Source organism: Streptomyces malachitofuscus, assembly GCF_055571035.1.
In genome coordinates this window covers 170780-226358 of record NZ_JBVIGA010000014.1, presented here as the reverse complement: position 1 = coordinate 226358, position 55579 = coordinate 170780, and the positions used below count along the sequence as shown (strand labels likewise).

Annotated in this window: 43 protein-coding genes, 9 tRNA genes and 1 riboswitch (1 of these 53 only partly in view); of the genes, 24 read left to right on the top strand and 28 right to left on the bottom strand. The window is 71.8% G+C overall.

Going from position 1 to position 55579, the window contains the following annotated elements:
* Window positions 1-379: 379 nt before the first annotated feature.
* Window positions 380-928 carry a MarR family winged helix-turn-helix transcriptional regulator gene (locus ACZ44S_RS21860; RefSeq protein WP_466931485.1) on the bottom strand — a complete coding sequence of 183 codons (549 nt, stop codon included), beginning with the start codon at window positions 926-928 and terminating at the stop codon, window positions 380-382.
* 134 nt (window positions 929-1062) lie between these two features.
* Here ACZ44S_RS21860 and ACZ44S_RS21855 point away from each other — a divergent pair, with 134 nt between their 5' ends.
* Window positions 1063-2325 carry an MFS transporter gene (locus ACZ44S_RS21855; protein ID WP_466931483.1) on the top strand — a complete coding sequence of 421 codons (1263 nt, stop codon included), beginning with the start codon at window positions 1063-1065 and terminating at the stop codon, window positions 2323-2325.
* 22 nt (window positions 2326-2347) lie between these two features.
* Here the strand turns inward: ACZ44S_RS21855 and ACZ44S_RS21850 are convergent, their stop codons facing one another.
* Both ACZ44S_RS21850 and ACZ44S_RS21845 read right to left on the bottom strand, forming a co-directional pair.
* Entirely contained in the window at window positions 2348-4021 is a 1674-nt protein-coding gene (locus ACZ44S_RS21850; RefSeq protein WP_466931481.1) for an ATP-binding SpoIIE family protein phosphatase, read from the bottom strand.
* A gap of 173 nt (window positions 4022-4194) precedes the next feature.
* Window positions 4195-5574 carry an NAD(P)/FAD-dependent oxidoreductase gene (locus tag ACZ44S_RS21845; RefSeq protein WP_466931480.1) on the bottom strand — a complete coding sequence of 460 codons (1380 nt, stop codon included), beginning with the start codon at window positions 5572-5574 and terminating at the stop codon, window positions 4195-4197.
* 374 nt (window positions 5575-5948) lie between these two features.
* Here ACZ44S_RS21845 and ACZ44S_RS21840 point away from each other — a divergent pair, with 374 nt between their 5' ends.
* Window positions 5949-6698: a TetR/AcrR family transcriptional regulator gene (locus ACZ44S_RS21840; RefSeq protein WP_466931478.1), complete on the top strand. Its 750-nt coding sequence runs from the start codon at window positions 5949-5951 to the stop codon at window positions 6696-6698.
* Window positions 6699-7166: 468 nt separating this feature from the next.
* Here the strand turns inward: ACZ44S_RS21840 and ACZ44S_RS21835 are convergent, their stop codons facing one another.
* Window positions 7167-9290, bottom strand: a complete 2124-nt coding sequence (locus ACZ44S_RS21835; RefSeq protein ID WP_466931476.1) for an asparagine synthase-related protein — start codon at window positions 9288-9290, stop codon at window positions 7167-7169.
* A gap of 735 nt (window positions 9291-10025) precedes the next feature.
* Here ACZ44S_RS21835 and ACZ44S_RS21830 point away from each other — a divergent pair.
* The 4 genes from ACZ44S_RS21830 to ACZ44S_RS21815 all read left to right on the top strand — a co-directional run bounded on the left by ACZ44S_RS21830 (window position 10026) and on the right by ACZ44S_RS21815 (window position 15062).
* The gene (locus ACZ44S_RS21830) at window positions 10026-11450 is read left to right on the top strand and encodes an MFS transporter (RefSeq protein WP_466931474.1); all 1425 of its coding nucleotides are present in this window, start codon (window positions 10026-10028) and stop codon (window positions 11448-11450) included.
* A gap of 70 nt (window positions 11451-11520) precedes the next feature.
* A complete protein-coding gene (gene lhgO, locus ACZ44S_RS21825) occupies window positions 11521-12762 on the top strand; it encodes an L-2-hydroxyglutarate oxidase (RefSeq protein ID WP_466931472.1) in 1242 nt (413 codons plus the stop codon).
* 44 nt (window positions 12763-12806) lie between these two features.
* The gene (gene trmB / locus ACZ44S_RS21820) at window positions 12807-13649 is read left to right on the top strand and encodes a tRNA (guanosine(46)-N7)-methyltransferase TrmB (protein WP_466931471.1); all 843 of its coding nucleotides are present in this window, start codon (window positions 12807-12809) and stop codon (window positions 13647-13649) included.
* Window positions 13650-13709: 60 nt separating this feature from the next.
* Complete coding sequence (locus tag ACZ44S_RS21815; RefSeq protein ID WP_466931469.1) at window positions 13710-15062, top strand: PrsW family intramembrane metalloprotease; 1353 nt, start codon at window positions 13710-13712, stop codon at window positions 15060-15062.
* A 118-nt stretch (window positions 15063-15180) separates the two neighbouring features.
* Here the strand turns inward: ACZ44S_RS21815 and ACZ44S_RS21810 are convergent, their stop codons facing one another.
* The 5 genes from ACZ44S_RS21810 to ACZ44S_RS21790 form a co-directional block, all read right to left on the bottom strand.
* Window positions 15181-16200: a M23 family metallopeptidase gene (locus ACZ44S_RS21810; RefSeq protein WP_190167231.1), complete on the bottom strand. Its 1020-nt coding sequence runs from the start codon at window positions 16198-16200 to the stop codon at window positions 15181-15183.
* Between the two features lie 11 nt (window positions 16201-16211).
* A riboswitch (cyclic di-AMP (ydaO/yuaA leader) is annotated at window positions 16212-16369 on the bottom strand.
* Window positions 16370-16664: 295 nt separating this feature from the next.
* Window positions 16665-16738: transfer RNA gene (locus ACZ44S_RS21805), tRNA-Met, on the bottom strand.
* Window positions 16739-16801: 63 nt separating this feature from the next.
* Window positions 16802-17935, bottom strand: a complete 1134-nt coding sequence (locus ACZ44S_RS21800; protein WP_466931467.1) for a dihydrofolate reductase family protein — start codon at window positions 17933-17935, stop codon at window positions 16802-16804.
* A 114-nt stretch (window positions 17936-18049) separates the two neighbouring features.
* Window positions 18050-18709 carry a response regulator gene (locus ACZ44S_RS21795; RefSeq protein ID WP_466931465.1) on the bottom strand — a complete coding sequence of 220 codons (660 nt, stop codon included), beginning with the start codon at window positions 18707-18709 and terminating at the stop codon, window positions 18050-18052.
* Window positions 18710-18737: 28 nt separating this feature from the next.
* Entirely contained in the window at window positions 18738-19745 is a 1008-nt protein-coding gene (locus ACZ44S_RS21790; protein WP_466931464.1) for a HAMP domain-containing sensor histidine kinase, read from the bottom strand.
* 418 nt (window positions 19746-20163) lie between these two features.
* Here ACZ44S_RS21790 and ACZ44S_RS21785 point away from each other — a divergent pair, with 418 nt between their 5' ends.
* Window positions 20164-20448, top strand: coding sequence for a DUF3040 domain-containing protein (locus ACZ44S_RS21785; protein WP_466931462.1), 285 nt, complete (start codon window positions 20164-20166; stop codon window positions 20446-20448).
* 20 nt (window positions 20449-20468) lie between these two features.
* Here ACZ44S_RS21785 and ACZ44S_RS21780 read toward each other — a convergent pair whose 3' ends face one another.
* The 5 genes from ACZ44S_RS21780 to ACZ44S_RS21760 form a co-directional block, all read right to left on the bottom strand.
* Window positions 20469-20819: a hypothetical protein gene (locus ACZ44S_RS21780; RefSeq protein WP_466931460.1), complete on the bottom strand. Its 351-nt coding sequence runs from the start codon at window positions 20817-20819 to the stop codon at window positions 20469-20471.
* Window positions 20820-21009: 190 nt separating this feature from the next.
* A tRNA-Lys gene (locus ACZ44S_RS21775) sits at window positions 21010-21082 on the bottom strand.
* 153 nt (window positions 21083-21235) lie between these two features.
* A complete protein-coding gene (locus ACZ44S_RS21770) occupies window positions 21236-23380 on the bottom strand; it encodes a DEAD/DEAH box helicase (RefSeq protein WP_466931459.1) in 2145 nt (714 codons plus the stop codon).
* 249 nt (window positions 23381-23629) lie between these two features.
* On the bottom strand, window positions 23630-24175 hold the full coding sequence (locus tag ACZ44S_RS21765) for a hypothetical protein (RefSeq protein ID WP_466931457.1): 546 nt from the start codon (window positions 24173-24175) through the stop codon (window positions 23630-23632).
* Between the two features lie 73 nt (window positions 24176-24248).
* On the bottom strand, window positions 24249-24599 hold the full coding sequence (locus ACZ44S_RS21760; RefSeq protein WP_190167223.1) for a metallopeptidase family protein: 351 nt from the start codon (window positions 24597-24599) through the stop codon (window positions 24249-24251).
* Between the two features lie 84 nt (window positions 24600-24683).
* Here ACZ44S_RS21760 and ACZ44S_RS21755 point away from each other — a divergent pair, with 84 nt between their 5' ends.
* The 7 genes from ACZ44S_RS21755 (at window position 24684) to ACZ44S_RS21725 (ending at window position 31319) form a co-directional block, all read left to right on the top strand.
* Window positions 24684-26294, top strand: a complete 1611-nt coding sequence (locus tag ACZ44S_RS21755) for a metallophosphoesterase family protein (protein WP_466931455.1) — start codon at window positions 24684-24686, stop codon at window positions 26292-26294.
* 80 nt (window positions 26295-26374) lie between these two features.
* Window positions 26375-26447 (top strand) — tRNA-Glu (locus ACZ44S_RS21750).
* A gap of 37 nt (window positions 26448-26484) precedes the next feature.
* A tRNA-Asp gene (locus ACZ44S_RS21745) sits at window positions 26485-26559 on the top strand.
* Between the two features lie 24 nt (window positions 26560-26583).
* Window positions 26584-26657, top strand: a tRNA-Phe gene (locus tag ACZ44S_RS21740).
* A gap of 94 nt (window positions 26658-26751) precedes the next feature.
* Window positions 26752-30732 (top strand): ATP-dependent RNA helicase HrpA, encoded by a 3981-nt coding sequence (hrpA, locus tag ACZ44S_RS21735; RefSeq protein ID WP_466931453.1) that lies wholly within the window; start codon window positions 26752-26754, stop codon window positions 30730-30732.
* 93 nt (window positions 30733-30825) lie between these two features.
* Window positions 30826-30900, top strand: a tRNA-Asp gene (locus tag ACZ44S_RS21730).
* 230 nt (window positions 30901-31130) lie between these two features.
* Entirely contained in the window at window positions 31131-31319 is a 189-nt protein-coding gene (locus ACZ44S_RS21725; protein WP_190167220.1) for a DUF6274 family protein, read from the top strand.
* A 438-nt stretch (window positions 31320-31757) separates the two neighbouring features.
* Here ACZ44S_RS21725 and bldC read toward each other — a convergent pair whose 3' ends face one another.
* Window positions 31758-31964 carry a developmental transcriptional regulator BldC gene (gene bldC / locus ACZ44S_RS21720; RefSeq protein ID WP_003949541.1) on the bottom strand — a complete coding sequence of 69 codons (207 nt, stop codon included), beginning with the start codon at window positions 31962-31964 and terminating at the stop codon, window positions 31758-31760.
* A 539-nt stretch (window positions 31965-32503) separates the two neighbouring features.
* Complete coding sequence (locus tag ACZ44S_RS21715) at window positions 32504-33346, bottom strand: DUF8083 family protein (protein WP_466931451.1); 843 nt, start codon at window positions 33344-33346, stop codon at window positions 32504-32506.
* A gap of 245 nt (window positions 33347-33591) precedes the next feature.
* On the opposite strand from ACZ44S_RS21715, the gene ACZ44S_RS21710 reads away from it, so the two are divergent.
* Both ACZ44S_RS21710 and ACZ44S_RS21705 read left to right on the top strand, forming a co-directional pair.
* On the top strand, window positions 33592-34680 hold the full coding sequence (locus ACZ44S_RS21710) for a Leu/Phe/Val dehydrogenase (protein WP_466931449.1): 1089 nt from the start codon (window positions 33592-33594) through the stop codon (window positions 34678-34680).
* Between the two features lie 317 nt (window positions 34681-34997).
* Window positions 34998-35246, top strand: coding sequence for a DUF3073 domain-containing protein (locus ACZ44S_RS21705; protein ID WP_466931447.1), 249 nt, complete (start codon window positions 34998-35000; stop codon window positions 35244-35246).
* 132 nt (window positions 35247-35378) lie between these two features.
* Here the strand turns inward: ACZ44S_RS21705 and purM are convergent, their stop codons facing one another.
* From purM to purS, 7 genes are all read right to left on the bottom strand, one after another.
* Window positions 35379-36446, bottom strand: coding sequence for a phosphoribosylformylglycinamidine cyclo-ligase (gene purM / locus ACZ44S_RS21700; RefSeq protein WP_466931445.1), 1068 nt, complete (start codon window positions 36444-36446; stop codon window positions 35379-35381).
* Between the two features lie 33 nt (window positions 36447-36479).
* Entirely contained in the window at window positions 36480-38006 is a 1527-nt protein-coding gene (gene purF / locus ACZ44S_RS21695; RefSeq protein WP_466931443.1) for an amidophosphoribosyltransferase, read from the bottom strand.
* Between the two features lie 62 nt (window positions 38007-38068).
* Complete coding sequence (locus ACZ44S_RS21690) at window positions 38069-38854, bottom strand: META domain-containing protein (RefSeq protein WP_466931441.1); 786 nt, start codon at window positions 38852-38854, stop codon at window positions 38069-38071.
* Window positions 38855-38901: 47 nt separating this feature from the next.
* Window positions 38902-39699, bottom strand: a complete 798-nt coding sequence (locus ACZ44S_RS21685) for a maleylpyruvate isomerase family mycothiol-dependent enzyme (protein WP_466931439.1) — start codon at window positions 39697-39699, stop codon at window positions 38902-38904.
* Window positions 39700-39999: 300 nt separating this feature from the next.
* Window positions 40000-42258, bottom strand: coding sequence for a phosphoribosylformylglycinamidine synthase subunit PurL (purL, locus tag ACZ44S_RS21680; RefSeq protein WP_190167212.1), 2259 nt, complete (start codon window positions 42256-42258; stop codon window positions 40000-40002).
* Window positions 42255-42935 (bottom strand): phosphoribosylformylglycinamidine synthase subunit PurQ, encoded by a 681-nt coding sequence (purQ, locus tag ACZ44S_RS21675; protein ID WP_466931437.1) that lies wholly within the window; start codon window positions 42933-42935, stop codon window positions 42255-42257. The genes purL and purQ overlap by 4 nt, the downstream gene beginning before the upstream one ends.
* Window positions 42932-43195, bottom strand: a complete 264-nt coding sequence (gene purS / locus ACZ44S_RS21670) for a phosphoribosylformylglycinamidine synthase subunit PurS (protein WP_006133353.1) — start codon at window positions 43193-43195, stop codon at window positions 42932-42934. The genes purQ and purS overlap by 4 nt, the downstream gene beginning before the upstream one ends.
* 354 nt (window positions 43196-43549) lie before the next feature.
* Between purS and ACZ44S_RS21665 the strand changes: the two genes are divergently transcribed.
* The 8 genes from ACZ44S_RS21665 to ACZ44S_RS21630 all read left to right on the top strand — a co-directional run bounded on the left by ACZ44S_RS21665 (window position 43550) and on the right by ACZ44S_RS21630 (window position 48149).
* Window positions 43550-43867 (top strand): histone-like nucleoid-structuring protein Lsr2, encoded by a 318-nt coding sequence (locus ACZ44S_RS21665; RefSeq protein ID WP_190167210.1) that lies wholly within the window; start codon window positions 43550-43552, stop codon window positions 43865-43867.
* 160 nt (window positions 43868-44027) lie between these two features.
* Window positions 44028-44099: transfer RNA gene (locus ACZ44S_RS21660), tRNA-Gly, on the top strand.
* Between the two features lie 80 nt (window positions 44100-44179).
* Window positions 44180-44252 (top strand) — tRNA-Gly (locus ACZ44S_RS21655).
* Between the two features lie 128 nt (window positions 44253-44380).
* Window positions 44381-45343, top strand: a complete 963-nt coding sequence (locus ACZ44S_RS21650) for an ABC transporter ATP-binding protein (RefSeq protein WP_466931435.1) — start codon at window positions 44381-44383, stop codon at window positions 45341-45343.
* On the top strand, window positions 45340-46116 hold the full coding sequence (locus tag ACZ44S_RS21645) for an ABC transporter permease (protein ID WP_466931433.1): 777 nt from the start codon (window positions 45340-45342) through the stop codon (window positions 46114-46116). The genes ACZ44S_RS21650 and ACZ44S_RS21645 overlap by 4 nt, the downstream gene beginning before the upstream one ends.
* A gap of 28 nt (window positions 46117-46144) precedes the next feature.
* A complete protein-coding gene (locus ACZ44S_RS21640) occupies window positions 46145-47437 on the top strand; it encodes a sensor histidine kinase (protein ID WP_466931431.1) in 1293 nt (430 codons plus the stop codon).
* Window positions 47434-48054: a response regulator gene (locus ACZ44S_RS21635; RefSeq protein ID WP_466931429.1), complete on the top strand. Its 621-nt coding sequence runs from the start codon at window positions 47434-47436 to the stop codon at window positions 48052-48054. The genes ACZ44S_RS21640 and ACZ44S_RS21635 overlap by 4 nt, the downstream gene beginning before the upstream one ends.
* A 22-nt stretch (window positions 48055-48076) precedes the next feature.
* Window positions 48077-48149: transfer RNA gene (locus tag ACZ44S_RS21630), tRNA-Gly, on the top strand.
* 100 nt (window positions 48150-48249) lie between these two features.
* Here the strand turns inward: ACZ44S_RS21630 and ACZ44S_RS21625 are convergent.
* The 5 genes from ACZ44S_RS21625 to ACZ44S_RS21605 form a co-directional block, all read right to left on the bottom strand.
* The gene (locus tag ACZ44S_RS21625; protein ID WP_466931427.1) at window positions 48250-49149 is read right to left on the bottom strand and encodes a phosphoribosylaminoimidazolesuccinocarboxamide synthase; all 900 of its coding nucleotides are present in this window, start codon (window positions 49147-49149) and stop codon (window positions 48250-48252) included.
* A gap of 69 nt (window positions 49150-49218) precedes the next feature.
* A complete protein-coding gene (locus ACZ44S_RS21620; RefSeq protein ID WP_466931425.1) occupies window positions 49219-50754 on the bottom strand; it encodes a N,N-dimethylformamidase beta subunit family domain-containing protein in 1536 nt (511 codons plus the stop codon).
* Between the two features lie 232 nt (window positions 50755-50986).
* Window positions 50987-52978: a M48 family metalloprotease gene (locus ACZ44S_RS21615; RefSeq protein ID WP_466931423.1), complete on the bottom strand. Its 1992-nt coding sequence runs from the start codon at window positions 52976-52978 to the stop codon at window positions 50987-50989.
* A 289-nt stretch (window positions 52979-53267) separates the two neighbouring features.
* Window positions 53268-54521, bottom strand: a complete 1254-nt coding sequence (gene purD / locus ACZ44S_RS21610; protein WP_466931421.1) for a phosphoribosylamine--glycine ligase — start codon at window positions 54519-54521, stop codon at window positions 53268-53270.
* 90 nt (window positions 54522-54611) lie between these two features.
* A protein-coding gene (locus ACZ44S_RS21605; protein ID WP_466931419.1) for a DNA polymerase III subunit gamma and tau crosses the window boundary here: on the bottom strand, window positions 54612-55579 show its final stretch. The gene runs 1291 nt beyond the window's last position; 968 of the gene's 2259 nt are visible here — the last part of the coding sequence; its start codon lies off the right edge, out of view; the stop codon is at window positions 54612-54614.

Sequence of the window (55579 nt, the reverse complement as noted above, 5' to 3'; positions counted from 1 at the left end):
AGTTCTCAAGGAACGGACGCTTCCTTCGTACTCACCCTCTCGGGCTTTCCTCCGGGCGCTTCCCTTCGGTGTTTCCGACTCTATCAGATCCTTTTCTCGACCTGACCCCCAGTCAGCGGGGTTTGCCTTCCCGGCCGTTGGGCCGTTCCGACGTCTCAAACCTTAGCGGCTCTCTCCGTGTTTCCCAAATCGGGGCTGTGAAATCGAATTCGGGCATGCCGAAATCGTTCCCACTGGGAGGTCGTGCTGGGGTTTTGAGTGCCGCATTCGCGGCGGGAGGTGCTGCCGCAGAACCGTTACGGCCCCGTGGCAACCCGAAGAACTCTACGGATCGGCAAGACGACTGTCAACCGCCCCCGGCGAAGTTCTTCAAGATCTTTCAGTCCAGGTCAGTGAGGCGTCCACCGGCGTCCGGCTGGGCGTCCTCCACCCGGCGCAGCAGCCGGGTGAGGATCTCGCCGAGGGTCGCCCTCTCGTCCGGGTCGAGATCTTGAAGGAGGTCCCCCTCGAAGACGGTGGCCAGGCGCATGGCCTCCTGCCACTTCTCCCGGCCGGCCGGGGTGAGCTCAACGATCACGCGGACCCGGTTGGTCTCGTCCCTTTCTCTGGTGACCAGCCCCTCGGCGACCATGCGGTCGATCCGGTGGGTCATGGCGGCCGGAGTGAGGCCCAGCCGCTTGGCGAGGTCACTGGGACCCATGCGATACGGGGCGCCGGAGAGGACGAGGGCCTTGAGAACCTCCCAGTCGGCGTTGCTGATGCCGAGCTCGGCGGTCTGACGGCCGTAGGCGACGTTCATCCGGCGGTTCAGCCGTGACAGCGCGTTGACGATCTTCTCGACCTGGGGGTCGAGGTCCTGGAACTCGCGCTGGTACGCGGCGATCTGCTCTTCGAGTGTCGGCTCGCCGAGGCCGGAGGTGTCGCCCATGCCCGCAGTATGGCATGACTCTTCTTTGCCTTGAAGTCCTTCTCTGTGTACTCTTTAGCCTCGAACTTTAGCTTCTAAGTCTTCACGTCTAACTAGTGAGAGAGGTGAACGTGACCAGGGCGAGGGGCGCAGCGATGCGCCGGATCCACGTGGGTAACGCACTCAGCGCTTTCGGGCTGGGCTTCACGGTTCCGTATCTGTACGTCTATGTGGCGCAGGTGCGAGGGCTGGGGGCCATGACGGCGGGTCTCGTGCTCGCCGTCTTCGCCGTGGCCGCGCTGATCGTGCTTCCCTTCGCCGGGCGGGCGATCGTCCGGCGGGGTCCGCTGCCGGTGCTGCTCGCCGCCCTCGTCACGGCCGCGGTCGGCGCGCTGAGCCTGGGGCTGTCGAACGGTGCGACGGCGGTGCTGCTGTCGGCGTCGGCGCTCGGTGCCGGGCAGGCCGTGATGCAGCCGGCGCTCGCGACGATGATCGTGGACTGTTCCACCACGGAGACCCGGTCCCGGGCGTTCGCCATGCAGTTCTTCCTGCAGAACCTCGGGCTCGGCGTCGGCGGACTCATCGGCGGTCATCTCGTGGACCCGACGAAAGCCGGCTCCTTCACTCTCCTGTTCTCCCTCGAGGCGGCGATCTTCCTGCTGCTGGTCGTGGTGATGGCGACCGTGCGGATGCCGCACTCGCCGCGCATCACGGACGCACCGCAGCAGTCGGCCAAGGCGGGCTGGAAGCAGCTGCTGGGCAACCGGGCCATGGTGCAGCTCTGTGTGCTGGGCTTCGTGCTGTTCTTCGCCTGCTACGGACAGTTCGAGTCCGGGCTGGCCGCGTACGGCGTCGAGGCCGCCGGCATCTCGACCTCCGCGCTGGGGACGGCGCTCGCCGCGAACACGCTGGTGATCGTGGTGGCGCAGTTCGCGGTGCTGCGGTTCGTGGAGCGGCGCAAGCGGTCGCGCGTGATCGCGTCCGTGGGTCTGATCTGGGCCGTGGCGTGGGCCGTGGCCGGATACGCGGGGCTGGGGAACGGGAGCCAGACGATGGCGACCGCCGCGTTCGTCTCGACGTACGCGTTGTTCGGGCTCGGGGAGGCGATGCTGTCGCCGACGCTCGCGCCCCTGGTGGCCGATCTCTCGCCGACCGGAATGGCCGGACAGTACAACTCCGCCTTCGCTCTGGTGAAGCAGCTCGCGCTGGCCGTGGGGCCGGCGGTGGGCGGTCCGCTGGGTGCCTCGCTGCACGCGCCGTACATCGTGGTCTTCCTGCTGTTCTCGCTCGGCATCACCGTGCTGGCCGTGCGGCTGGGCAGGCAGCTCACGGACGTGCAGAACCACCCCTCGGCGGCACGCAGCCGCGTGGTGGCACAGGGCGGCGCCGCGGCGGGGCAGGCTCCGGCCCACGCCTGAGTCCGCGCGCCACAGTGACGTCCTACGAGCCGGAGCCGAGCGCCCTCTGCGCCTTCGACGGCTTCGGCAGCAGGAACTCGCACCAGACGGCCTTGCCGCCGCCCGGGGTGCGTCTGCTGCCCCAGCCGGAGGCGATCGTGGCGACGATCGCGATGCCCCGGCCGGACTCGTCCCCGGGTTCCGCGCGGCGGCGCCTCGGCAGGTGGTCGTCGCCGTCGGTGACCTCGATGATCAGCCGGCGGTCGGTGCGGCGCAGCCGCAGGCGCATGGGAGGCGTGCCGTGCTGCAGGGAGTTGGCGACGAGTTCGCTGGTCGCCAGCACTCCCAGGTCGTGCAGTTCGGCGGGGAAGCGCCAGCTGGTCAGCACGCCCGAGGCGAAGGCACGCGCGCGTGGCGCCGCTTCGACTCCGCCGAGCAGTTCCAGCGCGGCGTTGCGGAAGAGCTCGCCCTCGGCTCCGCCCCGGGCGGGATGCTGGAGGACCAGGACGGCGACGTCGTCGTCGTGATCCGGCGTCACACCGGCCGAGCGGACCAGCCGGTCGCAGACGACCTGGGGGCTGCCGGTGGCTCCGGCCAGGGCACGCTCCAGGGCGGCGATGCCCTCGTCCAGGTCCTCGTTCCGCCGTTCGACCAGGCCGTCCGTGTAGAGGACGGCGGTGGAGCCGGGGCCGAGGGGGACCGAGCCGGACGCGTGCATCCAGCCGCCGGTGCCGAGCGGAGGGCCGGTCGGTTCGTCGGCGCGCCGGACGGTGCCGTTCTCGTCGCGGACCAGGATGGGCAGGTGGCCGGCGGAGGCGTACACCAGGCGGCCCTCGTTGGGATCGTGGATGGCGTAGGTGCAGGTGGCGATCTGGTTGGCGTCGATCTCCATGGCGAGGCCGTCGAGCAGTTGGAGGACTTCGTGCGGCGGGAGGTCGAGCCGCGCGTAGGCCCGTACGGCCGTACGGAGCTGTCCCATGACCGCCGCCGCCCGCACCCCTCGGCCCATGACGTCGCCGATGACCAGGGCGGTGCGGCCGCCGCCCAGGGTGATCACGTCGTACCAGTCGCCGCCGACGGCGGCCTCGGTGCCGCCGGGGTGGTAGGTGGCGGCGATGCGCAGGTCGTCGGGCTCCTCGAGCTCCTGCGGCAGGAGGGAGCGCTGGAGGGTGACGGCGGTCTCGCGCTGCCGGCGCTCGCTGGCGCGCAGGCGTTCGGCGGCCTCGGCGTGGTCGGTGACGTCGGTGGCGAAGATGAGCACCCCCCTGCCGTCGCCCTCGGCGACCGGGGTGCAGGTGAAGGTGTAGGAGCGGCCGTCGGGGGCCTTGCGGGACTTCACCGTGCGGGGCTTGCCACTGCGCAGGACCTGGTCGAGCAGGGGCAGCAGGCCGAGTTCGTCGAGTTCGGGGAGTGCTCCGCGCGCGGGGGCGCCGAGCGGACGGATGCCGAAGGCCGCCGTGTAGGCGTCGTTGACGTAGGCGATGCGGTGGTCGGGGCCGTGGACCAGGGCGACGAGGGAGGGGACGCGGTCCAGGACCTCGCGCACTCCGAGCTCGTCGACGGCGGGCACGGTCCGGGCGTCATCGGTGAGTTGTTCGGCGCGGGCCGCGGGCACGGAGCCCTCTCCCCGCCGGTCCGGGGAGACCGTCTGCTCGGTCCGCGCTGCGGCGCGGCGCTGCGTTCCGGGGAGCCGGGCGCTCCAGCGCGTGAAGTTCACGAATCCTTGCCTCGTGTAGTTGTCGGCGGCCGGAAACCGGGACCGGCCGGGGCCCCGGGGGCCGCACCGGGGTGAGCGGTGGCCCGCCCACGGTGGTGGACCAGTCTGGCAGGGTGCCGACCGGGCCGACATCCGTCAGACGCCGGGCCTGCCGCTGGAGTTCCTGCGTCCGGTCAGGACGACCCCTTCGAGTTGCGCGGGGGGTCTTGAGAAGGCTTTCCACCGGCCGCCAGTTCGAACTCCGCCCGGGGGTGTTCGAGTGATCCCAGGGAGACGATCTCCCGTTTGAAGAGCCCAGCGAGGGTCCACTCGGCAGCCACCCGTGCCTTCCGGTTGAAGGTCGGGACCCGGCTGAGGTGGTAGGTCCGGTGCATGAGCCAGGCGGGGTAGCCCTTGAGCTTGCGCCCGTACACCTGGGCGACGCCCTTGTGCAGTCCCAGGGAGGCGACGGAACCGGCGTACTTGTGGGCGTACGTCTCCAGGGGTTCGCCCCGCAGGGAGTGGACGACGTTGTCCCCGAGGACCCGCGCCTGGCGGAGCGCGTGCTGCGCGTTGGGAGCGCACTCCCGCCCCGCCTCCCGCGCGGTGACGTCGGGAACGGCGGCGGCGTCCCCGGCGGCCCACGCGTGCGCGGCCCCGTCCACGGCCAGCTCGGCGGTGCACTTCAGCCGCCCTCGCCCGTTCAGTGGCAGATCGGTGGCGGCGAGGACGGGATGCGGCTTGACGCCGGCGGTCCACACGACCGTGCGCGTGGGAAAGCGTGACCCGTCGCTGAGGACGGCGACGCGGTCGGCACAGGACTCCAGTCGCGTCTCGAGGCGGACGTCGATGTTGCGCCGGCGCAGTTCGGTGACGGTGTACCGCCCCATCTCCTCCCCGACCTCGGGCAGGATCCGCCCGGACGCCTCGACGAGGATCCACTTCATGTCCTCGGGCCGGATGTTGTGGTAGTACCGCGCGGCGTAGCGGGCCATGTCCTCCAGCTCACCGAGCGCCTCGACCCCCGCGTAACCGCCGCCCACGAAGACGAACGTCAGGGCGGCGTCCCGAAGGCCGGGGTCACGCGTGGAGGAGGCGATGTCCATCTGCTCCAGCACGTGGTTGCGCAGGCCGATGGCCTCTTCGACGGTCTTGAAGCCGACGGCGTGTTCCGCGAGCCCCGGAACGGGCAGCGTGCGCGCCACGGAACCGGGGGCGAGCACCAGCTCGTCGTAGACGAGCTGCCGCCCTCCCGTCCCCTCCTCCTCGGTGGCGAGGGTGCTGATGGTGGCGGTGCGCTTCGCGTGGTCGATTCCGGTGGCCTCGCCGATGATGATGCGGCACCGGTCGAGAACACGACGCAGCGGTACGACGACATGGCGAGGAGAAATCGCACCGGCGGCCGCTTCGGGCAGAAAGGGCTGGTACGTCATGTACGGGTCCGGGGTGACGACCGTGATCTCGGCCTCGCCCCGCCCGAGTTCCCGTTTCAGCTTCCGCTGGAGACGCAGGGCCGTGTACATCCCGACGTAGCCGCCGCCGACAACGAGAATGCGCGCACGTTCCTTCACCATCCCATGACGCACCCGCCGCTTGCGTTTGTCCACAGCCTCGACGAATTGTGTGACCGGACGTCCCCGTCCCCGGGGTTGGCCGATTCTCCGACATCACCCACATACGCGCAGGTCAACCGGCATGGAACCGCATTCACCCCGGGGTACATTCAGGACGTATACGACTCGTGCTCCGATCGAGGGGCGCTCCGTGCGGAACCTGCCCCTTCTGAATTGACCCCCTCTCAACTATGTTCGTGTGTCGACGGGGTGCAGGAGACGAGCTCACCGGATCCGTGACGGGCGGAACCGACCACCAGAGCCGGTTCCACACCCCGGGCATCAATGGCGGGGAGAAGTCTCCGGGGGGAGACGTCATTACCGGGGGAATACATATGCATGTTCAGGACTCTCATTGGTCTTCCACTGTCGCGGCCGGCGGCACGCTGAGCGCACCCGCGGGCAGCACGCGCGCGGACGGCGCGCGCACGACGCCGCTGCGCGTGGACGCCCAGCGCAATCTGGAGCACGTGCTGCGCGCGGCGCGTGAGGTGTTCGGCGAGCTGGGCTACGGAGCGCCGATGGAGGACGTGGCACGCCGGGCACGGGTCGGTGTGGGCACGGTGTACCGGCGCTTCCCGAGCAAGGACGTCCTGGTCCGGCGGATCGCCGAGGAGGAGACCTCCCGGCTGACCGAGCAGGCACGCGCGGCGCTGGGCCAGGAGGACGAGCCGTGGTCGGCGCTGTCCCGCTTCCTGCGCACCTCGGTCGCCTCCGGAGCGGGCCGGCTGCTGCCGCCGCAGGTGCTGCGGGTGGGTGTCGCCGAGGAGCGCGGTCTGCCGGAGCACGCGCGGCTTCCGCAGCAGCGGACGCAGACGACGGGTGAGCTGCGGCTGGTGCCGGAGCAGCCGGTGAGCGCGGCGGCGGAGGACGACGCGGGGGCCGCGCAGCTGCTGGATGTCGTGGGGCAGCTGGTGGAGCGGGCCCGTGCGGCGGGGGAGCTGCGGCCGGACGTGTCCGTGTCGGACGTGCTGCTGGTGATAGCCACGGCGGCACCGTCCTTGCCGGATGCGGCGCAGCAGGCGGCGGCGTCGGCGCGGTTGCTGGACATCCTGCTGGAGGGTCTGCGCTCACGCCCGGCGTGAACGTCGGTTCGGCAACCCGGGATGCCGGCCGGGGGTGAGTTGCGCAGCCGCGTCCTCGCAGGAGCGCTGCGCTGGCGTGGGCCGGGGCCTCTGGACGAACCCGGCGCCTGAGAACTGCCCGCGTGGGTGTGGGCCGGGGGTGTCTGCGCAGCCCGGCGCCGACGGGGTGCCTCCCAGGCCCTTAAGGCACTGGGGGAGGCACGACTGCCCGCGGATCGCGGCGGTGGCCGCGGAACGGCGGCAGGCCGCAGCCGCGTACGACGCGCAGCGCGGACCATGGTGGGCGCAGGTATGCCGCCGACGGCGAGGAGGGGACGGGACGGGGGTGTCCGCCCGCAGTGGCTGGCGCGTCAGCACCCCGCACCCCCACCAGAAAACCCCATCGCGCCAGTCCGAGGACGGACACCCCCGGCCCGGCCCCGCACCACCCACCCACCGTGGGCGCTACGCGCACCCCCACCGGAGGTGTCAGCGCGTGCCCGCCGCCCCCGCGCCCAACGCGCCCCGCTGAGGGGCGATACCCCCCGGCACCGCCCGCTGCCGCGCAGGCGTGCCCGTCCAGCAGGTCCCCCGGCGAGCCAGCAACCGCCGCAGCCACACCTCCAGGGCGACCAGATCCGCAAGCCCGTCCAACGGCAGCGGCTCACCCTCCGCAGCCCCCCGCAGCGCCTTCCGCACCACCCGCGCCTCGACCAGCCCCGCCTCCGCCAGCAACGGCGTGTCGAACAGCGACATCAGCGAACCCGCCGCCACCCGCAACCCCGTCCGCGCCGCGGCCGCCGAGGTCGCCGCGCCCGGCGCCCCCCACCCCGCCGGCAGCTCCCGCACCCCCGCCCCCTCCAGCACCGACCGCAGGATCGACGCCCGCGCCCCCGGCTGCACCCGCAGCGCCTCCGGCAGCGCCCGGCACGCCCGCACCACCTGGTTGTCGAGGAACGGCGCATGCAACCGCTGGGAGCGGATCTCCGCCGCCTGCTCCAGCACCCGCAGATCCGCCGCGTGCCGAGCCAGCGCCGCCCGCGCCCGGAAGTCCCCCGGCCGTTGCCCCGGCCCCACGTCCGACCGCCGCGTCGACGCCTGGAGGCGAACCGATACTTCAGCCAGCGCCTCACCGGTCAGCCACCGCGCCGCCGGCCCGGGTCTCCCCCAGGTCAGCGCGGCCAGCGAGGCATCCGCCGCGCCCGGCCCGTCGTCGTCCAGCCGCCGGTGCAGCAGCCGCTCCGCGAGGCTCTCGAGACCCGCCCGGTACGGCGTGCGCGCGAGCCGCCGCGCCGCCGCATACACCCGCGCCGGCACCATCACGGACCCGTCGGCCTTCGCCAGCGCGGCGACCGGCCGCACGAGGTGTCGCCGTTTGCGGTCCATCAGCAGATCGGCGAGCCGCGCAGGGTGCGCGTCCAGCACCTGCTTCGCCCCGTACCCCGTGAAGTGGTCCGCGCTCCCCGCCGCCAGCCGCGCCCGGTGCCGCGCCGCGGTCACCAGGGAGGGCCCGGGCTCGTCCGTCAGCGGCCCGTCGAGCTCGACGTACGGAAGCGTCGACTCCTCACCGGCCACGACCACATGGTGCAGCCGCGGATTGGCGGCCAGCGCCCCCGCCCGCTCCAACTCGCCCTCGTCGCGCCCCCCTGCGGCCCCGCCCACCGCGAGATCGTTGAAGGTGACGGCGAGCAGCCGCTCCCCGGCCCCCGTGCCGTGCCCCAGCACGGTCCCCGGCATCCCCGGCAGCCCCGCCGCCAGCAGCGCCAGCGCCCCGGACGCCGGCCCGCCGGACAGATCCGCCCCGATCCCCGGCACCGGAGTCCCCCGGGCCGCGCGCCGCTCGGCGGGCCCCATCCCCGGCACGGGCCCGGGATCGATGTCGGCGCCCGGAACGTGCCGAGGAGCGGCGAGCCGGGTCCGTACGGCCTCGACCAGTGCGTCGCGCACGGCGTCCACGGCCCGGTCGGGATCGGCGGTCGGCGCGGCGACGGCGAGCGAGGCGACGGGTTCGTACCCGGCGATCTCGCGCGCCCCCGCGCGGAGGATCAGCGCATGCCCCGGCGGGATGCGCTTCACGCCGTCGTACGGCGTGGAGTCGTGCAGTGCGGCGGGTACGTCGGGCGCGGCGAGCAGCGCCGCGAGGTGCCCGAAGTCGAGGTTGGCCTCGATGAGGTCGGCGAGCGGCAGCGCGGCGGTGGCGTAGGCCGTCCCGCCCGCCCAGGGGGTGTGGAAGACCGGCCGGGCTCCGGCGAGATCGCCGCAGACGGTGACCCGGCGCCCCACCTGGACCACGGCCGTGTAGCTCCCCGCCCAGGCGGTCAGGTGCCGCAGCGCCCCGCCCCGCGCGGCGAACAGCGCGACGCGCAGCTGCTCGTCGGAGGCCCCGCAGGTGCCGAGGACGGCGATTCGGGTCTGATCGTCGGCCTTGACCACCCGGACCTCGTCGGGGCGCCAGTCGCCGACCGCCCACAGCGGGTCGGGGTCGCCCCACAGCAGCTGGGATCCCACCGGGTGGACGGTCTCCCCGTCGGTTCCGGTGGCGCCGGCGGAGCCGGTGGGGCCGAACCCCATGGCTCCCGCGGCGGTGCTGCTCCATCCCACCAACCACCGCATCGCCGCCTCCACAGGCTGTGGACAACCAGTGCACCGTACGAACCGGTTCCCCATGCTGCCACGAAGGAGGCGCTCAGGAAGGGTGCCGGAGCCGTATGTGCTCCGTCGAATGCGCCCCGGCGGATACACCCACCCTCGCGCGCCGCCGCACCCCGACCCGAACAGCTGCCCGACGCAAGGAGAGTGCGGCGCCGTCACCACGCAACGCGCCACACCGCTGCGACGCGAATGCGCCCCCGGAGCGCGCCCCCAAAACTCCCAACGCGCCGTCAACTAGCAGGGTAGAAGCGCTGATACACCCAAAGGAGTGGGATCGTTTTTCGGCCAAATCGGAGCGGTGAGGCCAGACTCGAACACGCTCCGTGCATGCTCTGCGCACCGCTGGGCGGTCGCGCAGTCCGGGAGACGGAGCACGCCTCCCGGACCGTTCCGCCGCCCGCGGGGATGAAGGCGGCGGTGTCCCCCAGCCCACTGGATCCAGTACAGCGGGCCGACCCACGCAGGAACCATGGAACCGCTCCCGAGATGGCCGGAGAAGAGCGCACGCACGGGCGCACGGCCACACAACGGGAGCACGCCGCAACTGCGCGTATCGGACCCGTACTTCAGTACGGACCACAATCCCGCCATCCGGAAGAATGCCCCTTAACGCTTGGGATGCGGCGAACTACGCTGGGTTTACGAATGCCGCGTGGTTATGCCAGCGCGGCAGCCGTCTGTGTCGAGGGGTGGCGCATGTCCAGGGAGCAACGCGGGCCGAACGAAAAGCTCGGCGCCGTTCTCGCCCTCGCGGGAATCTCCAACGCAGGCCTCGCGCGGCGCGTCAACGACCTTGGCGCACAGCGAGGACTGACACTTCGCTACGACAAGACGTCGGTGGCGCGCTGGGTGTCGAAGGGCATGGTGCCGCAGGGTGCGGCTCCGCACCTGATCGCCGCCGCCATCGGCCAGAAGCTGGGCCGTCCGGTGCCGCTCCACGAGATCGGCCTGGCGGACGCGGATCCCGCACCCGAGGTGGGCCTCGCCTTCCCCCGTGACGTGGGACAGGCGGTGCGCTCCGCGACGGAGCTGTACCGGCTGGACCTCGCGGGCCGCAGAGCCGGCTCCGGCGGCATCTGGCAGTCTCTCGCCGGTTCGTTCGCAGTGAGCGCATACGCAACGCCCGCCTCGCGTTGGCTGATAACCCCGGCCGACAGCTCGGTCGCGCGGGAGGTGAGCCCCGCCGACGGCTCCGGCGCACCGCTCAAAGTCGGCCACAGCGATGTGCAGAAGCTGCGGGAGGCCGCCGAGGACGCCCGGCGCTGGGACTCCAAGTACGGCGGCGGCGACTGGCGTTCGTCGATGGTCCCCGAATGTCTCAGGGTCGAGGCGGCTCCGCTGCTGCTCGGCTCCTACTCCGACGACGTCGGCCGCTCGCTCTTCGGCGCCGCGGCCGAACTGACCCGTCTGGCCGGCTGGATGGCCTTCGACACCGGCCAGCAGGAGGCGGCCCAGCGGTACTACATCCAGGCGCTGCGCCTGGCCCGCGCGGCGGCCGACGTCCCCCTGGGCGGCTACGTACTCGCATCGATGTCCCTCCAGGCGACCTACCGTGGCTTCGGCGACGAGGGCGTGGACCTCGCCCAGGCCGCGCTGGAGCGCAACCGGGGACTGGCCACCGCCCGCACCCTGAGCTTCTTCCGGCTCGTCGAGGCGCGCGCACACGCGCGCGCGGGGGACGCGCAGGCCGCCGGGGCGGCCCTGAAGTCGGCGGAGAGCTGGCTGGAGCGCTCCCGCCCCGGCGACAGCGACCCGACCTGGCTCGGCTTCTACTCCTACGACCGCTTCGCCGCCGACGCGGCGGAGTGCTACCGCGATCTGAAGGCACCCCGCCAGGTCCGCCGCTTCACCGAGCAGGCGCTGTCCAGGCCGACGGAGGAGTTCGTGCGCTCGCACGGACTGCGTCTCGTCGTCTCGGCGGTCGCCGAACTGGAGTCGGGCAACCTGGACGCGGCCTGTGAGCAGGGCGTCCGCGCGGTGGAGGTGGCAGGCCGGATCTCGTCCGCCCGCACCACCGAGTACGTCAAGGACCTGCTGCACCGTCTCGAGCCGTACGGCGACGAACCCCGCGTGGTGGAACTGCGCGAACGCGCCCGCCCGCTGCTGATGACGACGGCCTGACCCCACCGGAGGTGCGGCCGTTGTCAGGCGCAGGCAGTGCGCTGTTGTCAGTGGCGCAGTGCACTATCGGATGCGGGAGGTGGTGCAGGTGACGCAGGTGGTGGCGCGCTCGTACGACTGTGACGTGCTGGTGGTCGGCGGCGGGATCGTCGGCCTGTCGACGGCGTACGCGATCGGCCGCGCGGCCCCGGGCACGCGGGTGACGGTGCTGGAGAAGGAGCCGGGCCCGGCCCGGCACCAGACGGGCCGCAACAGCGGCGTCATCCACAGCGGCATCTACTACCGCCCCGGCTCGCTGAAGGCGCGCTACGCGGTGCAGGGCGCCGCGGAGATGGTCAAGTTCTGCGCCGAGTACGACATCCCGCACGCCGTGACGGGCAAGCTGATCGTCGCCACGGCCCGCGAAGAGCTCCCCCGCCTGCACGCCCTGGCCCAGCGCGGCAGGGAGAACGGCATCGCGGTGCGCGAACTGTGCGGCGCGCAGATCGCGGAGTACGAGCCGGAGGCCGACGGCCTGGCCGCCCTCCACGTCGGCACCACCGGCATCTGCGACTTCGCCGCGGTCGCCCGCCGGCTCGCGGAGACGTCCGGCGCGGAGATCCGCTACGGGGCACGGGTCGTCCGCGTCGACCGCCGTCCCGGCCGGGGAGTCGCCGTCCTGACAGCCGGCGGCGACATCGTCCGCGGCCGGGTGCTGGTGAACTGCGCTGGTCTGCACTGCGACGAGATCGCACGGCGCACCGGTGACGAGCCCGGTGCCCGGATCGTGCCGTTCCGCGGCGAGTACTACGAGCTGGCCAGACCGGAGCTGGTGCGCGGCCTGGTCTACCCGGTCCCCGACCCGGCGTTCCCCTTTCTCGGTGTCCACCTCACCCGGGGCGTCGACGGCGGTGTCCACGTCGGCCCCAACGCGGTACCGGCGCTCGCCCGCGAGGGATACGACTGGCGCACGGTGCGCCCGCGCGAGCTGGGGGCGACCCTCTCCTGGCCGGGCTCCTGGCAGCTGGCCCGCCGCCACTGGCGGTACGGCACCGGGGAACTGCACCGGTCGCTGTCCAAAGCGGCCTTCGCCCGGGCGGTGCGCCGGCTGCTGCCCGCCGTGCGGGAGGACGACCTCGTGCCGACGGCGGCCGGGGTGAGAGCGCAGGCGGTCCTGCGGGACGGCACCCTCGCCGACGACTTCCTCATCCAGGAGGCCCCCCACGCGGTGCACGTGCTGAACGCGCCCTCTCCCGCGGCGACGGCGTCCCTGCCGATCGGACGGGAGATCGCGCGGCGGGCGATGGCGCAGCTCACGCCGGACGGGCGGTGAGAGCACGACGTCCGCCCGCCGCGCCCCCGTAAAATCGAAGCACTGTGTCTGACTCCGTGAGCACCCCCGAAGCACCGCACTCCGCACCCACGCCCGGTGTGTCGATCCGCCGTACCCGGGCCAAGGGCGAGCCGCGGTTCCCGGACGGGCCGAAGGCCGACCCGGCCGGGTCGCATTTCGAGCGGCGGATCCGCAGTTTCCAGCCGCGCCGCAGCCGTGTCACCGCCGGACAGGCGGACGCCCTGCAGCGGCTGTGGCCCCGGTGGGGTTTCGACATCGACGGCAGCGGCCCGCTGGACCTCGCCGCGTTCTTCGGCAACGGCAATCCGGTCGTCCTGGAGATCGGCTTCGGCATGGGCGAGGCCACCGCGGCGATGGCCGCCGCCGATCCGGCCACCAACATCCTCGCCGTGGACGTCCACACCCCCGGCCAGGGCAATCTCCTGAACCTCGCCGACCAGCAGGGGCTGACCAACGTCCGGGTCGGCAACGGCGACGCGATCATCCTGCTGCGCGAGATGCTGGCCCCGGACTCCCTGGACGGGCTGCGCGTCTACTTCCCCGACCCGTGGCCCAAGAAGCGGCACCACAAGCGCCGGCTGATCCAGCCGGAGTTCCTCACCCTCGCCGCGACCCGGCTGCAGCCGGGGGCGGTCGTGCACTGCGCCACCGACTGGGAGCCCTACGCGGAGCAGATGCTCGAGGTGCTCACCGCGCACCCCGCCTTCGAGAACACGCAGGCGGACGGCGGTTTCGCGTCACGTCCCGAGTTCCGTCCGCGCACCCGTTTCGAGGGCCAGGGACTGGACAAGGGTCATGTCGTGAACGACTTGCTCTTCCGCCGCGTACCGCACGAGGAGCGGACCGGGCACCAGGCTCAGGAGTAGTCCCGAGGCCGGACCCGAGCCCGCACGCAGTCCTGCCCCTCCCTCGTTAGGGTCGATCCCGTGGCCACCAGCCCTCCGTACCCGACGCACCCCGGCGAAGCCTCCGGCGGAACGCTGGGGCCCGCACACTGGTGGCAGCGGCCCTGGGTGCGGTACGGCGCACTGACCACCCTGCTCACACTGTCCGGTCTGGTGATCCTCGCCCTGGTCCGCGAGCAGACGGGAACCCAGGGATTCCTGGTCGGACTGGGTCTCGCCGTCCTCCCCGTGCCGCTGCTCATGGCCGCCTTCCGCTGGCTGGACCGGGTGGAGCCGGGCCCCTGGCGGAACCTGCTGTTCTCCTTCGCCTGGGGTGCGTGTGCGGCGGCACTGATAGCGATCGTGGCGAACAGTTTCGCCACGCAGTGGATAGCGACGGCGACCGCCGACCCGACCGGCGCCGACACGCTGGGGGCGACCGTCATAGCCCCGGTCGTGGAGGAGTCCGCGAAGGCCGCGGCCGTCCTCCTGGTCTTCCTGTTCCGCAGACGCGACTTCACCGGGATTCTCGACGGCGTGGTGATAGCCGGGGTCACCGCCACCGGCTTCGCCTTCACCGAGAACATCCTCTATCTCGGCACCGCCTTCGGCACCGACCAGCTCACCGGCGACAGCGGCATGGCCTCGGTCACCGCGGCGACCTTCTTCGTGCGGATCGTCATGTCACCGTTCGCGCACCCCCTGTTCACCGTGCTCACCGGGATCGGCTTCGGCATCGCCGCGCTGTCCACGGACCGGCAGCGGGTCCGGCGCGCGCTGCTCCCGTGGTGCGGTCTGCTCCTCGCGATGGGCATGCACGCCCTGTGGAACGGCTCGACCACCCTGGGCCAGTACGGTTTCATCGCGGTGTATGCGGCGTTCATGGTGCCGGCGTTCGGGCTGCTGACCTGGCTGGTGGTGTGGACGCGGCAGCGTGAGCTGCGGACCGTCCGGACGGAGCTGCCCGCGTACGCGGTGGCCGGCTGGCTCACCCCGGCGGAGCCGTTCGCCCTGGGCTCGATGCGGGCGCGGCGCCTCGCCCGGCAGTACGCGCGCCGGTACGGCGGGAAGCCGGCGGCGCGGGCGGTCGCGCAGTACGAGGCGTACGCCACCTCGCTGGCGTTCCTGCGGCACCGCGGCCGGCTGGGGCGGGCCGGGGCGGACTTCGTCACCCGGGAACGGGAGCTGCTGCTGGAGCTGTGGCACCGGCGGGGTGCGGCGCGTCCGGCCCTGGACCACGCGGCCCGTCTCACCGCACCGCCGGTTCCGGTCGCTCCCGCTCCGTGGCCGGTGCACGGGGCGTACGGGCATCCGCCGTACGGGCATCCCGCGCACGGAAGCCCGCCCTACGGGCATCCCTATCCCGCCTACGGCTCCGACGCCCACCGCTTCTGACGGATCCGAACGAAGGGCGAAGGGCCCCGGAAACACCTGACCGGCAGCCCTGACGTCGGGGGGTCGTCGTCGGGACTGCCGGGGTTCAGGAGCGGCAGGGTTCAGGGGGTGGCGGAGATCAGGGGGTGAGGCCCTTGCTCTGCAGCCACGCCATCGGGTCGATGCCGGAGGAGGAGCCGCCGGCGTGGACCTCGAGGTGGAGGTGGGCACCGGTGGAGTTGCCGGTGGAGCCGACGCGGCCGATCACATCGCCGGTGTTGACCTTCTGGCCGACGCTGACGCTGATGGAGGACTGGTGGGCGTACCAGATCTCGGTGCCGTCCTCGAGGGTCAGCACGGTCTTGTAGCCGTAGGAGCCGTCCCAGCCGGCGGAGGTGATCGTGCCGGTGTGGACCGCCTTGATCAGCGTGCCCGTGGGGGCGGCGAAGTCGAGGCCGGTGTGCTGGCCGGAGGACCAGTAGGCGCCGGCCTGGCCGAACGTGGAGGAGATGGTGTACGACGAGGTCGGCAGCGTGTACTGCTTGGCCAGCTGGGCGAGACGCTCGGCCTCGGCCTTCTTCGCGGCCTCCTCCTCCGCCTTCTTCTTGGCGGCCTCGGCCTTGGCCTTGGCCTCCTTCTCCGCCTTGGCGGCGGCCTCGGCGGCCTGCTTCTCGGCGGCGGCGACGGCCTCGGCGGCGGCCTTGGTCTCGGCCTGGCTCTGCTGCTGCTCGACCTGGGCCATGATCCGGGTGCGCAGCGCCTCGCCGGCGCCCTCGGTGCCCTGCTCGGCTTCGGCGGTGGTCATGCCGAGGCTGCTGAGGGGGGTGGCCGAACCCTCGGGCGTTTCCTCGTCGGAGATGAGGGAACCCACATTGGGGAGGTCGGGCATGGAGATGGAGACCGGCGGCTTGCCGGTCTGGGCGCTGGCCATACCGCCGGCGCCGACCGCCGCTATGACGCCGACGCCGAGAACGGTGGAGCTGCGGGCGAGCCCTCCCCCGCGCTGCTTGGAGACGCGGTGCCGGCCACGTACCGGGCGAATGGACTCCGCGGTGGGGTTCCACTCCTCGAAGGGGCCCTCGTCGGTGCGGACACCGCCGTAGACGAAGGTGTCGCTCGGCTTGAACGGGGCCTCGGGGGCAGGCGGGTTGGACGCCACGTGGGCGCGCTCCTTTCCTTCCTTCTCGCCTACCGGGTTAGCTGACGGGTTCGGAGCAGGAAGGTCTCCTACGCGCGTATACGAGCCGTGTTGCCACGGCTGCATCCACACGATTCACCCCATGGTGGTGGTTCCCCGGTTCCCTTGCGGGATTCGGCGCGTGCGCACGGAGCCGACTTCTGTGACGGCTGGGACGACCGCGCTGCGTTATCGAACGTTAATAGACGCGAGGGCCGGATTCCAAGCCGTTCCTCTTGATCGTTAACGAATTTCGCGTGGACTTACCTGCCACGAGCGGGCAAAAACGGGCGAGTTGACCTCAACTCAGCCGCGGGACGGCTACTGACGGTGTGTCAGTTGTTATGCGCTGCGGGACGGTTCGCTCACCTTGAGTGATGGAGAGGGAGACGACGGGAAACACCGAGGGCCGGAACCCTTGTCGGATTCCGGCCCTCGGCCTTCAGTAGCGGGGACAGGATTTGAACCTGCGACCTCTGGGTTATGAGCCCAGCGAGCTACCGAGCTGCTCCACCCCGCGTCGTTGAGACCAGTGTACGCCATCCGCGGGACATGCCGCACACCCATTACCCGCGGCCCCGTCTCAGCGGCCGGTCAAGTGGCCGTTCGGCGCCTTCGCACGGTCCTCGAACTCCGGCAGGACGACCACGGTGGCGCCCCCGTCCGCCAGTACCGCGCTGCCGTCGGCACCGGCCACGAACGTGTCCGGCTCCCGCCAGGCCGTGACCACCCGCCGTACCCCCGCGTCCAGGATCAGCCCCGCGCAGGGCGCCGGCCGCGACGCGCGCCGGGCGCACGGCTCCAGGCTCGAGTACACGGTGGCACCGGCGAGCCGGGGGTCCGTGGGATCGGTCTTGGCGAGCGCGGCCTCCTCCGCGTGCACCACCGGGTCACCGCCCTCCCGGGAGTGGCCCCGCGCCAGCTCCGTGCCGTCCGCGGCCACCACCACCGCGCCCACACTGAACGCCGTCTCCGAGGGCGGACACTGCGCGGCCAGCTCGCAGGCGAGGGCCAGCCAGTGGTGGTCGGCGGCGACGGGCAGCGCGCCGGTGCCGGGCGCCGTGGGCTCGTAGCGCATCAGGACCACATCGCCTATCGGGCGGGTCTCCACCAGCCGCAGCCGGCCGCCCTGGTAGGAGCCGGGCCCGAACAGACGGGGGGCGTCCGCGTCACCGACGAACAGCGGGGCGAGGACCAGCTGGAGCTCGTCGGCGAGGCCCTCGGTGAGCAGCTGGGTGTGGACACGGCCGCCGCCCTCCACCATCAGCCGCCGCACCCCGCGCACGGCGCCCAGATGCTCCAGCAGGCGTCGCCAGTCGAGCTCCGGGCCGAGCGGGACCACATCGGCGGCGAGGCCGAGGGCGCGGGCGCGCTCGGCGCCCTTGTCGGTGGTGTAGAGGACCTTCTCGCCACCGGTGTGCCAGAACTGCGCCGCCGGGTCCAGCTCCCCGGACCCGCTCACGGTCACCTTGAGCGGATACTCGGGCCTGCCCTCGGCGAGACGGGCGGCGCGGCGCTCGGGCGAGTTGACCAGCAGCCGGGGGTTGTCGGCGCGGATCGTGCCGGCGCCGACCAGGATGGCGTCCACGGATGCCCGCACCTCGTCGACCCGGTCGAAGTCGGCCGGGCCGGACAGCAGCAGCCGCTCGGGACCGGTGTCGTCCAGGTAGCCGTCGAGGGAGACGGCGGCGGACAGCAGGACGTACGGACGGGGCATCGGCGCACTCCGGGAGGGATCGGCGGCTGGCGGGACCGCTGCGCGGCCCGGGTCAAGTCTGACAACCCGCCCGGCGGTGCGCCGCCCGCGCCCCCGGCCGGCCCGGACGACGGTTCAGGGTTCGATCAGGCCGACGCGGATGGCGTACCGGGTGAGCTCCAGGCGGTCCTTCAGACCGAGCTTGGCCAGCAGGTTGGCGCGGTGTCGCTCCACCGTCTTAGGGCTGATCACCAGAAGACTGGCGATCTGCTGCGAGGTGTGCCCCTCGGCGACGAGCTTGAGGATCTGCTCCTCGCGGTCGGTGATGGCCTTGGCCGGCAGGGTCCGGCCCTCCCGCGCGAGATCCAGGTAGTTGTGGATGAGGGCGTTGACGGCTCCCGGGTAGAGGAACGGCTCGCCGCGCATGGTGGCGTGGCAGGCCTCGACGAGGTCCTGGTCGGCGACGGACTTCAGGACGTAGCCCGAGGCACCGGCGGCGAGCGCCTCGAAGAAGAACTGCTCGTTGTCGTACATGGTCAGGATGAGGATCCGTGTCTCCGGCGAGGTGCGGGAGAGCTCACGGGCCGCCTGGAGACCGGTCAGACGGGGCATGCCGATGTCGAGGATGGCCAGGTCGGGGCGGTGCTCACGGGCCTGTTCGAGGGCTTCGACGCCGTCGGCGGCCTCGGCCACGACGGTCAGATCCGGTTCGCCGTTCAGGATGAGGCGAACCCCCCGGCGGACCAGTACATGGTCGTCGGCGAGAAGAATGCGGGTGGGGGCCTGCTCGGTCATGTTCAGCGTTTCCGGTCGGGTGCGTCGGTCACGGAGGCGGAGGAGCGTGCGCGGGCATCGACGGCCCTCCGACGGGGATGAGGGCGTGCGCGGGGAAGCGGGCGGGGACGGGCACGGCCAGACGCACCTCGGTGCCACCGCCGGGTCCGGGCTCCACGGCCAGGCCGGCGCCGACGAGCAGGGCGCGTTCCCGCATGCCGCGGATTCCGGCGCCCTCCGCCGCGCCGACGATGCCCCGGCCGTCGTCACGGACGCGCAGCAGGACACCGTCGGGCGTACGGGACAGGGCGAGCTCCGCCCGGCGTGCTCGGGAGTGGCGGACGATGTTGGTGAGGCCTTCCTGGGCGACCCGGTAGATGACCAGCTCGGTCTCCCGGTCCAGCGCGGGCAGGTCCCCTGCGAGGCTGTGCTGGACGCTCAGACCGGAGCCGCCGAACTCGGTGGCGAGGGCCTTGAGGGCGCTGGCCAGGCCCAGCTCGTCCAGTACGCCGGGGCGCAGTCGGCGGGCGATCCGCCGGATCTCCTCCAGACTCGCGCGGGTGGTCTCCTGGACCTGGCGCAGTTCGTCGCCCAGCTCCGGCGGGGCGTGGTCGGCGGCCCGCTTGAGCTGGAGCAGTACGGCGGTCAGGGACTGGCCGACCTCGTCGTGCAGCTCCTGGGCGATACGGCGGCGCTCCCCCTCCTGCGCCGACAGGGCGCGGGCGCTGCTCGTGGCGCGCTCGTCCTCGAGCCGGTCGAGCATGGTGTTGAACGTGGTGATCAGCTCGGCGATCTCACCGCGCCCGCCGACCTCGGGACGGTGCCCCGGGCGGAGCAGGTCGGCGGTGGTCATGGCACGGGTCAGGCGCTGCAGCGGCGCCAGCCCGAAGCGGAGCAGCAGCGCGTTGGCGACCAGCATGGCGGCCAGGCCCACGGTGAGCACCGCGGCCTCGGTGAGCAGCACAGGGGTGGAGACGGTGACGGGTCCCAGCAGAAGGGCCGTGGCGACGACGAGCACGACGGCGTTCAGCATGAAGATCCGCCAGAACAGAGGCACCCCGTACCGCCTCCTCGCCATGACCGCTCCGACGGGGGAGGCTCCCGGTGCGGCGGGAGCCAGGACGGGCTCGCGGACCGGGGGCGCGGCGCGGGCCGTCACCATCCAGCCTGTGCCCTGAGCAGGCTGCGCGCCATCGGTGACAACCCCCATTTTCGCGCAGGCACCCCCGTGCGGCGGCGGCCCGTATGGGCACCGTCGCCCGTGAGGATGGGGAGTGCGACCGATGGCCCCGGCCGGCGCCGACGGGAGACCCTGGAGTCTCCGTACCGGACGGGTGACCATGTCGGCGCACGGGCAAGCTCCCTTGTACCGGCCCGAGTTCGCGACAGGCCGACGGATCCCCTTCACACGTCCGGTGTTCCGGAACGCGGCCGTCGGCATGGCGCCGTGCGGCCATCCCTCGGAAGGAGGAGCCGTGCCCCCGTCCAGCGACGACCGCCTCGTCGGCCTCGCGGCCCGACTCGAGCACGAGGATCCCCGTTTCGTCCGTTCGCTGTCCGCCGGACAGCCGACCCGCCCGCGCGAGTACCGGCGCACGGGCGCCTGGTGGGCGCTGGTCATCGGGGTGGCGATGCTGATCGCGGGGGTGATCGTCCCCGACGGACTGCTCATCGCGGCGGGGCTGGTCCTCTCCGGGATCGCCGTGCAGCTCCTCGACCCGGAGCGCCGCTCGCGGCCCCGCCGCCCCCGGCGCTGCTGACACGGCGCGGCCGGGCGGGCTCAGTGCTCCCCGGCCGCCGGGCCGTCGTCGGTCCGCGGGGCCCCCAGCGCCTCGTCGGCCGCGACGACCTCCTTGAACCACTGGCGGTGCACCTTGTACGTACGGTCGAGTTCGAACTTGTGGTAGATCCCGGACGGCTTGCCGAACCGGACCTCGCGCGGGAGGCGCTGCGCCCCGTCCCGGCCCACGACGAGGATCGCGCGGTCGGTGACCACGATCGTCTCCGCCGGCGCGGTGATGATCCCCGAACCGGTCACCGTCATGAACCCCGTCTGGATCTGCTCCCCGGGCTCCAGATACGGCGCCACCCGGCCGGCGATCATCTCGACCCGTCGCTCCCTGTACCCCATGGCTTGCCCTCCTCCTGGGACCGACCCACGTCCGGGCGGCGTCGCCGGCCCGTCCGATCCAAAGGCAGAACCTACGGGACGGGTCCCGCCGGAAGAGCTCACTCACGAAACGAAGCAGCGCCCGACCCGGCCGAAGCCGCATCAGGCGCTGCACAGCGGGTCAGAGGGTGTCCCTCTCCCCCGCCACCGGTAGGCCCTGTGGGACTCGAACCCACAACCAATGGATTAAAAGTCCACTGCTCTGCCAATTGAGCTAAGGGCCCCTGGCGATGTTGCCTCCCCGAGCATAGCCGGACGTGGCCGAGTCTCCGATCGGGTATCGGGGAGGCGGGTCGGGCCGTGTCCCGAGGGGCACGCGGAAGGGCCCGCGCGACGGGTGTCGTGCGGGCCCTTCCGGTCAGCTCGGTGAGACAGCGTCAGCCGTTGCGCTTCCAGCGCGGCTTGTCCTCGCGGCGGCCGAAGGAGCCCCCGCCGCGGTGGTCGTCACGACGGCCGTACGGGCGGTCGTGGCCGCCGGAGCGGAAGCCCGGGCGGTCGCCCTGGCGGTCGCGGTTGAACGGCCGGTCGCTGCCGCGGTGGCCGCTCCGGTCGTCACGGCGGAAGCCGCCGCGGTCACGGTCACGATCGCGGTTGAAGCCGCCCCGGTCGTCACGACGCTCGAACGAACGACCGCCACGCTCACCCCGGTCGTCGCGACGGAAACCGCCACGGTCGCCCCGGTCGCCCCGGTCGTCACGGCGGAAGCCACCGCGGTCGTCACGGTCGTCGCGACGGAAGCCGCCGCGGTCACGGTCACGATCGCGGTTGAAACCACCGCGGTCGTCACGACGCTCGAACGAACGACCACCACGCTCACCCCGGTCGTCACGGCGGAAGCCACCGCGGTCACGGTCACGATCGCGGTTGAAACCACCGCGGTCGTCACGACGCTCGAACGAACGACCGCCACGCTCACCCCGGTCGTCGCGACGGAAACCGCCACGGTCGCCCCGGTCGTCACGGCGCTCGCGCCGCTCGTACGGCGCCGGAGCCTCCGTGCGCTCGACGCGCTCGGTCCGCTCGACGTCCCGGGCGGTCGGCTGCTCCGGCAGAGACGCCTCGGCCTCGACCGACGCCACGGCGGCCGCCTCGGCCACCGCCGCCGCGGGGTCCTCGCCGCGCTCCCGCGCGACCCGGGCCACCAGCCGGTCGGCCTCGTCGCGCAGCTCCGACGCGCGGCGCTGCGCCCGCTCCAGCTCCTTGGTGAGCTGGGCGACCTCACGCTCGGCCTGCTGCGCCGCGTTACCCGCCGACTCGGCCTGCACCTCGGTCATCGACCGGGCACCGGTGATCTCGGCGACCTCCGGGTCGAAGGCCGCGCCGCCCTGGATGATGTGGCGCGTGGCGTCGACGCCCGCGTCCTCCATCAGCCGGAAGATCTGGCGCCGCTGGTGCGGCAGGGACAGGGAGACGACGGTGCCGGTGCGGCCGGCACGCGCCGTGCGGCCCGCGCGGTGCAGGTAGTCCTTGTGATCGCCTGCCGGGTCCACGTTCAGGACCAGGTCGATGCCGTCGACGTGGATACCGCGCGCGGCGACGTCGGTGGCGACCAGGACGTTGACGTAACCGTCCTTGAAGTCCGCCAGCGTCCGCGTGCGGGCGCCCTGCGTCATGCCGCCGTGCAGCGCGTCGGCCTTCACCCCGGCGTCCCGCAGCTGCTCGGCGACGCGGTCGGCGCCCAGCTGGGTGCGGACGAAGATGATGGTGCGGCCCTTGCGGGAGGCGATGGCCGCGGTGACCGGCGCCTTGTCCTTGGGCTTCACGACGAGGATGTGGTGCGACATGGTCGTCACCGCGCCCTGCGCCGCGTCCACCTCGTGGGTCGCCGGGGAGTTCAGGTAGCGGTCGACGAGGGTCTTGATCTCGTTCTCCATGGTCGCGGAGAACAGCATCCGCTGGCCGCCCGCCGGGACCTGGTCGAGGAGCTCGGTGACCTCGGGCAGGAAGCCCAGGTCGGACATCTGGTCGGCCTCGTCGAGAACGGTGATCTGCACGTTCTCCAGGGAGCAGGCGCCGCGGTTGATGATGTCGCGGAGGCGGCCGGGGGTGGCGACGAGGATGTCGACGCCGCGCTCGAGGGCGTAGATCTGGTTGCCCATCGAGGTGCCGCCGCAGACGACCTTCATCTTCAGGCCCATGACGTCCCCGTACGGCTGGAGCGCGTCGGCGACCTGCATGGCCAGTTCACGCGTCGGCGTCAGGATGACGGCGCGCGGCTTGTGCTTCTCGGTGCGGCCGCCGGCCAGCGTGGCCAGGGTCGGCAGTCCGAAGGAGAGGGTCTTGCCGGAGCCGGTGCGGCCCCGGCCGAGGATGTCCTTGCCGGCCAGGGCGTCCGGGATGGTCGCGGCCTGGATCGGGAAGGGGGTGGTCACGCCGTTCTGCGCGAGCTTGCGCACGACACCCTCGGGGAGACCGAGGTCGGCGAAGGTGATCTCGGGCGCCGCCACTTCGGTGGTGACGTCGATGTCGGTGTCCTGGGTGTTCTCGGGCACGACGACGTGATCAGTACTGGCGATGGGCATACGAATGCGAAACCTTCCGGAGTCTCTTCGGCACGCGCCCGTCAACTCCGTGATTCGCGATTCGCAATAACGACCGCCTCGATGCGGTCCACCACGGTAAGGGAGAGTACGCGCCACACGGCGCGCTCTGCAGTGGCGCCGGGCAAATAGGATCAAACGATCTGCCACCATACGCACCCCGGCACCCCGAAAGCAAATCTGCAGGTGAAACGGGGTCCGTCGGGCACGGATGTGCTCGACAGGGTTGTTCTAGACCGGCGCCCCCGCTTCCGGCGCCGGCTCCCGCTGTGCCAGTTGGGTGCCCGGCGGCGGCTGCGCCGACGAGGACGGCTCCGCCTGCGTCGGCTCCGGCTCGGCCGACGGCTCGGGCGGCGTCGGCGTGGGCTCCGGGTCCGGCGTCCGGGAGGGCTCCGGCGGAACCGGCCCGTCGTCCGGGGCCGGTCCGGGAGGCCCGCCGGGGCCGCCGCCGGCCGGCGCCGACCCGCTCGCCCCCGCGGACGGCGAGGCCTCGCCCGGCGCAGGCTTCCCCGCCCCGCGCTTCTTCCCCTTGCCCTTGCGTTCCTTGCCCTCGCCGCCGTAGCCGCGCTCACCGTCGGCCGCCGCCGCGCCGTACCCGGCGCCGCCGCCCGGCCCCGCCGCTCCTCCGTCCGGCGCCTCACCGCCCGACCGCCCCGCGGAGTGCGACGGTCCGGCACCCCGGCCGGCACCGTCGTCACCCACGCTCACACAACCGGCGGCAGCGGCGACGGCCACGACGGTGGCGGCCAGGCGGACGGGTACGTACAAGCGGCGCACGGGGCCACCTCCGGTCGGAGTACAGGGTCAACAACCCCAACTCCCGCCACCCGCAAGAAGACACGCGAACGGCTCACCCGTAGCCGAGCGCGTGCAGCCGGGCGTCGTCGATGCCGAAGTGGTGCGCGATCTCGTGCACCACCGTGATCTCGGTCTCGGCGACCACGTCCTCCCGGGACTCGCACATCCGCAGGGTCGGCCCCCGGTAGATGGTGATCCGGTCGGGCAGCACCCCGGCGTACCACTCGCCCCGCTCCGTCAGCGGTGTCCCCTCGTACAACCCCAGCAGCTCCGGATCGTCCGCCGGCGGCTCGTCCTCGACGAACACCGCGACGTTGTCCATCAGCCGCATCAGCTCCGGCGGAATCCGGTCCAGCGCCTCGGAGACCAGCTCCTCGAACGTCTCGCGCGTCATCTCCAGCACAGAGCCATTGTCGGGCACGAGCCGTCCGTACGAGATGCGCGGGAGACCCGCATATCCGGACCGTGGCTTGGGCATACGGGACCAATGGCCCGCGTCCCCTCCGCCGTCATGAACGCCGTCCACCGCATCCAACGGGTCCCGCGGGCCCTCACCCGCCGCAACCGCTCCCGCCGGCCCGCACCCACGACGACCGCCCTCGCCCCGCAGCCGCGCCCCTGGGTACGCGCCCTCGGGCTGGTCGCGGTGGTCGTCCTCGGCGCCTGGCTGGGCCTGCTCGTGGTCGGCAACGTCCGTGTCCCCGTGGGTCCCATGGACACCACGATGACCCTGCGCCCCTCCTTCACCGGCGGCACCAAGATCAATGTCTCGCCCCTGGGCGCCCTGCAACTCGACAGCCACACCGCGCCCGTGCGTCTCGACGTCAACGTCGACCAGCTCGACCCCGAACGTTCCCAGGCCCTCGTCGACCGCCCCGAGCGCCTCTCCGGCCTTCAGGAGGAGGTCGCCCGGGACATCACCCACGGCACCGTCGACCTCGCCGTGCGCTCCTGCGTCGCCGTCGTCACCGGTGCCACGGCGCTCGGCCTGGTCATCTACCGCCGGCCCCGCCGCGCCCTCGCCGCCGGCGGACTCGCCCTCACCCTGCTGGCCGCCTCCGGCGGCACCGCGTTCGCCACCTGGAACCCCGACTCCGTCCTGGAGCCGAAGTTCTCCGGCCTGCTCTCCTCCGCGCCCTCCCTCGTCGGCGACGCGCGCAGCATCGTCACCGAGTTCGACGTCTACCAGAAGGAGTTGGCCCGCCTGGTCACCAACGTGACCAAGCTCTACGACGCCACGTCCACGCTCCCCACCTACCAGCCCGACCCCACCACCATCCGGGTCCTGCACGTCTCCGACATCCACCTCAACCCCGCGAGCTGGAAGATCATCGCCTCGCTGGTGGAGCAGTACCGGGTGGACGTGATCGTCGACTCCGGCGACACGATGGACCACGGCACCGCCGCCGAGAACGGGTTCCTGGACCCCATCGAGGACCTCGGCGCGCCCTACGTCTGGGTCCGCGGCAACCACGACTCACAGGTCACCCAGCGCTACCTCGAAGGCCTGAAGAACGTTCACGTGCTCGACGACGGCAGGGCGAGGACCATCGCCGGGCTGCGCTTCGCCGGGATCGGCGACCCGCAGTTCACCCCCGACCGCTCGAAGAAGAACGGGGCCGAGCAGTCCCAGGAACTGGCGGGGGCCCGTCTCGCCTCCGCGCTGCGCGACCAGCGCGCCGCCGGCACCCCGGTGGACGTCGCGGTCGCCCACGAGCCCTCCGCGGCCCGTGAGGTCGACGGCACCGTCCCCCTGGTCCTCGCCGGGCACCTCCACCGCGAGGACAGCGAGGTCATGCAGTACGGCACCCGGCTCAGGATCGAGGGCTCCACCGGCGGCAGCGGCCTGCGCGCCATCGAGGGCGAGTATCCCGACCCCATCGAGACGTCGATCCTCTACTTCGACCGTGACTCCCGCCGCCTCCAGGCCTGGGACTCGATCGAACTGGGCGGTCTCGGCCTGACGACGGCGGAGGTCAGCCGGCACCTCCCCGAGGAGAACCAGCCGGGCGCGAGCACCCCGCCGTCCCCCTCCGGCACCCCCTCGGTCACCTCGTCGTCCCCCGCCGCCAGGACCCCCTCGACGACCGCGCCGTAAACCGTTTTGGCGAACCCTCCCGCCATCCCATATGCTTCTCACGTCCCCGACGCGCTGAGAAGCGCCCAGGCGGGCCGATAGCCCTCATCGTCTAGCGGCCTAGGACGCCGCCCTTTCAAGGCGGTAGCACGGGTTCGAATCCCGTTGGGGGCACGCACCACCCTGTGCGACACTGTCGTACGACACGCTTGGTCCTGTGGAGCAGTTTGGAGTGCTCGCCACCCTGTCAAGGTGGAGGCCGCGGGTTCAAATCCCGTCAGGACCGCTGGTGTTTCACGTGAAACACCGCGGCTGGGTAGCTCAGTTGGTACGAGCGTCCGCCTGAAAAGCGGAAGGTCGCCGGTTCGACCCCGGCCCCAGCCACAGCGAAGGCCCCGATCCTCGATCGGGGCCTTGTTGTGTGCCCCGGCAAAATCGTTGGCCGCGAATTTCCGCGGGATGAGATCCTGGAGTCCGTATGTCTACGCACTCTGCCCCCGCCTTCGGCTCCCTTGCCTCCCGTCTCACCGAGCTGTCGCTGCGCGATGCGCACCGGCTCGGGCGGCGGCTCGAGGGCGCACGCAGGATCCGTAAGCCGGAGGCCCGCGCCGCCGTGCTCGCCGAGATCGAGACGGAGGTCGCCGGGGCCGAGGAGCGGATGACCGCGCGCCGTGCCCGGGTGCCGGACGTGCGGTACCCCGAGCAGCTGCCGGTCAGCCAGAAGAGGGACGACATCGCCGAGGCGATCCGTGATCACCAGGTCGTGATCGTCGCCGGTGAGACCGGTTCCGGCAAGACCACGCAGATCCCGAAGATCTGCATGGAGCTGGGCCGGGGCGTGCGCGGCATGATCGGTCACACCCAGCCCCGGCGGATCGCCGCCCGCACGGTGGCCGAGCGCGTCGCCGAGGAGCTCGAGACCCCGCTCGGCGAGGCCGTGGGCTGGAAGGTCCGCTTCACCGACCAGGTGAATCCCGACGCCACGTTCATCAAGCTGATGACCGACGGCATCCTGCTCGCGGAGATCCAGACCGACCGTGAGCTGCGCGCCTACGACACGATCATCATCGACGAGGCGCACGAGCGCTCGCTCAACATCGACTTCCTGCTCGGCTATCTCGCCCAGCTGCTGCCGAAGCGTCCGGACCTCAAGGTCGTCATCACGTCGGCGACCATCGACCCGGAGCGCTTCTCCCGGCACTTCGGCGACGCGCCGATCATCGAGGTCAGCGGGCGTACCTATCCGGTGGAGGTGCGGTACCGGCCGCTACTGGAGGAGGACTCCGACGACGCCGACCGGGACCAGATCACGGCGATCACCGATGCCGTCGAGGAGCTGATGGCGGAGGGGCCGGGCGACATCCTGGTGTTCCTCTCCGGTGAGCGGGAGATCCGGGACACGGCGGACGCGCTCACCAAGAAGCGGTACCGGTCGACCGAGGTGCTGCCGTTGTACGCCCGGCTCTCGCACGCCGAGCAGCACCGGGTGTTCCAGCAGCACACCGGCCGCAGGATCGTTCTGGCGACCAACGTGGCCGAGACGTCCCTCACCGTGCCGGGCATCAAGTACGTCATCGACCCCGGGTTCGCGCGCATCTCGCGCTACAGCCATCGCACCAAGGTGCAGCGGCTGCCGATCGAGCCCATCTCGCAGGCCAGCGCCAACCAGCGCAAGGGCCGCTGCGGCCGTACGTCGGACGGCATCTGCATCCGGCTGTACAGCGAGGACGACTTCCTGGTCCGCCCGGAGTTCACGGACGCGGAGATCCTGCGCACGAACCTGGCCTCGGTCATCCTGCAGATGACGGCGGCCGGCCTGGGGGAGATCGAGAAGTTCCCCTTCATCGACCCGCCGGACCACCGCAACATCCGCGACGGTGTCCAGCTGCTCCAGGAGCTGGGCGCGCTCGATCCGGCCCAGAAGGATCCCCGCAAGCGGCTCACGCAGACCGGGCGGAAGCTGGCACAGCTGCCGGTGGACCCCCGGCTGGCGCGCATGGTGCTGGAGGCGGACCGGAACGGCTGCGCCCGCGAGGTCATGGTCATCGCGGCGGCCCTGTCGATCCAGGACCCGCGGGAACGGCCGGCGGACAAGCAGACCCAGGCCGATCAGCAGCACGCCCGGTTCCGGGACGAGTCCAGTGACTTCCTGGCCTTCCTCAACCTCTGGCGGTACATCCGCGAGCAGCAGAAGGAGCGCGGTTCGTCGTCGTTCCGGCAGATGTGCAAGCAGGAGTTCCTGAACTTCCTGCGAATCCGCGAGTGGCAGGACATCTACACGCAGCTGCGGACGGTCGCCAAGCAGATGGGCATCCGTCTGAACGAGGAGGACGCCCCGGCGGACCACATCCATGTGTCGCTGCTGTCCGGTCTGCTCTCGCACATCGGCATGAAGGACGTGAAGGAGTCCAAGGACTCCGGTCCGGGCGGCGGCCGCAAGGAGGGCGGGCGCAACGAGTACCTCGGCGCCCGCAACGCCAAGTTCGCGATCTTCCCGGGTTCGGCGCTGTTCAAGAAGCCGCCGCGGTTCGTGATGTCGGCCGAGCTGGTGGAGACGTCCCGGCTGTGGGCGCGGGTCAACGCGAAGATCGAGCCGGAGTGGGTGGAGCCGCTCGCCGAGCACCTGCTCAAGCGCACGTACAGCGAGCCGCACTGGGAGAAGGACCAGGCGGCCGTGATGGCGTACGAGAAGGTGACGCTGTACGGCGTACCGATCGTGGCCCAGCGCAAGGTGAACTACGGGCGGATCGATCCGGAGGTCTCCCGGGAGCTGTTCATCCGCAACGCCCTGGTGGAGGGCGACTGGCGGACGCACCACAAGTTCTACGCGGACAACCGGCGGCTGCTGACCGAGGTCGAGGAGCTGGAGCACCGGGCGCGCCGCCGGGACATTCTCGTCGACGACGAGACCCTGTTCGACTTCTACGAGCAGCGGATCCCCGAGCATGTGGTGTCGGGCGCGCACTTCGACTCGTGGTGGAAGCGCAAGCGGCACGAGCAGCCGGACTTCCTCGACTTCGAGCGGGAGATGCTGATCCGCGAGTCGGCGGAGGCGGTCACCAAGGCCGACTATCCCGACTCCTGGCGGCAGGGCCCGCTCAAGTTCCGGGTGACGTACCAGTTCGAGCCGGGTGCGGATGCCGACGGTGTGACGGTCCACATCCCGCTGCAGGTGCTGAACCAGGTGACCGACGAGGGCTTCGACTGGCAGATCCCGGGTCTGCGGGAGGACGTCGTCACGGAGCTGATCCGTTCGCTCCCCAAGCCGATCCGGCGGAACTACGTGCCGGCGCCGAACTACGCCAAGGCGTTCCTGGAGCGTGCGGTGCCCCTGCAGGAGCCGTTGACGGTGACCATGGCCCGTGAGCTCAAGCGGATGGTCGGGGTGCCCTTCGAGGCGGAGGACTTCGACTGGTCCCGGGTTCCCGACCACTTGAAGGTGACGTTCCGGATTGTCGACGAGCGGCGCCGCAAACTCGCCGAGGACAAGGACCTTCAGGCCCTGAAGCTCCGGCTGCGGCCGAAGGCCCGCAAGGCGCTGTCCCAGGCGGCCGCCGCGACGGCGCAGCGCCAGGGCGGCGAGTCGCTGGAGCGCAAGGGGCTGACGGACTGGACGATCGGTTCGCTCACCCAGGTGTTCGAGACGCGTCGGGCCGGTCAGCCGGTGAAGGCGTTCCCGGCCCTGGTGGACGACGGCGACTCGGTCTCGGTCCGGCTGTTCGACTCGGAGGCCGAGCAGGCGGAGGCGATGTGGAAGGGCACCCGGCGGCTGATCCTGCTCGGTATCCCGGTGAACCCCGCGAAGTTCGCATCCGAGAAGCTGACGAACGCCCAGAAGCTGGCGCTGTCCGCGAATCCGCACGGTTCCGTGCAGGCCCTGTTCGAGGACTGCGCGACGGCCGCGGCGGACAAGCTCATCGCGGACTTCGGCGGTCCGGTGTGGGACGAGGAGTCGTTCCGGAAGCTGTACGACAAGGTCCGCGCGGACATCGTCGACACGACGGTCCGCGCGGTGGACCGGGTGCAGCAGGTGCTGGCCGCGTGGCAGGCCTGTGAGCGCCGCCTGAAGGGTGTGCGGAGCCCTGCGCTCCTCCAGAACCTCCAGGACGTGCGCAAGCAGCTGGACGGCCTCGTACGGCCGGGCTTCGTCACGGAGGCGGGGCTGCGGCGGCTGCCGGACCTGATGCGGTATCTGGTGGCCGCGGACCGCCGGCTGCAGCAGATGGCGGCGAACGTGCAACGGGACTCGACGCGGATGGCCAAGGTCCACGAGATGCAGGACGAGTACGCCTGGCTGCTGGAGCAGATGCCGCAGGGGCGGCCCGTTCCGCGGCAGGTGCTGGACATCCGCTGGATGATCGAGGAGCTGCGGGTCAGCTACTTCGCCCACGCGCTCGGCACGGCGTACCCGGTGTCGGACAAGCGGATCGTGAAGGCGATCGACGCGGCGGTGCCGTAACGGGGTCGGCACGCAGGGTGAGTTCGACCAGTGGGCTCACCCTCCTGTACAGTCCTTCTCGCAGCGCAACGCAGGAATGGCGCTGCGAAACCTGGTCCTGTGGAGCAGTTTGGAGTGCTCGCCACCCTGTCAAGGTGGAGGCCGCGGGTTCAAATCCCGTCAGGACCGCATCATCTCGAAGGCCCGCGCCCGCAAAGGGACCGCGGGCCTTCGTCGTACCCGGACCCCGAAGCATTCCGTGGGCCGCCCGGGAGGGAACCCAGGCTTCCAGCCCGGTCTCCGTGCCACCGTGGCGCTGTGCGCCTCTCAGTGCCCCTCGTGCCGTCTTGACGGGTTCGCCGTCCCTCGGTACCTCAGGAAGCAGGGCACGACTCCGTGGGGCCTCCTGGAGGTGGCGTATGGCGGCATCGGCTAGGCACGAGACGCGGGCCCTGCTCCGTGCGCACCTGTCGGCCGCGTCGTCCTACCGGCATCTGACACGTCACTGCCCGATCTGCCACCGCCTGTTGCGGCTGGCGCTGGACTCTCCCTCCGGCTCGCCCGAACCCGGCCGGGAACAACCGGCGCCCAACGCCCGTTCCCTCTAGCGCATATGCCACAGGCTCAACAAGCCGACTGGTATGTGACGGGTGTCACCGCATCAGTTTTGAGAGGTGCGGCACTTACACCCCTCCTACAACAGGTCAATTTAATATGTGCAATTGCACCACTCGGAGGGGTCGGCACGACCGGCGGGCGGGACGATCCCACCAGCCGCCCCCAGAGTCCGACAAGCCCGCGCACAGACCGTCTCCCGGGTCCGCCGACGGGCACCGCCGGCCCCTCACCAGCGCACAAAAAAGATCGCGCTGGACCCGGCGGAGTCCAGCGCGATCGACGACGCACCCTTGTTCAGTTGCCTGGAAAGCTCTGATCGGCTTGGGCGAGGGGCCTGTTGGGGCAGTCCCCGCGTCGCTTGGAGCCAGTGCTCCCGGGCGTCCCGACCAGTGGGGGACCAGTCGGTTCTGCCCGGTTCATGCGGATGTTCAGGCCTCGCTGCGCTGCTGCGGAATGCCCGCGAGCAGTGCGCGGACCTCGGCTTCGCGGTAGCGGCGATGCCCGCCGAGCGTGCGGATCGACGTGAGCTTGCCTGCCTTCGCCCAGCGCGTGACCGTCTTGGGGTCGACGCGGAACATGGTGGCGACCTCAGCCGGGGTCAGCAGCGGCTCGGCATCAGGGGTGCGAGCGGTCATGAGCGGCCTCCTCGGGAGAACCGAACCTTCTCGGTTCTTTCCTCTAAATTCTGCACCTTGACCCGCGTTGCCCGAAATGGCGGACGCGAGTCGAGTCGGTTATAGGACGAACGGCTTGTCCTCGGCACTACAACTACACCATCTGTCCAGCCACGTCGGCCAAACCGATGGAATTGCCCTCCCAGGTGTTCATCAGCCGCGGAAGCCGATGGACCGTGCCATAGCGGACAGTCACGTCGCTGTGACGATCAGTCACAGCAGCGATCAGGAGTCACCAGACCCCCCAAAGCGGGCAATGCTGAGATTCCGCCCATAGTCGAGCACAGCAGGACGGAGGAGCCCTCCCCGGACTCCTTGTCCTATTTTGGCATGAGGGTGGGCAAGGGGCGCAAGGGCCGCGTAAGTGCGGTCCGTCACGCTTGACGCGCTTGGGACATACGCCCGGATCGGCATCTACGTCCGTTCTCGGGCCCGCACTGACAGAACCTCAGGCACCTCAAGGCGAAGACAAAACCCCAAGAAGGGCGTTTGGTCAAACGTCAGTTCGCCGAGCGCAGGTCGCGCACCGCCCGCCAGCGCTCCACGAGACGCCCGTAAGCCTCCCCCGCACCCTCCCCGTCACCGCGCCGCAGCGCCGCGATCCCTTCGGCCACGTCCGCCGCCGAATGGTCGCCCTCGAGCGCGCCGGCCGGCAGGGCGTGCACCAGTCCGCCGTAGTCCAGCTCGACCAGCGAGCGCGGATGGAACTCCTCCAGCCAGCGCCCGACATCCACGAGACCGTCGATCAGCAGGCTCTCCTCCATGGCGTCGCGCAGCGCGCGCAGCCCGCGCGCCACCCGTCGGCGGGCCTGGACCATGGGGGTCCGGTAGCGCAGCACGGGCGCCTCGTCCGCCGAGCCCTTGTCGTACTCCCGCTCGTCGTCCGCGAACAGCACGAACCAGTTGATCGGCACCTGCCAGGTCGCGGTGCGGATCCACGGCCGGGCGTCGGGGTGGTCGGCGAGCCAGCGTTCGTAGTCCTGGGTGGCCTGGTGCCGTACGACCGGAGGCAGGAGGGCGTCCAGGACCGGCAGCGGAAAGTCCTCGGCGAGCTCGCCCAGGGCCTGCCAGCCGCGCAGCCGGGTGCGCCACGGGCACACGCAGACGACGCCGTCGGCCTCCAGGACGAACGCGTCGTCGCTCTCGTGGACCGGCACCGGCACCGGCGGGGTGGGCGCCAGGTCCATCAGCGAACGGCGGAGTTCATCCTGGTAGGAGGGGCGGTCGGGACGGCGCGCGTAACGGGCCCAGTGGCCGCGTTCCGGTTCCGGGAAGGCGGCCAGCGGTTCGTACACGCGCAGGTACGCCGCGTAGGGGACGATCACCGAGGACACCTTGGGCACGCCTGCTCCCTCCCCCGCGGGCCGCCGCGAAAACCTGCCGGACCCCCGCTCGGACGGGTGGGAAATCCAGGCAAATCGCCGCACGGCGGTACTCCGGACGGAGGTGATCTCGGACACGGTGCCGCCGTCGGACGCGGAAGGATCTACTCTCATGCCACAGCCCCCGCCGCCTCCCCCTTGCCACAAGCGTGGGGGGACCACCGGGAGCCGACCCCACCCGCCGCAACTACTCAGGAGTCACCACAGTGACCGACGTATCTGACGGCGTCCTGCACACCCTGTTCCGCTCGGACCAGGGGGGACACGAGCAAGTCGTGCTCTGTCAGGACCGTGCCAGCGGCCTCAAGGCCGTGATCGCCATCCACTCCACCGCCCTCGGCCCCGCCCTCGGCGGTACGCGCTTCTACCCGTACGCCTCCGAGGAGGAGGCCGTCGCCGACGCGCTGAACCTCGCGCGCGGGATGTCGTACAAGAACGCCATGGCCGGTCTCGACCACGGCGGCGGCAAGGCCGTGATCATCGGTGACCCGGAGCGGATCAAGTCCGAGGAGCTGCTGCTGGCCTACGGCCGGTTCGTCGCCTCGCTCGGCGGCCGGTACGTCACCGCCTGCGACGTCGGCACCTACGTGGCCGACATGGACGTGGTGGCCCGCGAGTGCCGTTGGACCACCGGCCGCTCCCCCGAGAACGGCGGCGCGGGCGACTCCTCGGTGCTCACCTCCTTCGGCGTCTACCAGGGCATGCGGGCCGCAGCCCAGCACCTGTGGGGCGACCCCTCGCTGCGGGACCGCAAGGTCGGCGTCGCGGGCGTCGGCAAGGTCGGCCACCACCTGGTGGAGCACCTGCGGGCGGAGGGCGCCGAGGTCGTGATCACCGATGTGCGCGAGGACGCCGTGCGGCGGATCCTCGACCGGCACCCGGAGGGCGTGTCGGCCGTCGCCGACACCGAGGCGCTCATCCGCACCGAGGGCCTGGACATCTACGCCCCGTGCGCGCTGGGCGGGGCGCTGAACGACGACACCGTGCCGGTGCTGACCGCCAAGGTGGTCTGCGGCGCGGCCAACAACCAGCTCGCCCACCCGGGTGTCGAGAAGGACCTCGCCGACCGCGGGATCCTCTACGCGCCGGACTACGTGGTCAACGCCGGCGGTGTCATCCAGGTCGCCGACGAGCTGCACGGCTTCGACTTCGACCGGTGCAAGGCGAAGGCGTCGAAGATCTTCGACACCACGCTCGCCATATTCGCACGTGCGAAGGAGGACGGAATTCCGCCGGCCGCCGCGGCCGACCGGATCGCCGAGCAGCGGATGGCGGAGGCGCGCCCGGTGCGCTGACGTGTGCGAGGGCGGCCGGCTCGGGCCACCCTCGCACGTTTGAGCGGTACCCGTCGGCGGGCACTTGGAGAGAACTCTCACTTCCCTCGGCGGGTCGACCGGCGATAAGTGGCTAAAATCGCGATTGACCAGCGAGGACAGGGCACCTCGACGGTCCCGGGCACAGGCACGTCATGCGGGCGACGTACCGTATGGGCGCGGGCTCAGGTACCGTGGGAGCCCTACGGACCGGTCTCTCCGCGGAGAGTCCGTTCTGGACCATGAACGCGTGTCAAGACTCTGGGGCCGTCGAGCCCCGTCGTTGAGGGGGTCGAGCCATGGGGCGCGGCCGGGCCAAGGCCAAGCAGACGAAGGTCGCCCGCCAGCTGAAGTACAACAGCGGTGGGACTGACCTCTCACGCCTGGCCGAGGAGCTGGGTGCATCGCCTACGAATCCGCCACCGAACGGTGAGCATTTCGAGGACGATGAGCAAGACGACGACCTGTACGCACGGTACGCCGACCTCTATGAGGACGACGACGAGGACGAGGACGGCCCGTCCTCGCAACAGCGTCGCGGCGCTTGACCTTGCGCTGAGCATGAACCCGGTGGGTGACCTCGGTCACCGGCCGGGTTCAGTGCTGCCCGGGACCGCGGAACGGCTCTCACCACCCGGTGTGCTGCCCGCCCGTGCATCGCGCGGGCAGCGTCCCGGCGCTCAGTTCGCGTAGTCACCGACGAGGGCCGCGCCCGTGGTGTGCTCGCCGCGGTCGGTGATCTCACCGGTCACCCAGGCGTCCACTCCGCGGTCGGCGAGCGTGGCCAGGGCCACCTCGACGGACTCCTGCGGCACGATCGCGATCATGCCGACGCCCATGTTCAGGGTCTTCTCCAGCTCCAGCCGCTCGACCGAACCGGTCCGGCCGACCAGGTCGAACACCGGTGCGGGGGTCCAGGTGGAGCGGTCCACGACCGCGTGCAGGCCGTCGGGGATGACACGCGCCAGGTTGGCCGCGAGCCCGCCGCCGGTGACGTGGCTGAACGCGTGCACCTCGGTGGTGCGGATCAGCGCCAGGCAGTCCAGCGAGTAGATCTTGGTGGGCTCCAGCAGCTCCTCGCCGAGGGTCCGGCCGAGCTCGTCGATCCGGGCGTCCAGCGCGAGCCCCGCCCGGTCCAGCAGGACGTGCCGGACGAGGGAGTAGCCGTTGGAGTGAAGTCCGGAGGACGCCATGGCGATCACCGCGTCACCCGTACGGATGCGGTCCGGGCCGAGCAGCCGGTCGGCCTCCACGACGCCCGTACCGGCGCCGGCGACGTCGAAGTCGTCCGGACCCAGCAGCCCCGGGTGCTCGGCCGTCTCACCGCCGACCAGAGCGCATCCGGCCAGCACACAGCCCTCCGCGATGCCCTTGACGATGGCGGCGACGCGCTCGGGGTGGACCTTGCCGACGCAGATGTAGTCGGTCATGAACAGCGGCTCGGCGCCGCACACCACGATGTCGTCCATGACCATGGCGACCAGGTCGTGGCCGATGGAGTCGTAGACGCCCATCTGCCGCGCGATGTCGACCTTGGTGCCGACACCGTCCGTGGCGGAGGCGAGCAGGGGGCGCTCGTAGTTCTTGAGGGCGGAGGCGTCGAAGAGGCCGGCGAATCCGCCGAGGCCGCCGAGGACCTCGGGGCGCCGCGTCTTCTTCACCCACTCCTTCATCAGCTCGACCGCGCGGTCGCCCGCCTCGATGTCGACGCCCGCCGCTGCGTAGCTGGCACCAGTGTTCTGGGACATGACTGTGAGAGCTTTCGTGTCGTCCGTCAGGGCTTACGGGCGGCGGATCGCGTCGACCGCGGCCGGGGCGGCGGTGCCGGCGGCCAGTTCGGTCTCCAGGAGCTGCTTGCCGAGGAGCTCGGGGTCGGGCAGCTCCATCGGGTACTCGCCGTCGAAGCAGGCGCGGCACAGGTTCGGCTTGGCGATGGTGGTCGCCTCGATCATGCCGTCGATGGAGATGTACGCCAGCGAGTCGGCGCCCAGCGAGGTGCCGATCTCGTCGATGGTCATGCCGTTGGCGATGAGCTCGGCGCGGGTGGCGAAGTCGATGCCGAAGAAACAGGGCCACTTCACGGGCGGCGAGGAGATCCGGATGTGGACCTCGGCGGCGCCCGCCTCGCGGAGCATGCGGACCAGGGCGCGCTGGGTGTTGCCGCGGACGATCGAGTCGTCGACCACGACCAGGCGCTTGCCCTTGATGACTTCCTTGAGCGGGTTCAGCTTCAGGCGGATGCCGAGCTGCCGGATGGTCTGCGAGGGCTGGATGAACGTACGGCCGACGTACGCGTTCTTGACCAGGCCGGCGCCGAAGGGGATGCCGGACGCCTCCGCGTAACCGATGGCGGCCGGGGTGCCCGACTCCGGGGTCGGTATGACCAGGTCGGCCTCGACCGGGGCCTCCTTGGCGAGCCGGCGGCCCATCTCGACGCGCGAGAGGTACACGTTCCGGCCGGCGATGTCGGTGTCCGGGCGGGCCAGGTACACGTACTCGAAGACACAGCCCTTGGGCTTTGCTTCCGCGAATCGCGACGTGCGCAGACCGTTCTCGTCGACGGCGACGAACTCGCCCGGCTCGATCTCGCGCACGAAGCTCGCGCCGCAGATGTCGAGGGCGGCGGACTCGGAGGCGACGACCCAGCCGCGCTCCAGGCGGCCGAGGACCAGCGGACGGATGCCCTGCGGGTCGCGGGCCGCGTACAGGGTGTTCTCGTCCATGAAGACGAGGCTGAAGGCGCCCCTGACCTTGGGCAGGACCACGTGCGCGGCCTGCTCCACGGTCACCGGTTCGCCGTCGGCGGCGCGCTGGCCGGCCAGCAGGGCGGTGATCAGGTCGGTGTCGTTGGTGGCCGCCACCTTGGGCGCACGGCCGTTCTCCTTGGGGAGCTCGGCGACCATCTCGGCGAGCTGCGCCGTGTTGACCAGGTTGCCGTTGTGACCGAGCGCGATGGATCCGTGCGCGGTGGCGCGGAACGTCGGCTGGGCGTTCTCCCACACGGACGCACCCGTGGTCGAGTAGCGGGCGTGTCCGACCGCGATATGACCCTGGAGCGAACCGAGAGAGGTCTCGTCGAAGACCTGGGACACGAGGCCCATGTCCTTGAAGACGAGGATCTGGGAGCCGTTGCTGACCGCGATTCCCGCGGATTCCTGGCCCCGATGCTGGAGGGCGTAGAGCCCGAAGTACGTGAGCTTGGCGACCTCTTCGCCCGGAGCCCAGACACCGAAGACGCCACAAGCGTCCTGGGGGCCTTTCTCACCGGGGAGCAGGTCGTGGTTGAGTCGTCCGTCACCACGTGGCACGTCTCCGAGTGTAGGCGAGACCGACCACTGGTCCGAATGCGGGATACGGCCCCCGAGGTGGATCAGCGCTGGGCGACGGCCCGCACACTGGTGCCGTTCTCGCTGGTCAGCGTGAGGGTCTGGCCTTCGATTCGGTAGCTCACGGTGCCGTTGAACAGCTTGGTCAGGGCTCGCTCGCTGTCCATGAGTGAGTCTTCGCACATCATTCGGGTCAGTCCGGGCACGCCGAGCGTGATACGGCCGTCGCGCACGGTGGCCTCGGCGTTCACGTGGTTGCAGCCGAGGCTGCCGGCGACGGTGCCCTCCTCCTTGTCGAAGGTGAGGTGGGCGCGCCGGTCTGCGGCGGGGGTGGTGACGGTCCACTCGGTGCCGTACAGCGGACTGTCCTCGGCCCTGCTGAGGCGCACGGTGTCGCCGCTCCCGGTGGTGAGGGTGAGACGGCCGCCGGCCACCTCGGTCCTCAGGGCGCCGTCGCCGAGGATGCGGGCGAGGGTGTCCTCCAGGTCCATGACCTGCTTCTCGCAGGCCCGCAGGGTGGTGTCCCGGTCGCCGAGCCGGATCCGGTCGCCCTCGAAGGTGGCCCGGCCCTTGAACAGGTTGCATCCGTAGGTGCCCTCGACGCCGCCGTCGTCGTCGACGGTGAGGTGCGCGCCGTCGGGGGCGCTCCGGGTGCTGCCGTCGACGGTGACGCTGTCGATGCTCCAGCGGATGCCGGTGACCGGTGCCGCCGGCTCGGCGGCACCGCTGCCCGCGCCCGCCTTCTCGCTGCCACAGGCCGCCGCGAGCGGGACGGCGAGCACCGCGACGGCCGTCAGGGTCATGCGCTGCTTGTGCTTCTGCCTGTACATGCCGATTCGACGGGACCCGGGAGCGGACGGTTCCCCTCCGCCCGGGCTCAGCCCAGCAGCGGCAGATACGGTCCGAGGTCCGCCCGCTCCCCGCCGGCGCTGACCCGGGCGTCGGCCACGGCGTCCCGCCAGGCCGTCCGTCCCCCGGCCAGCCGGATCCAGGTGAGCGGGTCGGTCTCGACGACGTTCGGCGGGGTGCCCCGGGTGTGCCGCGGTCCCTCCACGCACTGCACGACCGCGTACGGCGGCACGCGCACCTCCGTGGAACCCCCGGGCGCCTTCTCGGCGAGCGCGTCGGCCAGCAGTCGCGTGCAGGCGGCCAGGGCCTGACGGTCGAACGGGATGTCCAGGCCGGGGACGGCGGCGTTCAGGTCATCGGTGTGCACGACGAGTTCGACGGTGCGGGTGACGACGTAGTCGGCCAGCGTCAGGGCGCCCGCGCTGGTGGGGAGCAGCCTGCCACCCGGGTGGGCGTCGAGCCGGGCGGTGAAGCGCTGCTCGACGTCGGCGAGGTGGGCGTCGAGGTCGGGGTGGTCCGCCGCGAGCCGGCGCGCGGTGCCGGCGATGGCGTCCGCGTCGGCGGCTATGGCGGACGGCCAGTCGGACGGCCGCGCGTCCTGTCGCGCGGGCTCGGGCTCGTCGAGCAGCCGGTCCACGGCCGTCAGCGCCATCCCGATGTGCGCGACCAGCTCCCGTACGGTCCAGTCGCCGAGCCGCGTCGGCAGGGCGAGCTGCTCCGGGGTGAGGGTGCGGACCGCCGCCCGCACGTTCCCGAACTGGGCCAGGACGGCGTTGCGGGTCCTGGCGGGGTCGTAGGAGCGGGTGCGCTTCTTGGCCGGTGGCATGGCGGCAGCCTAGGCGGTCGGTCGGTCGGGCGTGGCCGGAGCCGGACCGGGGCGTCGGACTCCTCGCCGCGAGGGGGGCCGCGCATGCCGCGGTGCCGATGGGCCGACGCGGCCGTTGAGGGGTCCGACCCGCTGGTGCAGACCCCCTCCGGTCCCCCCGGCCTGCTGCTGTCCTGCACAGCGGGCGGGTCCGTACCGGGTGGCCGAGTACGGCGAGCGCTTCGGCGGCGTCCGGCCGCTTCCGCGCCGAAGCCCCCGCACGGCGAACCGTGCGGGGGCTTCGGCGCGAGGGCGGGACGATCAGGCCAGCAGTGCCGGGATCGTCGCCTCGTGGGCCTCGCGCAGTTCGGTGAGGGTGAGGGCGAACTCGCCCTGCACCTCGACCGTGTCGCCGTCGACGACGCCGACGCGGGTGACCGGGAGGCCCCGGGCGCCGCACATGTCGTTGAAGCGGACCTCCTCCGAGCGCGGCACGGCGACGATCGCGCGGCCGGCCGACTCGGAGAACAGGAAGGTGAACGCGTCCAGCCCGTCGGGCACCACCAGACGCGCGCCCTTGCCGCCCAGCAGGGCCGACTCGACGACCGCCTGGATCAGACCGCCGTCCGACAGGTCGTGCGCGGAGTCGATCATGCCGTCGCGGGAGGCGGAGATCAGGATCTCGCCGAGCAGCCGCTCGCGCTCCAGGTCGACCTTCGGGGGCAGGCCGCCGAGGTGGTCGTGGACCACCTGCGACCAGGCCGAGCCGCCGAACTCCTCGCGGGTGTCGCCGAGGAGGTAGAGCAGCTGGCCCTCCTCCTGGAAGGCGACCGGGGTGCGGCGAGCCACGTCGTCGATGACGCCGAGGACCGCGACCACCGGCGTCGGGTGGATGGCGGCCTCGCCCGTCTGGTTGTAGAGCGAGACGTTGCCGCCGGTCACCGGGGTGCCGAGCTGCCGGCAGCCGTCCGCGAGACCGCGCACGGCCTCCGCGAACTGCCACATGACCGCCGGGTCCTCCGGCGAGCCGAAGTTCAGGCAGTCGGAGACGGCCAGCGGCTTGGCACCGGTCGTCGCCACGTTGCGGTACGCCTCCGCGAGGGCCAGCTGCGCGCCCGTGTACGGGTCCAGCTTGGCGTAGCGGCCGTTGCCGTCGGTGGCGATCGCGACGCCGAGGCCGGAAGCCTCGTCGATGCGGATCATGCCGGAGTCCTCGGGCTGGGCCAGGACGGTGTTGCCCTGCACGAAGTGGTCGTACTGCTGGGTGATCCACTGCTTGGAGGCCTGGTTGGGCGAGCCGACCAGCTTCAGGACCTGGTCCTTCAGCTCCTCGCCCGTCCCCGGACGCGGCAGCTTGCCTGCGTCGTCGGCCTGGAGCTCGTCCTGCCAGGAGGGGCGGGCGTAGGGGCGCTCGTAGACCGGGCCGTCGTGGGCGACGGTGCGCGGGTCGACGTCGACGATCTTGCCGCCGTGCCAGAAGATCTCCAGACGGTCGCCGTCGGTCACCTCACCGATGACGGTGGCGATGACGTCCCACTTGTCGCAGATCTCGAGGAAGCGGTCGACCTTCTCCGGCTCCACGACGGCGCACATGCGCTCCTGCGACTCGCTCATGAGGATCTCCTCGGGCGAGAGCGTGGAGTCGCGCAGCGGGACGTCGTCGAGGGTGACGCGCATGCCGCCGGAGCCGTTCGACGCCAGCTCCGACGTGGCGCAGGACAGGCCTGCCGCGCCGAGGTCCTGGATGCCGACGACCAGCTTCTCCCGGAACGCCTCCAGGGTGCACTCGATGAGGAGCTTCTCCTGGAAGGGGTCGCCGACCTGGACGGCGGGGCGCTTCGACGGCTTGGCGTCGTCGAAGGTCTCGGAGGCCAGGATCGACGCGCCGCCGATGCCGTCGCCGCCGGTGCGGGCGCCGTACAGGATGACCTTGTTGCCGGCCCCGGAGGCCTTGGCCAGGTGGATGTCCTCGTGCCGCATGACGCCGATGGCTCCGGCGTTGACCAGCGGGTTGCCCTGGTAGCAGGCGTCGAAGACGACCTCGCCGCCGATGTTGGGCAGGCCCAGGCAGTTGCCGTAGCCGCCGATGCCGGCGACGACGCCCGGGAGGACGCGCTTGGTGTCGGGGTGGTCGGCGGCGCCGAAACGCAGGGGGTCCACGACCGCGACCGGGCGGGCGCCCATGGCGATGATGTCGCGGACGATGCCGCCGACACCCGTGGCCGCGCCCTGGTAGGGCTCGACGTACGACGGGTGGTTGTGCGACTCGACCTTGAAGGTGACCGCGTAGCCCTGGCCGACGTCGACGACACCGGCGTTCTCGCCGATGCCGACGAGGAGGGCGTCGGACTCGGGGGCCTTCTCGCCGAACTGGCGCAGGTGGACCTTGCTGCTCTTGTACGAGCAGTGCTCGGACCACATCACGGAGTACATGGCGAGCTCGGCACCGGTCGGGCGGCGGCCGAGGATCTCCACCACCCGCTCGTACTCGTCCTTCTTCAGGCCCAGCTCGGCCCAGGGCAGCTCGACGTCGGGGGTCGCGGCCGCGTGCTCGACCGTGTCCAGGGGCGTCCTGCTCATGCGTTGACCAGCTTCTTGAGGATCGACGTGAAGAACGGCAGGCCATCGGTACGGCCCGTACCGATCAGCGACTCGACGGCGTGCTCGGGGTGCGGCATCAGGCCGACGACGTTGCCCGCGGCGTTGGTGATGCCGGCGATGTCGTTGAGCGAGCCGTTCGGGTTGAAGTCCAGGTAGCGGAAGGCGACGCGGCCCTCGGCCTCCAGCTCGTCCAGCGTCCGCCGATCGGCGACGTAGCGGCCGTCCATGTTCTTCAGCGGGATGTGGATCTCCTGGCCGGCCGTGTAGTCGGTGGTCCAGGCGGTGTCCGCGTTCTCCACCCGCAGCTTCTGGTCGCGGCAGATGAAGTGCAGGTGGTCGTTGCCCAGCATCCCGCCGGGGAGCAGGTGCGCCTCGGTGAGGATCTGGAAGCCGTTGCAGATGCCGAGCACCGGCAGACCGGCCTTGGCCTGGTCGATGACGGTGTCCATGACCGGCGAGAAGCGCGCGATGGCGCCGGCACGCAGATAGTCGCCGTAACTGAAACCACCGCAGAGCACCACGGCGTCGACCTGCTTGAGGTCCTTGTCCTTGTGCCAGAGGGCGACGGGTTCGGCGCCGGCGACGCGGATCGCGCGCTGGGTGTCCCGGTCGTCGAGGCTGCCCGGGAAAGTGACGACGCCAATACGAGCGGTCACTTCGCGGCCTCCGCGACTTCCTCGACCCGTACGGTGAAGTCCTCGATCACGGTGTTGGCGAGGAAGGATTCCGCAAGATCGTGGATACGGGCGAGCGCGGCCTCGTCGACCGGCCCGTCAACTTCCAGTTCGAATCGCTTTCCCTGGCGGACGTCCGAGATCCCTTCGAAACCCAGTCGCGGCAGTGCGCGCTGCACCGCCTGGCCCTGGGGGTCGAGGATCTCCGGCTTGAGCATGACGTCGACTACGACGCGTGCCACTGGCACTCCCGGTGTGTGGTGCTGAGCAGGTTCCTTCAGACTACCCGCACAAAATTTCTACGCGGGTAGAGTTGTAGGAATCTACGTGAGCACCATCACGATTCGGCATCGCGGGCAGGCGCCGGAGGAAAAGATCCGGGAAAGATCCGTGTTCGCTCGTACATCTCTATTGCGTACCGGACACGCGGACAGATTTAGTCGGGCTTCACATTGCAATGCCGGGCACTGTACAAATGAATTGTCATTAGCAGATACTTTGCCCGATTACAGGCGGACAGCCGACATCTCGGCGACGTACCGGCACGTCATCAAGGACGTCCGGACGAGAGGTGTCGCACGAAGGGACCGATATTCGTGGCGCAGAAGGTCGTGGTCACTCTCTTTGACGACATCGACGGCTCGGAAGCGGCGGAAACGATCGCCTTCGGCCTGGACGGCAAGTCGTACGAGATCGACCTCAATGAAACCAATGCCAGGAAACTGCGGAAGGCTCTCGAGCCCTACGTGGACGCCGGCCGCAAGCGGTCACGCTCCGGCAAGGCCTACCGGCAGACGGAGGTCGCCCCCGACCCGTCCGCCGTGCGCGCCTGGGCGCAGGCGAACCGGATGGACGTGCCCGCGCGGGGCCGGATCCCCAAGAAGGTGTACGAGGCGTTCGCCGCGGCGCAGTGACCCGGCCGGGTGACCGTCGCCGGCCCGGTGCCGGGCGATCCCCCCGACGGCCGGTCACCCGCCCCCCGCGTCAACCGACTTGCGCAGCACCCCCGCTGATCAGCTAGAGTCTGGAGCACGCCGAGGGGCAAGGCCGAAAGGCCCGGCCCGCGGAGTACATGCGGGTGTAGTTCAGTAGTAGAACATCCCCCTTCCAGGGGGAAGGCGCAGTGTGCAATTCCTGTCACCCGCTCCGCACCGCCGTACCGAGGACCCCGGTCCATCGGGTAGGCTGGTGCCCGCGCCGATCGGTGAGAGCCGGTCGGAGGCAATGCGGACGTAGCTCAGTTGGTAGAGCGCAACCTTGCCAAGGTTGAGGTCGCGAGTTCGAGCCTCGTCGTCCGCTCAGTGGTGAGACCCCGGTCCCTCGGACCGGGGTCTTTCGCATGCCCTGACCGCCCGTCTGACATTTGTCATGTCCGGTGGTGACAGGGCGCACTGCCCCCGCGCCCCGCCGAACGGGATGCTCGAGGCATGGAAGCGAACGAGCACGAACACGTGATTGAGGTCACCGACCTGCGACGTGTCTACGGGGGCGGCTTCGAAGCGGTGTGCGGCATCGACTTCTCCGTGCGGCGCGGGGAGGTCTTCGCCCTGCTGGGGACCAACGGCGCGGGCAAGACCTCCACCGTCGAACTGCTGGAGGGACTCGCCGCCCCGGCCGGCGGGCGGGTCCGGGTCCTCGGCCACGACCCGTACACCGAGCGTGCCGCCGTACGGCCCCGCACCGGCGTGATGCTCCAGGAAGGGGGCTTCCCCTCCGAGCTGACCGTCGCCGAGACCGCCCGTATGTGGGCGGGCTGTGTGAGCGGGGCCCGGCCCGAGCGGGAAGTGCTGGCGCTGGTCGGCCTGGAATCGAAGTCCGGTGTGCGGGTGAAGCAGCTGTCCGGGGGCCAGCGGCGCCGTCTGGACCTCGCGCTCGCGCTGCTCGGCGACCCCGAGGTGCTCTTCCTCGACGAACCCACCACCGGGCTCGACCCCGAAGGCCGCCGGGAGGCCTGGGACTTGGTCGCCTCCCTGCGCGACGCCGGTACGACCGTGCTGCTCACCACGCACTACCTGGAGGAGGCCGAGCAGCTCGCCGACCGGCTCGCGATCATGCACGAGGGCCGCATCGCCGTGACCGGCACACCGGCCGAGGTGACCGCCACCGAGCCGTCCCGGATCTCCTTCGAACTGCCCGGCGGCTATCACCTGGGCGATCTGCCGCCGCTCGCCGAACTCGGTGTGAGCGACCACACCACCGACGGCCGGACCGTCCGGCTGCGCACCCACGAACTGCAGCGGGCCGCCACCGGACTGCTGGTGTGGGCGCAGCACGCCGGAGTGGAGCTGCACCGGCTGGACGTGCGGTCCGCTTCCCTGGAGGAGGCGTTCCTCTCCATCGCCAAGGAGGCCTCCGCGGACGCGGCGGCCACGAAGGAGTACGCGGCATGAGCACGACCGTGACCACCCCGATGAGCCGGATGGCCGCGCTCGCCCGCGCGGAACTCACCCTGCTGGGACGGAGCAAGGGCACCCTCGTCACCGCTCTGTTCGTGCCGCTGGTGCTGCCGGTCAGCGCCCACGAGGCGGCCAAGGAGATGGACCTCGCCGAGGCCGGGCTCACCATCGGCGAGATGGTGCTGCCGGCCGCCATCGGCTTCTCGCTCCTGTTCGCCGTCTACGCGGCGCTCGTCGGATCCTTCGTCGCCCGCCGCGAGGAACTCGTCCTCAAGCGGCTGCGCACCGGGGAGCTGCGGGACACCGAGATCCTGACCGGGGCCGCGCTGCCCGCCGCCGCGACCGGCCTGGCGCAGTCCCTGGTGCTGGCCGCCGGCTGTGCGGTCCTGCTGGACATGGAGGCCCCGCCGGCCGTGTACCTCTCGGTGCTGGGGCTGCTCCTGGGACTGGTGATGTGCGCGGGACTCGCGGCCGTCACCGCCGCCTTCACCCGGACCAGCGAGAGCGCGCAGGTCACCACGCTGCCGCTGCTGTTCCTCTCGATGCTGGCCTCCGGGATGATGGTCCCCCTCGAGATCCTGCCCGACCGGATCGCCTCCTTCTGCGAGCTGCTGCCCCTGACCCCCGTCATGACCCTGGTGCGCGGCGGCTTCACCGGCGACCTGTCGGCGTCCGAGACACTGGGTGCCGTGGCGACGGCGGTGGCCTGGGTCCTGCTGTCGGTGTTTGCTGTACGGCGCTGGTTCCGCTGGGAGCCGAGGCGCTGACGCGGTCGAGAGCAGGGGACGCGAGGACATGAGCAGGCCGGGCGGCTGGTGGGAGCGCAAGAGCACACCGGCGAAGTTCGAGACGTACACGCGGTGGTCGTTCCACCTGCTCGCGCTGACCGAGCTCTCGGTGGCCGGCGGGATGCTGATCGGTCAGGTCGGCCCGCGGCTGGCCGTTCCGCTGGTGTCCATGGCGGCCCTGCACAGTGTGGTGTGCGGTGTCACCGCCTCGCGTGCCCTGGACTGGCAGCGCGGGCAGCGGGACCGTCCGATCCGGACCCTGTGGGTGTTCGGTGTGACGACGGCGGTGATGGCCGTGGCCGCGCTCGTCGTCGCCCGGCACGGCCCGGGCGGTGACGACGTCGCGGGCGCCGCCGGCGGGGTCTACGCGATCGTGATGATCTTCGGTGCCGGTGCGGCCGGCGTCTGCGTGCGCGGGCGGCGGCGGGTGTCCGCCGTGACGCTGGGCTTCGCGGTGGCGGCCGGAGCCACCTCCGGCGCCATCGGACTGCCGTGGCTCGTCGCGCTGGTCACGAGCCTGCTCGTGCTGGCCGGCGGCGGCTTCTTCGCCTTCACCTACGCCTTCTCCGCCTGGCTGCTCAACGCCGTCTACGAACTCGACGAGGCCCGTGAGACCCGCGCCCGGCTCGCCGTCGCCGAGGAGCGGCTCAGGTTCGGACGCGACCTGCACGACGTGATGGGGCGCAACCTCGCGGTGATCGCGCTGAAGAGCGAGCTGGCCGTCCAGCTGGCCCAGCGGGAGCGCCCGGAGGCCGTGACCCAGATGGTCGAGGTGCAGCGCCTCGCCCACGAGGCGCAGCGGGAGGTGCGCGAGGTGGTGCGCGGCTACCGCGAGGCGGATCTCGCCGGCGAACTGGCGGGCGCGCAGGGCGTGCTGTCCGCCGCCGGTATCGACTGCACGGTCACCGGCCCGACGACCGGATTCCCCGCACCGGTGCAGTCCGCGCTCGCGTGGGTGGTGCGGGAGGCGGCCACGAACGTGCTGCGGCACGGCGACCCACGGCGGTGCGCGATGGAACTGCGGGTACGGGAGGGGCATGTGGTGCTGACAGTGGAGAACGACGGGGCACCGGCGCCCGGCGGCTCGGGCGCCCGGGGATCCGGGCTGATCGGGCTGCGCGAGCGGCTGGCGGAGATCGGGGGGACGCTGCGGGCCGGGCCGGCCGGGGACGGGCTGTTCCTGCTGACCGTCGAGGTCCCGCTGCCCACGCATTCCGGCGAGGCCCCTCCCGCCGCCGTACCGGCCCCCGGTCCCGCGCGTGAGGCGGCGTCCGTTCCTGTGAGCGAGGCGACATCGTGACCGGACCCCGGAACGTGCGGCTGCTGCTGGCCGACGACGAACACCTGATACGGGGCGCGCTGGCCGCGCTGCTGTCGCTCGAGGACGATCTGACGGTCGTCGCCGAGGCGGCGTCCGGGCCGGAGGCGCTGGCGATGGCGCGGGCGCACGCCCCCGATGTCGCCGTACTGGACCTGCAGATGCCCGGCGCCGACGGTGTGAAGGTCGCCACATCCCTGCGGGCGGAGCTGCCCGGCTGCCGGGTGCTGATCGTGACCAGTCACGGGCGGCCCGGACATCTGAAGCGGGCGCTCGCGGCAGGAGTGCGCGGGTTCGTCCCCAAGACCGTCAGCGCCCAGCGCCTCGCGGAGATCATCCGCACGGTGCACGAGGGAAACCGTTACGTCGACCCCGAGTTGGCCGCCGACGCGATCGCCTCCGGTGACTCCCCGCTGACCGCGCGCGAGGCCGAGGTGCTGGAGCTCGCGGCGGACGGGGCACCCGTGGCGGAGATCGCGGAGCGGGCCGCGCTGTCCCAGGGGACCGTGCGCAACTATCTCTCCTCCGCCGTCTCGAAGCTCGGGGCGGAGAACCGCCATGCGGCGGTGCGCCTCGCGCGGGAGCGAGGTTGGGTATAGTGGGTCTCGCGCCACGGCGCATGCGAACGTAGCTCAGTTGGTAGAGCGCAACCTTGCCAAGGTTGAGGTCGCGAGTTCGAACCTCGTCGTTCGCTCAGGAACAAGGCCCCGGTCATCGACCGGGGCCTTCGTCGTGCGCCCGGCCCACGGGGGAGGCGGGCCGGGCCCCTGCGGGCCCGGCCGGCTGTCGGGTGCTCAGCTCCAGGTCGTGCCGGTCAGCCGCTCGTAGGCCTCCACGTACTTGGCGCGGGTGGCGTCCACGACATGCTGCGGCAGCGGCGGCGGGGGCTGCTCGCTCCTGCGGTCCCAGCCCGACTCGGCCGAGGTGAGCCAGTCCCGTACGAACTGCTTGTCGTACGAGGGCTGCGGGCGGCCCGGCTGCCACTGGTCGGCCGGCCAGAAGCGGGAGGAGTCCGGGGTGAGCACCTCGTCCGCGATGACCAGGGTGTCGCCGTCGAAGCCGAACTCGAACTTGGTGTCCGCCAGGATGATGCCGCGGTCACGGGCGATGGTCCGGGCCCGGGAGTAGGCGGCGAGGGTCGCCTGGCGCAGCCGGGCCGCGGTGTCCGCGCCGACCTGGCGGGCGACCTCCTCGTAGGAGACGTTCTCGTCGTGCTCGCCGACGGCGGCCTTGGTGGCCGGGGTGAAGATCGGGGCGGGCAGCTCCGAGCCGTCCACCAGGCCCTCAGGAAGGGCGAGACCGCAGACCGTGCGGGACTCGTCGTACTCGGCCAGGCCCGAACCGGTGAGATAGCCGCGGGCCACGCACTCCACGGGGACCATGTTCAGCGACTTGCAGATGAGCGTGCGGCCCGCCCAGTCGTCGGGGGCGCCGGGCGGCAGCTCGGTGCTCAGCACATGGTTGGGGAGCAGGTCGGCGAGCTGCTCGAACCACCACAGGGAGAGCTGGGTGAGCACCCGGCCCTTGTCGGGGATCTCGGTCGGCAGCACCCAGTCGTACGCGGAGATGCGGTCGCTGGCGATCATCACGAGGTCGCCCGCCTCGTTCCGGTACAGCTCGCGCACCTTTCCGGTGTGCAGATGCACCAAACCCGGAACCTGGATCGGCTCGGGCTTTTCGACGAATCCGGACACGGTTCCTCCCCGTGGTTCTGTCTGAATGACTCGATTCTCCCGTACGGAGTGAACGGTCGCGGCCGGGGGTCAGTCGCGTTTGCAGATGCGGTCCAGGAGGTTGGCGGTGGCGCGCTGGACGCGGGGGTCGACATGGCCCGGCCGGTCCAGGGCCGGGGACCAGGCAAAGGTCCCGGAGGCGAACACCCAGGCGCCGGAGGGGGCGCGGTAGAGGGAGGTCTCCTGGTGCCGCCGGGCGCCCGCCCGGTCGGTGTACGGAGAGTGGGCGAGCAGGACGCGCTCCTCGTACGCCGGCAGCGGGGTGCGCGGGTAGTAACGGTCCGCCTCGCCCGCGACCATGCCCTCGATCCGGTCGCCCTCGCGGGCGCCGGTCGCCTCCCACATCCAGTGGTCCGCGTTGCGGATGATCAGCGGGTGCGGTTCCGGGACGTGCCCGGCGTACTGGATGCCGAGCAACTGCTGCTCCGCGCGGTCGATCTCCCGCCACAGCGCCGGTTTGCCCGGGCCCTGGCGTTTGCGGCAGGTCAGCAGGCGGTCGGGGCCGGACGGGGAGGGGGCGAGCTCCACCTGCCAGTACAGCGTGTTGGCGGAGAGGAAGACCAGGGACGTGCCGTGCTCGCGGGCGCGTTCCACGGCGGTGCGCATGGGCACCGACCAGTACTCGTCGTGGCCGGGGAAGATCAGGCCCCGGTGGCGGGTGGGGTCGACCCGGCCGGCATGCAGATCGCGGGCGTCGGCGTAGGCGAGGTCGTAGCCGTAGCGCTCGGCCCAGCGGATGACGTCGTAGGCGTGCCCGACGTGCAGCGGGAGGCCCGCGCCTGCGTAGGGGCGGTCGAAGGAGACGGTGGTGGCGGCGTCGGACTCGCCGAGCAGCCGGCCGTCGTCGTCCCAGGCGTGGTAGAGGCTCGCGCCGGTGCGGCCGTCCTCCGGGTAAAGGTTGTAGGCCTGCCAGGTGATGTCGGGCAGGACGAGGAGGAGGTCCGCGGGGCGGTCGTCGCGGACGGTGAACGGGACGTGCGAGCGGTAGCCGTCGGCCGTGGTCAGCACGGCGACATACGCGCCGACGCTCCAGTACGACGGAATCGGTAACCGCCAGGACAGCCACCAGTGGTGGCAGGAGACGGTGCGGTCGGCGGTGAGCGGCGGCGGCTGCACGATGCCGGAGAGCCGGGGGCTCGAGGTGATCTTGGTGGCGCCGTCGCCGGAGTAGTGGCCGATGCGGTAGACGTCGACGCCGAACTCCTGGGGCGGGTCGACGGTGATGTGGAAGTCGATGGCCTCGCCGGGGGCGACGGCGCCGGTGGAGGTGAAGCCCTTGATCTGGCGGTGCACGTCGTCGGCCGCGCGGGGGCCTCCGGAGGACCGGGGGGCGGGCACGCCGGGGCCACCCTGCCTGGGGAGGCGGGGGGCGGCCGCCCGGCCCGGGACCGTGCCCGGTCCGGTGTCCGGGTGCGCCGGGTCCACGTACCAGGGGACGACCTGGCCGGTGTCGCCGAAGTAGGTCTCACTGCCGCGCAGCCACGGGAGGGGGCCCAGCCCGAAGGGATCGTTCACGGCGTGCGCCAGCGCTCCCGACTCCCAGCGGCGGATCTGCTCCGAGCCCATGATCGCTCCCCTCCCTCGTGCCCCCGTTGCGATGCGGTGCGTGGTGCGGTCCGGCAGGCGCCTGACGGGTGAGGCCCGGCGACGTTTATGTGCTTGTCGTATGTCCCGAGCCCTTGCCCACGGGTCCGAACGGTCCAAGCACATCACATAACGCACGCACTCCGTCACCGTTCGTTTTGAATTGACCGAAAGCGGAAGGGTCTGCTCCGGGCGGGGCGGCGGGGCCGGTGGCTCAGACGAGCCGTACCGGCTTCTCGGCCCGTATGCCGTGCTCGGCCAGCCATCCGCGGAGGGCCGAGGGATCGCCCTCCTCGATCAGGGCCAGGACCTGGGGTGACAGGTCCGCCGCCCGTACGGCACCCAGGAGGAGCGCCGGGCCGTCGAGCCAGTCGAGGCCCGGGGTGGCGCCCGCGGTGTCCATCGCCGCACAGCACACCATCGCCGTGATGTGGTCGGCGAGCAGCTCGCGGCCGGTGCGCGGGGGCTGGAGGGGGAAGAGCGGGAGCGCGGCGCGGTCGTCGCGGAGGGGGGCCGGACCGGTGGTACCGGGGGCGGCGGTCGCCCGCGCCTCCTCGCGCGCCAGCTCGGCGGTCAGCCGGGCGGCCAGGGCGGCACTGCGCGCGGTGGTTCCGGACAGGTCCTCGTCGTCGTCCGGGAGGGGGCCGGGGGGTGCGGTGGGGGCCGCGGGCGGTTCCCCCGGGCCGGGGCGTTCGCCGGGACCGGGGCGTTCGCCGGGGCCGAGGTGCTCCCCGGAGCCGGGGCGTTCGCCGGAGCCGGGGCGTTCGCCGGAGCCGGAGCGTTCGCCGGAGCCGAGCCGCTCCCCGGAGCCGGAGCGTTCGCCGGGACCGGAGCGTTCGCCGGGACCGGAGCGTTCGCCGGAGCCGGGGCGCTCCCCGGAGCCGGAGCGTTCGCCGGGACCGGAGCGTTCGCCGGAGCCGGGGCGGGTCGTCAGGTGGGTGAGGACGCGGGTGAGGGTCGGACCGTCCGGGGCCGGGGGGTCTCCCGGGGCCGGGGGCGCGTGGAGGGCGTCCAGGACCCGGTGGAGGCGGGCGGCGTCGGTGCGCCACTTGCGGTCGACGACCTCCTCCGGGTAGTCGCCCCAGTGGACCGGAGCCCAGTCCGGGCCCGTCTCCGCCGGCCCGCCGTGGAACAGACGGGCGGCGAGCAATGAGGCGGCCTCGTCCACCGCGCCCGGCTCCTCGAGCAGGTCACAGGCGGGACGCTCGCCGAGACGGGAGGCGAAGCCCTCCGCCAGCCGGTCCCTGCGGGACAGCTCGGTGAGCGCCGCCACCACTCCCGCGTTGAGCCGGGAGGGCCAGCGGCCCATCCGCCAGGCGGGCAGCGCGACCCGGGTGAGCAGCCGGTCCCAGCCCGCGTACGCCAGGCCCACCTGCTCCTGGGCGACGATCCGCAGTCCGTAGTCCACAGCCTGTGCGCGCTCGGCGGCCGCGGCGGCGACCCCGCGCTCCATCTCCGCCGCATGGACCCGGCATCCGCGCAGCAGCAGCCGGGCCACCCAGCCGAGGACCGCGAACCCCGCGCGGGACACCGGTCCGCGGTGCGGTGCCGAGGTCACGGCCACCGCGGCGTCCAGCCCCTGCACGAAGCGCCGCGCGGCGGCTATGTCCGGGTGCGCCGACGGTCCCGTACCGGCGACGACCGGGGCGAGGACCGCGCGCAGCTCCCCCACCCGCATCCACCACAGGAACGGGGAGCCGATCACCAGCACGGGCGGAACGGGCGTCCGGCGCGGGGGCCGCCCCGCCCCCGCTATGTCGTCGTACTTCTCCGCCGGCGGGGGGCCGTGGGCCGGATGGGTGCGGTCCTCCAGCCAGCTGTCGCAGTCCGGGGTGAGTGCTATCGCGGAGGGCGCGGGAACGCCGAGACGGTCGGCGAGGTCGCGCACCATCCGGTACAGGTCCGGGGCCGCCTCCTCGGCGACCGGCACGGTGGGGCTCATGGCGGGCCGGGAGCGGGCGACGACCAGGGCGACCCCGGCGGCGAGGAGCAGGACGAGCACCGCGGCCGGGGTCACGAGCCTGCGGGCCAGGTCCCAGCCGGTGCCCGGGAGATGCCCGGTGGAGCCGCCGACGAGCAGGATCACGGCGACGGCCGCCGGCAGCAGCGCGACGGCCAGGGCCCGGCTGCGGACCCGCAGCACGGCCAGCGCACGGGACCGCGCGCTCTGTCCGCCCGCGTGAGCTCCCATCCCGCTTCCGCTCATGGCCCGACCTCACCCCCTCCCGGCTCCGGACGCTGTCCTGGCATTGCCCATGCCCCCCACTGTGACACCGGCCACTGACATCGCAATGCCGATGGGCCAAGTGCCGGAATGCCTGCGCGGCACCCTAGTTGGGGCCCCGGTTGACGTCAGCCGGATGGCCCATCGCTCACTCGATGGAATGGCTTTGGGGAAAGGTGGATGACGGACGGCAAAGGTCAGGCCCCGAATCCTGAGACGGATCCGGGGCCTGCGGGGTTCATCGGCGCCGGGGAACGGACCGGCGGACGGGCTAGGCGTCCTGCGCCGCCTTGGCAGCGATGTCCGTGCGGTGCTGGGAGCCGTCGAGGCCGATGCGGGAGACCGCGCGGTAGGCCCGGTCGCGGGCCTCGGTGAGATCCTTGCCGGTCGCCGTGACGGACAGCACCCGCCCGCCCGCGCTCACGATCGTGTCGCCGTCGCGCTTCGTACCCGCGTGCAGTACGTACGCGTGCGGCGCGTCCTGGGCGGCGACCTCGTCCAGGCCGGTGATCGGGTCGCCGGTGCGCGGGGTGCCGGGGTAGTTGTGCGAGGCGACGACCACGGTGACGGCGGCCTCGTCGCTCCAGCGGGTCGGCTCCAGATGGGCGAGGTTGCCGGTGGCGGCGGCCATCAGCAGGCCGCCCAGCGGGGTCTGCAGCCGGGCCAGGACCACCTGGGTCTCGGGGTCGCCGAAGCGGGCGTTGAACTCGATCACGCGGACCCCGCGCGAGGTGATCGCCAGACCGGCGTAGAGCAGACCGGAGAACGGGGTGCCCCGGCGCCGCATCTCGTCGACGGTCGGCTGGAGCACCGTCTCCATGACCTCGTCGACCAGCTTCGGGTCGGCCCACGGCAGCGGGGAGTACGCGCCCATGCCGCCGGTGTTCGGGCCCGCGTCGCCGTCCAGCGCGCGCTTGAAGTCCTGGGCCGGCTGGAGGGGTACGACCGTCTCGCCGTCGGTGATCGCGAACAGGGAGACCTCGGGGCCGTCGAGGAACTCCTCGACGACCACGCGCTCACAGCCGCCGGCGTGCGCGCGGGCCGCCTCGATGTCGTCCGTGACGACGACGCCCTTGCCGGCCGCGAGTCCGTCGTCCTTGACGACGTAGGGGGCGCCGAACGTTTTGAGGGCCGCGTCGACCTCCTCGGACGTCGTACAGACGTAGCTGCGGGCGGTGGGCACGCCGGCTCCCGCCATGACGTCCTTCGCGAAGGCCTTGGAGCCCTCGAGCTGCGCGGCCTCCTTCGAGGGGCCGAAGACGGGGATGCCCGCGTCGCGCACGGCGTCGGCGACACCGGCGACCAGGGGCGCCTCCGGGCCGACCACCACGAGGTCCGCACCGAGCCGGACGGCCAGCGCGGACACGGCCGCGCCGTCGAGGGCGTCGACCGGGTGCAGCTCGGCGACGTCGGCGATGCCGGCGTTGCCGGGGGCGCAGTGCAGCGCGGTGACGTCGGGGTCGAGGGACAGGGAGTGGCACAGGGCGTGTTCGCGGGCGCCGCTGCCGATGACGAGGACCTTCACGGGGGTCAGCCTAACGGGAGACGGCCGGTTTCCTTTGTGCGGGCTTCCGAAGGCGCGGGGCGAGGCGCTTTGTGGGTTCCTCCAGACGCCCTACTCGTTGGCGATCTCTTCGACGACCGTCGCCCCCAGCTCCCGTACGAGCAGCTCCTTCCCGGAGAGGGCGGATTCGTCCAGGTCGGGGTCGTCGTCCTCGGGGATGTCGTCCTCGGGCGAGACGGGCGCCGGCGGTTCCGGGACGGAGGGGCGGGGGGCCGCCGGAGCGGGGCCGGGCGCGGGTGCGGACGGCGCACCGGGCGCGCTCACCGGCTGCGCGGGGTCGGCCGGCGCGGCCGTCCGGGGTGCGGAGGGACGCCCGCCTGCGCCGGGGCCGCCGTACCCGCCGCCACCGCCGTATCCGCCGCCGCTGCCACCTGCGGGCGGTCCGGGCGGCGCGGGAGCCGCCGTACCGCCGCCGGACGGGTCGACGACCGCCTCGATCTTCCACTGCACGTTGAACTGCTCGGCCAGCGACTGGCGCAGGACGTCCTCGCTGCCGCTGCTGAGGAAGTTGTCCCGGGCGCCCGCGTTCACGAAGCCGAGCTGGAGGGTCGAGCCGTCGAAGCCGGTCACCTGGGCGTTCTGGCTGAGCAGGATCCAGGTGAAGCGACGACGGTTCTTGACCGTTTCCAGGATGTTCGGCCAGAGCATGCGGGGGTCGAGGCCACCACCGCCGCCCGAGGGCGCGGGAGCAGAGGGCGCCGCCTGGGACGCGGGGGCGGGCGGAGGCGCGGGCGCGGGGGCACCCGACGGTGCCGCGGCGGCGGGCCGGCCGCCGCCGACCGGGGTCGCCGTGGGCCAGCCGCCGGGGCGTCGGCCGCCGCTTCCCCCGGCGGAGGCGGCGGTGGGCCAGGCACCAGGGGCTCCCGCCGCCGGAGCGGCCGGGCTCTCGGCGGCCGGAGTCGGAGCCTGAGCCGGGGCGGCCGCCGGTGGCGGTGCCTGTGCGGGAGCAGGCGCGGGGGCGGGGGCGGGCGCCGGGGTGGGCGCGGGTGGCCCGTGGGTGGGCACGGGGCCCGGCGCGC

Excerpts from the sequence above, each read along its gene's own strand:
- ACZ44S_RS21690 (WP_466931441.1), bottom strand. The coding sequence starts at position 38,854 with ATGTACAGGCAGAAGCACAAGCAGCGCATGACCCTGACGGCCGTCGCG.
- ACZ44S_RS21650 (WP_466931435.1), top strand. The coding sequence starts at position 44,381 with ATGGAAGCGAACGAGCACGAACACGTGATTGAGGTCACCGACCTGCGA.
- ACZ44S_RS21640 (WP_466931431.1), top strand. The coding sequence starts at position 46,145 with ATGAGCAGGCCGGGCGGCTGGTGGGAGCGCAAGAGCACACCGGCGAAG.
- ACZ44S_RS21855 (WP_466931483.1), top strand. The coding sequence starts at position 1,063 with ATGCGCCGGATCCACGTGGGTAACGCACTCAGCGCTTTCGGGCTGGGC.
- bldC (WP_003949541.1), bottom strand. The coding sequence starts at position 31,964 with ATGACCGCTCGCACCCCTGATGCCGAGCCGCTGCTGACCCCGGCTGAG.
- ACZ44S_RS21830 (WP_466931474.1), top strand. The coding sequence starts at position 10,026 with ATGTCCAGGGAGCAACGCGGGCCGAACGAAAAGCTCGGCGCCGTTCTC.
- ACZ44S_RS21845 (WP_466931480.1), bottom strand. The coding sequence starts at position 5,574 with ATGGTGAAGGAACGTGCGCGCATTCTCGTTGTCGGCGGCGGCTACGTC.
- ACZ44S_RS21725 (WP_190167220.1), top strand. The coding sequence starts at position 31,131 with ATGGCGGCATCGGCTAGGCACGAGACGCGGGCCCTGCTCCGTGCGCAC.
- ACZ44S_RS21705 (WP_466931447.1), top strand. The coding sequence starts at position 34,998 with ATGGGGCGCGGCCGGGCCAAGGCCAAGCAGACGAAGGTCGCCCGCCAG.
- ACZ44S_RS21620 (WP_466931425.1), bottom strand. The coding sequence starts at position 50,754 with ATGGGCTCGGAGCAGATCCGCCGCTGGGAGTCGGGAGCGCTGGCGCAC.
- ACZ44S_RS21685 (WP_466931439.1), bottom strand. The coding sequence starts at position 39,699 with ATGCCACCGGCCAAGAAGCGCACCCGCTCCTACGACCCCGCCAGGACC.
- ACZ44S_RS21615 (WP_466931423.1), bottom strand. The coding sequence starts at position 52,978 with ATGAGCGGAAGCGGGATGGGAGCTCACGCGGGCGGACAGAGCGCGCGG.
- lhgO (WP_466931472.1), top strand. The coding sequence starts at position 11,521 with ATGCGGGAGGTGGTGCAGGTGACGCAGGTGGTGGCGCGCTCGTACGAC.
- ACZ44S_RS21795 (WP_466931465.1), bottom strand. The coding sequence starts at position 18,709 with ATGACCGAGCAGGCCCCCACCCGCATTCTTCTCGCCGACGACCATGTA.
- ACZ44S_RS21770 (WP_466931459.1), bottom strand. The coding sequence starts at position 23,380 with ATGCCCATCGCCAGTACTGATCACGTCGTCGTGCCCGAGAACACCCAG.
- ACZ44S_RS21860 (WP_466931485.1), bottom strand. The coding sequence starts at position 928 with ATGGGCGACACCTCCGGCCTCGGCGAGCCGACACTCGAAGAGCAGATC.
- purM (WP_466931445.1), bottom strand. The coding sequence starts at position 36,446 with ATGTCCCAGAACACTGGTGCCAGCTACGCAGCGGCGGGCGTCGACATC.
- ACZ44S_RS21835 (WP_466931476.1), bottom strand. The coding sequence starts at position 9,290 with ATGCGGTGGTTGGTGGGATGGAGCAGCACCGCCGCGGGAGCCATGGGG.
- hrpA (WP_466931453.1), top strand. The coding sequence starts at position 26,752 with ATGTCTACGCACTCTGCCCCCGCCTTCGGCTCCCTTGCCTCCCGTCTC.
- ACZ44S_RS21755 (WP_466931455.1), top strand. The coding sequence starts at position 24,684 with ATGGCCCGCGTCCCCTCCGCCGTCATGAACGCCGTCCACCGCATCCAA.
- ACZ44S_RS21840 (WP_466931478.1), top strand. The coding sequence starts at position 5,949 with ATGCATGTTCAGGACTCTCATTGGTCTTCCACTGTCGCGGCCGGCGGC.
- purL (WP_190167212.1), bottom strand. The coding sequence starts at position 42,258 with ATGAGCAGGACGCCCCTGGACACGGTCGAGCACGCGGCCGCGACCCCC.
- ACZ44S_RS21645 (WP_466931433.1), top strand. The coding sequence starts at position 45,340 with ATGAGCACGACCGTGACCACCCCGATGAGCCGGATGGCCGCGCTCGCC.
- ACZ44S_RS21800 (WP_466931467.1), bottom strand. The coding sequence starts at position 17,935 with ATGCCCCGTCCGTACGTCCTGCTGTCCGCCGCCGTCTCCCTCGACGGC.
- ACZ44S_RS21780 (WP_466931460.1), bottom strand. The coding sequence starts at position 20,819 with ATGGGGTACAGGGAGCGACGGGTCGAGATGATCGCCGGCCGGGTGGCG.